This is a genomic window from Paraburkholderia tropica (genome assembly GCF_914484835.1).
GTDB classification, from domain to species: domain Bacteria; phylum Pseudomonadota; class Gammaproteobacteria; order Burkholderiales; family Burkholderiaceae; genus Paraburkholderia; species Paraburkholderia tropica_A.
The window spans coordinates 112,101-168,123 of sequence record NZ_CAJZAR010000001.1 but is presented as its reverse complement, the minus strand read 5'-3'; the positions used below and the strand labels follow the sequence as shown (position 1 = coordinate 168,123).

General features: G+C 64.9%; 49 protein-coding genes and 1 pseudogene. 27 read left to right on the top strand and 23 right to left on the bottom strand.

The features are described from left to right. The 11 genes and pseudogenes from LDO54_RS00795 to LDO54_RS00745 all read right to left on the bottom strand — a co-directional run. Positions 1-623: pseudogene (locus LDO54_RS00795) on the bottom strand (hypothetical protein); the annotation flags it as partial. A gap of 617 nt (positions 624-1,240) precedes the next feature. Next, positions 1,241-3,556 carry a dipeptide ABC transporter ATP-binding protein gene (locus tag LDO54_RS00790; RefSeq protein WP_224004642.1) on the bottom strand — a complete coding sequence of 772 codons (2,316 nt, stop codon included), beginning with the start codon at positions 3,554-3,556 and terminating at the stop codon, positions 1,241-1,243. Next, positions 3,553-4,443, bottom strand: coding sequence for an ABC transporter permease (locus tag LDO54_RS00785; protein WP_224004639.1), 891 nt, complete (start codon positions 4,441-4,443; stop codon positions 3,553-3,555). Before LDO54_RS00785 ends, LDO54_RS00790 begins: the two co-directional genes overlap by 4 nt. After that, entirely contained in the window at positions 4,440-5,468 is a 1,029-nt protein-coding gene (locus LDO54_RS00780) for an ABC transporter permease (protein WP_224004637.1), read from the bottom strand. Before LDO54_RS00780 ends, LDO54_RS00785 begins: the two co-directional genes overlap by 4 nt. Before the next feature lie 91 nt (positions 5,469-5,559). After that, positions 5,560-7,296 carry an ABC transporter substrate-binding protein gene (locus LDO54_RS00775; protein ID WP_224004634.1) on the bottom strand — a complete coding sequence of 579 codons (1,737 nt, stop codon included), beginning with the start codon at positions 7,294-7,296 and terminating at the stop codon, positions 5,560-5,562. 251 nt (positions 7,297-7,547) lie between these two features. Then, entirely contained in the window at positions 7,548-8,582 is a 1,035-nt protein-coding gene (locus LDO54_RS00770; protein WP_224004631.1) for a HoxN/HupN/NixA family nickel/cobalt transporter, read from the bottom strand. A 30-nt stretch (positions 8,583-8,612) separates the two neighbouring features. Further along, positions 8,613-9,143, bottom strand: a complete 531-nt coding sequence (locus tag LDO54_RS00765) for a cupin domain-containing protein (protein ID WP_224004629.1) — start codon at positions 9,141-9,143, stop codon at positions 8,613-8,615. A gap of 208 nt (positions 9,144-9,351) precedes the next feature. Then, positions 9,352-11,460 (bottom strand): elongation factor G, encoded by a 2,109-nt coding sequence (gene fusA / locus LDO54_RS00760; RefSeq protein ID WP_224004626.1) that lies wholly within the window; start codon positions 11,458-11,460, stop codon positions 9,352-9,354. Positions 11,461-11,820: 360 nt separating this feature from the next. Then, complete coding sequence (locus tag LDO54_RS00755) at positions 11,821-12,336, bottom strand: DUF192 domain-containing protein (protein WP_224004584.1); 516 nt, start codon at positions 12,334-12,336, stop codon at positions 11,821-11,823. A 194-nt stretch (positions 12,337-12,530) separates the two neighbouring features. Continuing rightward, on the bottom strand, positions 12,531-12,731 hold the full coding sequence (locus tag LDO54_RS00750) for a hypothetical protein (protein WP_158951189.1): 201 nt from the start codon (positions 12,729-12,731) through the stop codon (positions 12,531-12,533). A gap of 383 nt (positions 12,732-13,114) precedes the next feature. Next, a complete protein-coding gene (locus LDO54_RS00745) occupies positions 13,115-13,702 on the bottom strand; it encodes a pseudouridine synthase (protein ID WP_224004581.1) in 588 nt (195 codons plus the stop codon). A 455-nt stretch (positions 13,703-14,157) separates the two neighbouring features. On the opposite strand from LDO54_RS00745, the gene icd reads away from it, so the two are divergent. The 15 genes from icd to LDO54_RS00670 all read left to right on the top strand — a co-directional run bounded on the left by icd (position 14,158) and on the right by LDO54_RS00670 (position 27,488). Then, the gene (gene icd, locus LDO54_RS00740; RefSeq protein ID WP_224004668.1) at positions 14,158-15,414 is read left to right on the top strand and encodes an NADP-dependent isocitrate dehydrogenase; all 1,257 of its coding nucleotides are present in this window, start codon (positions 14,158-14,160) and stop codon (positions 15,412-15,414) included. A 176-nt stretch (positions 15,415-15,590) separates the two neighbouring features. Further along, complete coding sequence (locus tag LDO54_RS00735; protein ID WP_224004578.1) at positions 15,591-16,847, top strand: tyrosine-type recombinase/integrase; 1,257 nt, start codon at positions 15,591-15,593, stop codon at positions 16,845-16,847. Positions 16,848-16,949: 102 nt separating this feature from the next. After that, positions 16,950-17,558 carry a hypothetical protein gene (locus tag LDO54_RS00730; RefSeq protein WP_224004575.1) on the top strand — a complete coding sequence of 203 codons (609 nt, stop codon included), beginning with the start codon at positions 16,950-16,952 and terminating at the stop codon, positions 17,556-17,558. A gap of 59 nt (positions 17,559-17,617) precedes the next feature. Then, a complete protein-coding gene (locus LDO54_RS00725) occupies positions 17,618-17,884 on the top strand; it encodes a helix-turn-helix transcriptional regulator (protein WP_356788190.1) in 267 nt (88 codons plus the stop codon). A 332-nt stretch (positions 17,885-18,216) separates the two neighbouring features. Further along, the gene (locus tag LDO54_RS00720) at positions 18,217-18,387 is read left to right on the top strand and encodes a hypothetical protein (protein ID WP_224004570.1); all 171 of its coding nucleotides are present in this window, start codon (positions 18,217-18,219) and stop codon (positions 18,385-18,387) included. Continuing rightward, entirely contained in the window at positions 18,380-18,688 is a 309-nt protein-coding gene (locus tag LDO54_RS00715) for a hypothetical protein (RefSeq protein WP_224004567.1), read from the top strand. Before LDO54_RS00720 ends, LDO54_RS00715 begins: the two co-directional genes overlap by 8 nt. Further along, on the top strand, positions 18,685-21,486 hold the full coding sequence (locus LDO54_RS00710; protein WP_224004564.1) for a DUF927 domain-containing protein: 2,802 nt from the start codon (positions 18,685-18,687) through the stop codon (positions 21,484-21,486). Before LDO54_RS00715 ends, LDO54_RS00710 begins: the two co-directional genes overlap by 4 nt. Before the next feature lie 370 nt (positions 21,487-21,856). Further along, positions 21,857-22,273 carry a phage antirepressor KilAC domain-containing protein gene (locus tag LDO54_RS00705; RefSeq protein ID WP_224004562.1) on the top strand — a complete coding sequence of 139 codons (417 nt, stop codon included), beginning with the start codon at positions 21,857-21,859 and terminating at the stop codon, positions 22,271-22,273. Next, positions 22,266-22,433: a hypothetical protein gene (locus LDO54_RS00700; RefSeq protein WP_224004560.1), complete on the top strand. Its 168-nt coding sequence runs from the start codon at positions 22,266-22,268 to the stop codon at positions 22,431-22,433. The genes LDO54_RS00705 and LDO54_RS00700 overlap by 8 nt, the downstream gene beginning before the upstream one ends. Positions 22,434-22,857: 424 nt before the next feature. Continuing rightward, positions 22,858-23,457, top strand: coding sequence for a hypothetical protein (locus tag LDO54_RS00695; RefSeq protein ID WP_224004557.1), 600 nt, complete (start codon positions 22,858-22,860; stop codon positions 23,455-23,457). A gap of 14 nt (positions 23,458-23,471) precedes the next feature. Further along, on the top strand, positions 23,472-24,284 hold the full coding sequence (locus LDO54_RS00690) for a hypothetical protein (RefSeq protein WP_224004554.1): 813 nt from the start codon (positions 23,472-23,474) through the stop codon (positions 24,282-24,284). A gap of 144 nt (positions 24,285-24,428) precedes the next feature. Beyond that, positions 24,429-25,781, top strand: a complete 1,353-nt coding sequence (locus LDO54_RS00685) for a hypothetical protein (protein ID WP_224004551.1) — start codon at positions 24,429-24,431, stop codon at positions 25,779-25,781. A gap of 12 nt (positions 25,782-25,793) precedes the next feature. Next, on the top strand, positions 25,794-26,423 hold the full coding sequence (locus LDO54_RS00680; RefSeq protein ID WP_224004548.1) for a tail fiber assembly protein: 630 nt from the start codon (positions 25,794-25,796) through the stop codon (positions 26,421-26,423). A 109-nt stretch (positions 26,424-26,532) separates the two neighbouring features. Further along, positions 26,533-26,787: a helix-turn-helix domain-containing protein gene (locus tag LDO54_RS00675; RefSeq protein WP_224004545.1), complete on the top strand. Its 255-nt coding sequence runs from the start codon at positions 26,533-26,535 to the stop codon at positions 26,785-26,787. Beyond that, positions 26,784-27,488: a helix-turn-helix domain-containing protein gene (locus LDO54_RS00670; RefSeq protein ID WP_224004542.1), complete on the top strand. Its 705-nt coding sequence runs from the start codon at positions 26,784-26,786 to the stop codon at positions 27,486-27,488. The genes LDO54_RS00675 and LDO54_RS00670 overlap by 4 nt, the downstream gene beginning before the upstream one ends. Before the next feature lie 19 nt (positions 27,489-27,507). Here the strand turns inward: LDO54_RS00670 and LDO54_RS00665 are convergent, their stop codons facing one another. After that, entirely contained in the window at positions 27,508-27,675 is a 168-nt protein-coding gene (locus LDO54_RS00665) for a DNA-binding protein (RefSeq protein ID WP_224004540.1), read from the bottom strand. 1,446 nt (positions 27,676-29,121) lie between these two features. Here LDO54_RS00665 and LDO54_RS00660 point away from each other — a divergent pair. Then, the gene (locus tag LDO54_RS00660) at positions 29,122-30,744 is read left to right on the top strand and encodes a multicopper oxidase family protein (protein WP_224004537.1); all 1,623 of its coding nucleotides are present in this window, start codon (positions 29,122-29,124) and stop codon (positions 30,742-30,744) included. A gap of 190 nt (positions 30,745-30,934) precedes the next feature. Here LDO54_RS00660 and cspD read toward each other — a convergent pair whose 3' ends face one another. Beyond that, complete coding sequence (gene cspD, locus LDO54_RS00655; protein WP_017776809.1) at positions 30,935-31,141, bottom strand: cold shock domain-containing protein CspD; 207 nt, start codon at positions 31,139-31,141, stop codon at positions 30,935-30,937. Positions 31,142-31,929: 788 nt separating this feature from the next. Between cspD and clpS the strand changes: the two genes are divergently transcribed. The 3 genes from clpS (at position 31,930) to LDO54_RS00640 (ending at position 36,090) form a co-directional block, all read left to right on the top strand. After that, positions 31,930-32,244 (top strand): ATP-dependent Clp protease adapter ClpS, encoded by a 315-nt coding sequence (clpS, locus tag LDO54_RS00650; RefSeq protein ID WP_027817520.1) that lies wholly within the window; start codon positions 31,930-31,932, stop codon positions 32,242-32,244. Continuing rightward, positions 32,241-34,532 (top strand): ATP-dependent Clp protease ATP-binding subunit ClpA, encoded by a 2,292-nt coding sequence (gene clpA, locus LDO54_RS00645; protein WP_224004534.1) that lies wholly within the window; start codon positions 32,241-32,243, stop codon positions 34,530-34,532. The genes clpS and clpA overlap by 4 nt, the downstream gene beginning before the upstream one ends. A 139-nt stretch (positions 34,533-34,671) precedes the next feature. After that, positions 34,672-36,090: an amino acid permease gene (locus tag LDO54_RS00640; protein ID WP_224004531.1), complete on the top strand. Its 1,419-nt coding sequence runs from the start codon at positions 34,672-34,674 to the stop codon at positions 36,088-36,090. Positions 36,091-36,152: 62 nt separating this feature from the next. On the opposite strand, the gene dut is transcribed toward LDO54_RS00640, so the two are convergent. From dut to LDO54_RS00610, 6 genes are all read right to left on the bottom strand, one after another. Then, on the bottom strand, positions 36,153-36,599 hold the full coding sequence (gene dut, locus LDO54_RS00635; protein ID WP_224004528.1) for a dUTP diphosphatase: 447 nt from the start codon (positions 36,597-36,599) through the stop codon (positions 36,153-36,155). Between the two features lie 16 nt (positions 36,600-36,615). Further along, on the bottom strand, positions 36,616-37,623 hold the full coding sequence (locus tag LDO54_RS00630; protein ID WP_224004525.1) for an LLM class flavin-dependent oxidoreductase: 1,008 nt from the start codon (positions 37,621-37,623) through the stop codon (positions 36,616-36,618). A 61-nt stretch (positions 37,624-37,684) separates the two neighbouring features. Beyond that, complete coding sequence (gene coaBC / locus LDO54_RS00625) at positions 37,685-38,914, bottom strand: bifunctional phosphopantothenoylcysteine decarboxylase/phosphopantothenate--cysteine ligase CoaBC (RefSeq protein ID WP_224004522.1); 1,230 nt, start codon at positions 38,912-38,914, stop codon at positions 37,685-37,687. A 69-nt stretch (positions 38,915-38,983) separates the two neighbouring features. Then, positions 38,984-39,499 (bottom strand): signal peptidase II, encoded by a 516-nt coding sequence (lspA, locus tag LDO54_RS00620; RefSeq protein WP_224004519.1) that lies wholly within the window; start codon positions 39,497-39,499, stop codon positions 38,984-38,986. Next, entirely contained in the window at positions 39,499-42,348 is a 2,850-nt protein-coding gene (gene ileS / locus LDO54_RS00615) for an isoleucine--tRNA ligase (protein WP_224004516.1), read from the bottom strand. The genes lspA and ileS overlap by 1 nt, the downstream gene beginning before the upstream one ends. Positions 42,349-42,506: 158 nt before the next feature. After that, positions 42,507-43,541, bottom strand: a complete 1,035-nt coding sequence (locus LDO54_RS00610; protein ID WP_224004513.1) for a bifunctional riboflavin kinase/FAD synthetase — start codon at positions 43,539-43,541, stop codon at positions 42,507-42,509. 122 nt (positions 43,542-43,663) lie between these two features. On the opposite strand from LDO54_RS00610, the gene purN reads away from it, so the two are divergent. From purN to nadC, 6 genes are all read left to right on the top strand, one after another. Next, positions 43,664-44,338, top strand: coding sequence for a phosphoribosylglycinamide formyltransferase (gene purN / locus LDO54_RS00605; protein WP_224004510.1), 675 nt, complete (start codon positions 43,664-43,666; stop codon positions 44,336-44,338). Further along, positions 44,335-45,726 (top strand): RsmB/NOP family class I SAM-dependent RNA methyltransferase, encoded by a 1,392-nt coding sequence (locus tag LDO54_RS00600; protein WP_224004507.1) that lies wholly within the window; start codon positions 44,335-44,337, stop codon positions 45,724-45,726. The genes purN and LDO54_RS00600 overlap by 4 nt, the downstream gene beginning before the upstream one ends. A 134-nt stretch (positions 45,727-45,860) precedes the next feature. Then, a complete protein-coding gene (locus tag LDO54_RS00595; protein ID WP_224004665.1) occupies positions 45,861-47,219 on the top strand; it encodes a mechanosensitive ion channel family protein in 1,359 nt (452 codons plus the stop codon). A gap of 217 nt (positions 47,220-47,436) precedes the next feature. After that, positions 47,437-48,633: a DesA family fatty acid desaturase gene (locus LDO54_RS00590; protein WP_224004504.1), complete on the top strand. Its 1,197-nt coding sequence runs from the start codon at positions 47,437-47,439 to the stop codon at positions 48,631-48,633. A 253-nt stretch (positions 48,634-48,886) separates the two neighbouring features. Continuing rightward, the gene (gene nadA, locus LDO54_RS00585; RefSeq protein ID WP_224004501.1) at positions 48,887-50,017 is read left to right on the top strand and encodes a quinolinate synthase NadA; all 1,131 of its coding nucleotides are present in this window, start codon (positions 48,887-48,889) and stop codon (positions 50,015-50,017) included. Then, on the top strand, positions 50,017-50,916 hold the full coding sequence (gene nadC, locus LDO54_RS00580) for a carboxylating nicotinate-nucleotide diphosphorylase (protein ID WP_224004498.1): 900 nt from the start codon (positions 50,017-50,019) through the stop codon (positions 50,914-50,916). Before nadA ends, nadC begins: the two co-directional genes overlap by 1 nt. A gap of 90 nt (positions 50,917-51,006) precedes the next feature. Here nadC and nadB read toward each other — a convergent pair whose 3' ends face one another. The 4 genes from nadB to radC form a co-directional block, all read right to left on the bottom strand. Beyond that, complete coding sequence (nadB, locus tag LDO54_RS00575; RefSeq protein ID WP_224004496.1) at positions 51,007-52,608, bottom strand: L-aspartate oxidase; 1,602 nt, start codon at positions 52,606-52,608, stop codon at positions 51,007-51,009. A 266-nt stretch (positions 52,609-52,874) separates the two neighbouring features. Continuing rightward, a complete protein-coding gene (gene rpmG / locus LDO54_RS00570) occupies positions 52,875-53,042 on the bottom strand; it encodes a 50S ribosomal protein L33 (RefSeq protein ID WP_027817504.1) in 168 nt (55 codons plus the stop codon). 10 nt (positions 53,043-53,052) lie between these two features. Then, positions 53,053-53,286 (bottom strand): 50S ribosomal protein L28, encoded by a 234-nt coding sequence (gene rpmB / locus LDO54_RS00565; RefSeq protein WP_027794135.1) that lies wholly within the window; start codon positions 53,284-53,286, stop codon positions 53,053-53,055. A 271-nt stretch (positions 53,287-53,557) separates the two neighbouring features. After that, positions 53,558-54,202: a RadC family protein gene (gene radC, locus LDO54_RS00560; RefSeq protein ID WP_224004662.1), complete on the bottom strand. Its 645-nt coding sequence runs from the start codon at positions 54,200-54,202 to the stop codon at positions 53,558-53,560. A gap of 206 nt (positions 54,203-54,408) precedes the next feature. Here radC and LDO54_RS00555 point away from each other — a divergent pair, with 206 nt between their 5' ends. Together LDO54_RS00555 and ispH are read left to right on the top strand one after the other, a co-directional pair. Beyond that, positions 54,409-54,864, top strand: coding sequence for an FKBP-type peptidyl-prolyl cis-trans isomerase (locus LDO54_RS00555; protein WP_224004493.1), 456 nt, complete (start codon positions 54,409-54,411; stop codon positions 54,862-54,864). Between the two features lie 5 nt (positions 54,865-54,869). Then, on the top strand, positions 54,870-55,850 hold the full coding sequence (gene ispH / locus LDO54_RS00550; RefSeq protein ID WP_224004490.1) for a 4-hydroxy-3-methylbut-2-enyl diphosphate reductase: 981 nt from the start codon (positions 54,870-54,872) through the stop codon (positions 55,848-55,850). The last annotated feature ends 173 nt before the right edge of the window (positions 55,851-56,023 follow it).

The window sequence follows — 56,023 nt, the reverse complement described above, 5'->3', positions numbered from 1 at the left end:
CCGCCACCGCCACCGCCGCCGCTATTGCCACTGCCACTGCCGCTGCCACCTTTGCCGCCGCCGGCGTTGCTCGATCCGCTGGTCGCACCGCCGACGCCCGAGGTGCCGCCGCGCCCGGTCCCCGAGTTGCCGGAGCTCGTGCCGCCTGACACGCCCGCGCTCGCCGAAGCCGACGCGCTATTGCCGCCCCCGCGCCCGCCTTGCGAGCAGTTGCCGTTGTTGCCGTAGCAGTTCTTCGACGTGAAGACCGTCGCGGCGTCGTCGGCTGCGACGATCGCCTCGGCGCTCTGGCTCGCGCCGGGCGAGGGCGCGGCGCTGGTGCTGCTGGTGCTGCCGGGGTTGCCGCCGCTGCTTTCGCCGCCGCTGCTTGCGCTCGTCGCGGCCGACCCGCTGCCGAACGGGGCGACGCCGTCGGCGGGCATCCCCGAGTCGGTCACCGCGCCGCCGCTGGCGGGCAACGCGGCATCGGCGACGAGGATCCACGTCGGCGCGGTCACATTGCTGTCCTGCGCGTGCGCGCCGATCGCCGGCAGCAGTACGCCGATCCCCACCGCGCCGATCGCCAACACCGCGAGTCCACGACTTAACCCATCGCAGTACTGATGAATATTTCTGCTTCTCATGATGTCCTCCCGGAAGTGATAGCGCATTCGCGCCTCGCTTCTCACATAGCTTGTGTTCGACGTCGCGCCGCTTTTTTTGCTGCGTTAAAGACTGCGGCGCGCGCCATCCCCCGTCATGCCCACTCCGCTTCGCGCCGGTGTGCGTATCGTGCGGGTTGCCGATGTCGTCTCGCCGGTGCGTGCGGTACACGCGACGTCCAGATCGCTTCGTGCGAATGTCACGCGGATAGCCGATTTATGCAGGAGTGCTTATCGATCGCCGTGGCCCGCGAGCGGGACGGCGGATAACAGGCGCATCGTGCGTGCGGCCATCCGTTCGCCCGGTGCGGCGCGCCGCGATTCGCAGCGTGTCGCGCAGGTTGGAAGCGACCGGATGTCTGGTTCCGATATAGCGAGTTCTGTGCCATCGCGCGCAGAGGTCCGCGCCGCATGGACCTGCGGTTTTCCCTGCTGTGCGGACGGGGGCGAAATCGATGAAAACGTTTCGGCGATGAAACGCAGCGGCGCGGTCTGCGATCAGCGCATCGGCATCGCGACGGCGGCGCGTGGACGCGGATCAGGCCGTAGGCAGCGCAACGAATCGCGTGAGCGACGCGTGGCGGGCGACGGTGTACGCGTCAGGTCTCGCCGTTCGACGGGGCGGCGACGCGTTGCAGCGCGCGAAGTTCGTCGGCGGGAATGTGGCAGCGGATGCGATGGCCGTCACCGATATCGTCGAAGGGCGGGGCGGTGTCGTCGCAGATCGGGCCGATCCTGCGCGGGCAGCGTGCGCTGAAAATGCAGCCGTGGCCTGTGCTGCCGCCGACGTTGCGCGCGGCGGTCGATTCGCGCGCAACGTCGGCCGCGCCGTCATCGGGCGTGGTGCGGGTCGAGTGGGTTGAGTGTGTCGAGCGCGCCGCGTCGAGCAGCGTCTCGGTGTACGGATGGCGCGGGCCGTCGAAGACCGCGGCGGCCGGGCCGCTTTCGAGCACGCGGCCCGCGTAGAGCACCATCAGGCGGTCGGCGAGATAGCGCACCACGCCGAGGTCATGCGAGATGAACAGATAGCTCACGCCGCGCTCGCGTTGCAGGCGCGCGAGCAGGTTGAGGATCGCGGCCTGCACGGACACGTCGAGCGCCGAGGTGGGCTCGTCGCAGATCACCACGCGCGGCTCGCCCGCGAAAGCCTGCGCGATCGCCACGCGCTGCTTGAGGCCGCCCGAGAGCTGGCGCGCGCGGGCCGAGAGGTAGCGCAGCGGCACGCGCACGGCGTCGAGCAGGGTTTCGATGCGGGCGTCGGTCGCGTCCTGCGTATCCTGAGCGGCGGCTTGAGGTTCGTGAGATTCGGCGCGCGCGAGCGCTCGACCGACCAGCGTGCGCACCGGCAGCGCGCGGTTCAGCGAGGCATCGGGATGCTGGAACACGACCCGCAGGGCGCGCCGCTGACGCGCATCGCGCCGCGCGACGTGGGCCGCGAGCGGTGCGCCGTCGAGTTCGATCGTGCCGCCCGGATCGGGCGCGTGCAGGCCGAGCAGCAGTTTCGCGAGCGTCGACTTGCCGCTGCCCGATTCGCCGACGAGCCCGAGCGTTTCGCCCGCGCGCAGGTCGAGCGAGACGTCGTCGAGCACGCGCAGCGCGCCCGCGCCGTGGCCGAAGGTGCGCGAGACGCCGCGTGCGCGCAGCACGACTCCGGCCCCACGAGCGCGCGTTTGCGCGCTTTCATCCGACGGTTCGTTCGTCTGCGCAATGGCCTGCGGAGGTTGCGAGGGCATCGGTGCGGCTTCATCCGCGACGATTGCGACGTTGGCCACGTTCGCCGCGTTCGCCGGATCGCCCTCGGGCAGCTCGCTCGCGCGCTCGTGATAGTGGCAGCGCGACATCTGCTCGCCGTGCGCGGCCTGCACGCGATGCGGCGGCGGCGCCTGATCGTGGCAACGGGCGTCGGCGAGCCCGCAGCGCGGCGCGTACACGCAGCCGCGCGCGAGCGTGCCGGGCGCGGGCAACTCGCCCGCGATGGTATCGAGCGCGCCATGACGCTTGGTGCGCCCCGGCGCGGGTAGGCAGCGCAGCAGCCCGACCGTGTACGGATGGCGCGCGCGCTCGAACACGTCGCGCGTCGCGCCTTCCTCGACGAGACGGCCCGCGTAGAGCACGCCCACGCGCTCGCACATGCGGCCGATCACGCCCAGATCGTGGCTGATCAGCAGCACGGCCATGCCCAGCTCCGCGCGCAGTTGCGCGACCAGCGCGAGCACTTCGGCTTCGACGGTGGCGTCGAGGCCCGTGGTGGGTTCGTCGAGGATCAGCAGCGACGGATTCGAGGCGAGCGCCATCGCGATCACCACGCGCTGCTGCATGCCGCCCGAGAGCTGATGCGGCCAGCTCGCCATCACGCGCGCCGGGTCGGCGATACGCACGCGTTCGAGCATGGCGTGCGAGCGCGCGAGCGCCTCGCCGCGATCGTCGGTGTCGTCGCCCGCCGCCTCGAAGGCCTCGCTCAACTGGCGCGCGACGGTCAGCGACGGATTGAGCGCGCTCGCCGGGTCCTGATAGACCATCGACACCTTGTGCGCTCGCAACGCGCGCAGCCCTTCGCGGTCGAGCGCGAGCACGTCCTCGCCCGCGATGGCGATGCGGCCCGCCTTCACGCGGCCGTTCTGCGCGAGATAGCGCAGCGCCGCGAGCGCGACCGTCGACTTGCCGCAGCCCGATTCGCCGACGAGCCCATAGGCTTCGCCGCGCTTGATGCGCAGCGAGACGTCGGTGAGCACGTCGCGGTCCTTGCCGCGCACGCGGTACGCGACCGTGAGGCCGACGAGCGCGAGCGCGTCGTCGGCGCGTGGCGCGGAGAACGTGGCGAGCGCGGGGCCGCGCGCGGCCCCGGCCGGGCGCGCCGGAGCGGCTGGCGCAGTAGTGGACGTTGTGGTGGACGTGGGCGTGCCGGGGCGGTTCACGATTCGAGCACCTCACGCAGGCTGTCGGCGATCAGGTTCACGGCGACCACCAGCGATCCGATCGCGGCGGCGTCGAACGCCACGGTCCACCACGCGCCGCCCGCGAGCAGCGCGTAGGATTCGGCGAGTGCGAGCCCCCAGTCGGCGGACGGCGGCTGAATGCCGAAGCCGAGAAACGAGAGCGTCGCCACCGCGAAGATCGCGTAACCGAGCCGCACGGTCGCTTCCACGACGATCGGCGGCCAGACGTTCGGCAGGATTTCCGCGAACATCACGAAGGGCGCGCGCTCGCCACGCAGACGCGCGGCCGCCACGTAGTCGAGATGGCGTTCGGCGAGCACGGCGGCGCGCACGGTGCGCGCGATGAGCGGCGCGAAGGTCACGCCGATCACCAGCACGACCGCGAGATTGGACGCGCCCACGGCCGCGAGCACGAGCAGCGCGACGATCACGAGCGGCAGTGCGAGCACGGCGTCGAGCGCGCGCGCGACGAGCGTGCCGAACGCGCCTTCGAAGTAACCGGTCACGAGCCCGAGCGCCGCGCCCGCGAGCGTGCCCGTGAGCGTGGCGAGCGGCGCGATGGTGAGGATGTCGCGCGCGCCCACGATCACGCGCGAGCAGATGTCGCGGCCCAGTTGATCGGTGCCGCACCAGTGCGTGTGGTCGGGCGGCATCAGCGAGCTGAGCGGGTCTGACGCGTAGGCGTCGTAGGGCGCGAACCACTGGCCCGCGAGCGCGCAGACGATCCACGCGAGCAGGATCAGCGCGCCGATGACGAACGCGGGCGAACGCAGCAGCAGACGCAGGAGGGCGGCGGCGCGCGAAGGCGGCGCGGGCACGGGCGCGCGTGCATTTTCACCGAGTGATTCGGATGCCGAACGATTCATGCGCCTCCCTTCGTGCGCAGGCGCGGATCGAGCAGCACGTGCAGGCCGTCGGCGAGCAGATTCGCGAGCGTATAGACGAGCCCCACGGCGAGCACGCCCGCTTCGAGCAGCGGAAAATCCTTCGCCTTCGCGGCGTTGTAGATCAGCGAGCCGATGCCCGGATAGCGGAACAGCGACTCCACCACCACGAGCCCGCCGATCAGATAGCCGAGCTGCGTGGCGGCGACCGTCACGCTCGGCAGCAGCGCGTTGCGCAGCACGTGGCGCACGATCACGGTGTGACGCGGCAAGCCCTTGAGGATCGCGGTGCGCGTGTAATCGGCGTCGAGCGCGTCGAGCATGCCCGCGCGCGCGATCCGCGCGAGATAGCCGAAGAACACGAGCACGAGCGGCAGCACCGGCAGCACGAGATGGCGCAGCGTTTGCCACGCGCCCGCGTCGGGCGGCGCGACGGCCTCGATCGGCAGCCAGCGCAGCCACACGCCGAAGATGAGGATGAGCACGATCGACGAGACGAATTCGGGCACCGCGCTCGCGCACAGGCCGAGCGTGCTGATCAGGCGGTCGAGCCAGCGTCCGCCGTTGAGCGCCGCCCACACGCCGCCGCCGATGCCGAGCGGCACGACCACGAAGAACGCGAGCAGGCCGAGTTTCGCCGATTGCAGCAGCGCGTCGCCGACGAAGGGCGCGACCGCCTGCTTGTAGGTCCACGAGGTGCCGAAGTCGCCGCGCAGCGCGTGGCCGATCCACGTGCCGTATTGCTGGAGCAGCGGACGGTCGGCGCCGAGTTCGTGGTTGAGCGCGGCCACGGCGCGCGCGTCGGCGAGCGGGCCGAGCACGGCGCGGCCGATGTCGCCGGGCAGTAGCTGGCCGCCCGCGAACACCAGCACGGACAGCAGCCAGAGCGTGAACAGCGCCCACGCCGCGCGCGTCGCGAGAAAACGCAGCGCGCCTGCGGGCAGCGTTGCGTGCGTGCGCGGCGCGTGCGGGTCGATGCGGGGCGGTCTCGTCAGCGGTGTGGCCATCGGACTCCTGAGGGACGCCTGAGGGACGCCTGATTGCGATGCAGGCGCGGCGCGCGGCGTAAAAGACGTCAGCCCGCGGCGCGCGCCGCCGTCATGCCGCGAGCACCGCGCGGTCGAAGTACAACTGCGCGAGCGCCGTGAAATGCACGCCCGAGAGCGTGGCGCGCTGCGCGATCAGCTGGTCGTAGAAGTACGGGATGATCACCGGCGTTTCGTCGAGCAGCAGCGTCTGGATCTGCGCGGCGACCTGCTTTTGCGCGGCCACGTCGAGCGTCGCGGCGAACTGCGCGACCAGCTTGTCGTACTGCGCGTTGCGAAAGTGCGCCGCATTCCACGTGCCGCCGCTCGTGAGCGGCGCGTTCAGGAACACGTTCGGCACGCCGCGATGACCGTAGTCGGTGATGCCCATCGGCGCGTCGAGCCAGTCCGATTTGCCGTAGGTGCCCGCGCCGTAATACTGCGACTGGCTCTCCACCTTGAGCGCGATGCGCACGCCGATCGCCTTCGCGGCGTTCTGCACGACCACGGCGAGATCGGGAATCTCCATGTACTTCTCGGTCGTGAGCGTGATGTCGAAACCGTTGCCCACGCCCGCCTGGGCGAGCAACTGGCGTGCCTTCGCGAGATCGGGCTTGCGCTGCGGCACGCTGTTGCCCGTCGACGGAAAGACCGGCGCGAACGGGCTGTCGTTGCCCACGACCGCGCGGCCCTTGAAGAGACCGCGCACCATCACGTCGCGGTCGAGCGCGAGGGCGAGCGCCTGGCGCACGCGCTTGTCCTTGAACGCGGGCACGTCGTTGCGCATGTGGATCTGGCGATGCGCGCTCGAACGCACGCCGATCACCTTGAAGTCGGGATTGTTGAGGATGCCGATGCCGCCCTGCACGGTGAAGGTGCCCATCACGTCGGCCTGACGGCCTTGCAGCGCGAGGATCTGCGCCTGCTCGTCGGCGTAGAAGGCGAACTGGACGCGCGCGGGCAGCGCCTTGTCGCCCCAGTAGTCGGGGTTGCGCACGAAGCTCGCGCCGCGCCGCGTTTCGTATTTTTCGAGCTTGAACGGGCCGGTGCCGATAAAGCTCTTTTCGTAATTGCCCGCATAGTTCGCGGGCAGCATCACCGCGTTGTAGTTGTCCGACGAAACGTAGTAGGGGAAGTTGCCGTTGGGCGCGTCGAGGTGGAACGCCACCGTGTGTTCGTCGACGACTTTCGTGCCGCCTTTCGAGAGCACGCCCTTGAGCACCGAGAGCGCCGCCGAGCCGCTCGCGGGGTCGGCGAGGCGATCGAAGGTGGCGACCACGTCCTTTGCGCCGAACGGCTGGCCGTCGTGGAATTTCACGTTCGGGCGCAGCTTGAAGGTCCAGACGTCGGCCTTCTCGTTGGCCTGCCACGAGAGCGCGAGGGCGGGTTGCAGGCGGCCGTCGGCGTCGTCGTTGGCGAGGAATTCGCCGGTCTGGTTCAAGAGGCACAGCGCGCCCGCATCGGTCACGGTGAGCGGATCGACCGCGCCCGCGGGCATCAGATGCGCGACGCGGATGGTTTGGCTGGTAGGCGTGGCCGGCTTTGCGTTTTGTGCACGGACGTCGCGCGGCGCGAGCAGACCGCCTGCCGTCACCGCGAGCCCCGAAAGACCGAGCAGGCTCAGATGGCGCAGCAGTTCGCGGCGCGTGAGGCGTCCGGCCTGGAACTCGTCGATGGCGTGATTGCCGGGGGCGTCGGCGTGACGGCGCAGCGCGTCGAAGGCGGACGCGATGGACGAACCAGATGACGCGGACGAAGTGAACAGGCGGGACGGCGAAGCGCGCAGCAGGGACGGCGGACGACGTTTCATCGGTGCGGATTTCCGTGCGGTTCCGTGAATGGGCGCGTTAGCGGAAGCGGCCAACGCGACGACGGCATGCGGTACGGCAGACGACGAAGCAGAATCGGTCCAGTTTACGCGTTTTCGGGCCTTTGATGGCGATGCGGACGATGCCAGGGTTCAGCGGGGTTGCGCGAGATCGCGGCGTCGTGCAGGGCGGCGCCGCGCGGCTTGAGGTGGATGCGCATGAACGGGCGTCGATGAAGGCGGGCGTGACCGGCCTAACGCGCCGCGAGGGGCCGTCTCCAGCGATGAAACAGCACCGAGCCGATCCAGCACGCGATGAACAGCGCGACGATCGCATAGCCGAGTTCGCCGAAGCGCTCGTTCACGCTCGCAACCGCGTTCCACAGTCCGCCCGTCGCGCCGAGCTTATCGGCGATCAGGCCGAGCGCTTCCACGCCGCCGATCGCGATCGCCACCAGCGCGGAGACGAAGGTGATGCTCGCGTTGTAGTAGAGCTTGCGCTTGGGGTCGTCCATGGCCCAGCCGTAGGCGTGAACCATCAGGACGTTGTCGGTGGAATCGACGAGCGTCATGCCCGCCGTGAACAGCGCGGGGAAGACGAGGATCGAGTACATCGGCAGGCCCTTGCCCGCTTCGGCGGCGGCGATCGCGAGCAGGCCGATTTCGGTGGCCGTGTCGAAGCCGAGGCCGAACAGCACGCCCACCGGATACATGTGCCAGCTTTTCGTGACGAGCGCGAACAGCGGGCGCAGCGCGCGCGAGAACAGCCCGGCGGGCGCGGGCGCTTGAGCCGCGAGCGCGGCGGCGTCCTCGCCTTGCTGCGCGCGGCGGTAACGGCGCCACACGTCGCGCAGAATCACGAGATTCACGCACGCGAGCACGAGCAGAAAGCCCGACGACACCAGCGTGCCGATGGTCGAACCGATTTCGTGAAAGCGCTCGAAGCGGCCATGCAGCGTGAGCGCCGTGAGCGCGATGCCGATCGTCGCCGCGATCACGATGGTCGAGTGCCCGAGCGAAAAGGCGAGACCCACGCCGATGGGCCGCTGGCCGCGCTGCATGAGCTTGCGCGTGACGGCGTCGATGGCGGCGATGTGGTCCGCGTCCACCGCGTGGCGCAGGCCGAAACCGTAGGCGAGCAGCGCCGTGCCGAGCAGCAGCGGATAGTGGCGGAACGCGATCAGCGCCCACGCCCAGGCGGCGAGATTCGCGCCGATCAGCGCGGCGTAGAGGACGATCAGGCGCGGGCGCAGCGGTTTCGCGTGGGCGGGCGTGGCGGTGGCGGTCATGCGTGAATGATTCGGGTTGATCGGTGGGTATCAGTGATCGTGAGGATTCCGATGGATCGGATCGACCCAATATACGGCTTCCGGTTGTTCGACCGCGTCGATGTCGAGATTCACGACGACGGCTTCGTTATCGCTGCGCACGAGCACGCATTCGAGCGGATCGTCGGTGCTCGCATTGATTTCCTGATGCGGCACGTAGGGCGGCACGAAGATGAAGTCGCCGGGACCGGCTTCGGCGGTGAACTCCAGATGCTCGCCCCAGCGCATGCGTGCGTGGCCGCGCACCACGTAAATCACGCTTTCGAGCGCGCCGTGATGATGCGCGCCCGTCTTCGCGTTCGGATGGATCGTCACGGTGCCGGCCCAGATTTTCTGCGCGCCCACGCGGGCCGCGTTGATGGCGGCGGCGCGGTTCATGCCGGGCGTCTGCGCGGTGTTGGCGTCGAGCTGATCGCCGCGGATCACCTTGACGCCGTGTTCCCGCCAGTCGATCGGGGCGTCGTGATGGTCGTGGTCGTGTTCGTGGTCATGCGGGTGCTCATGATCGTGATCGTGGCTCATCGTCGTGTCTCCTCGTTCGTGCGTGGCGCTGACGTGCGTGGACGCGCATGGCTCGCGCCGTCCCATTGTGGCACGGACAAAAATGCGCCGGGCGCGTATCGGGCGCGTATCGGTTGCGTATCCGGCACAAGCGGTTTTCACTGCGCGCACGCGTATGAAAAAAGCCCGCCCCTTGCGGGACGGGCTTGCGTTTTATGCGGCTACGCGCTTACGACTTCTTCGCGTTGATCACCGCTTCGGCCACGTTCTGCGGCGTTTCCGAATAGTGCTTGAACTCCATCGTGTAGGTGGCGCGGCCCTGCGTGAGCGAGCGCAGCGACGTCGAGTAGCCGAACATTTCGGAGAGCGGCACTTCGGCGCGCACGATCTTGCCGCCGCCGCCCGCGATGTCCTCCATGCCCTGCACGATGCCGCGACGGCTCGACAGATCGCCCATCACGTTGCCCATGAAGTCCTCGGGCGTTTCCACTTCCACGGCCATCATCGGTTCGAGCAGGATCGGCCTGGCCTTGCGCATCGCTTCCTTGAAAGCCATCGAACCGGCCATGCGGAAGGCGTTTTCGTTCGAGTCCACGTCATGGTACGAACCGAACGTGAGCGTGACCTTCGTGTCGACGACCGGATAGCCCGCGAGCACGCCCGCCTTGAGCGTTTCCTGAATGCCCTTGTCGACGGCCGGAATGAATTCGCGCGGAATCACACCGCCCTTGATCGCATCGACGAATTCGTAGCCCTTGCCCGGCGCCTGCGGTTCGAGCGTGATGACCGCGTGGCCGTACTGGCCGCGCCCGCCCGACTGCTTGACGAACTTGCCTTCGACATCCTCGACCTTGTTCTTCACGGTCTCGCGATACGCGACCTGCGGCTTGCCGACGGTTGCTTCCACGCCGAACTCGCGACGCATGCGGTCGACCAGAATTTCGAGGTGCAGCTCGCCCATGCCCGAGATGATGGTCTGGCCGGATTCCTCGTCGGTCTGCACGCGGAACGACGGATCTTCCTGCGCGAGACGGTTGAGCGCGATGCCCATCTTTTCCTGGTCGGCCTTGGTCTTCGGCTCGACGGCCTGCGAGATCACCGGCTCGGGGAAGATCATGCGTTCGAGCACGATCGGGTTCGCCGGATCGCAGAGCGTGTCGCCGGTCGTCGCTTCCTTCAGGCCCACGGCGGCGGCGATGTCGCCCGCGCGCACTTCCTTGATTTCCTTGCGCTCGTTCGCGTGCATCTGCAGGATGCGGCCGAGACGCTCGCGCTTTTCCTTGATCGCGTTGAGCACCGTGTCGCCTGATTCCACCACGCCCGAATAGACGCGGAAAAAGATCAGCTGGCCGACGAACGGGTCGGTCATGATCTTGAAGGCGAGCGCGGAGAACGGCTCCTCATCGCTCGGATGACGCTCGATTTCCTTGTCGTGCAAGTCGTGGCCGAGAATCGCGGGCACGTCGACGGGCGAGGGCAGATAGTCGATCACGGCGTCGAGCATCGCCTGCACGCCCTTGTTCTTGAACGCGCTGCCGCACAGCATCGGCACGATCTCGTTGGCGATCGTGCGCTTGCGCAGCGCGCCCTTGATTTCCTCTTCGGTCAGGCTCTCGTGATCGTCGAGGTATTTTTCGAGCAGCGCTTCGTCGGCTTCGGCGGCGGCCTCGACCATCTTCTCGCGCCACGCCTTCGCGGTTTCGAGCAGATTCGCGGGAATCTCGGCGTATTCGAACTTCACGCCCTGGCTCTCGTCGTCCCAGACGATCGCCTTCATCTTCACGAGATCGACCACGCCCTGGAAGTGATCTTCGGCGCCGACGGGAATCTGGATCGGCACCGCCACGCCCTTGAGGCGCTCGCCGATCTGCCGCTGCACGCGGAAAAAGTCCGCGCCGACGCGGTCCATCTTGTTGACGAACGCAATGCGCGGCACCTTGTACTTGTTCGCCTGGCGCCACACGGTTTCGGACTGCGGCTGCACGCCGCCGACCGAGTCGTACACCATGCACGCGCCGTCGAGCACGCGCATCGAGCGCTCGACTTCGATCGTGAAGTCCACGTGTCCCGGCGTGTCGATGATGTTGATGCGATGCTCGGGATAATTGCCGGCCATGCCTTTCCAGAACGCAGTGGTCGCGGCGGAAGTGATCGTGATGCCGCGCTCCTGTTCCTGCTCCATCCAGTCCATGGTCGCCGCGCCGTCGTGCACTTCACCGAGCTTGTGATTCACCCCGGTGTAGAAAAGGATGCGTTCGGTCGTGGTGGTTTTGCCGGCATCGATGTGAGCGCTAATGCCGATATTGCGATAGCGCTCGATGGGAGTCTTGCGAGGCACGGTGATCTCCTAGGAATGACGCGCCATGGAAAGTGCCGGACGGCGCGCGGCGCGGGCAGCGCGCAATCCGGCGATTCGCGGGCAGGGCGGGCAGTCCGGCGGGCCGGACGCCGGCAGCCGTGCCGCGCGGTGGATTAATAGGATAGCGCTTGCTCGCGGCTTTTGCAGAAACAGCGCCGGAGCACGGCGGCGCGGCCTGCGGGCGGGCTGGGGAGGGTGGAGCGCGCCGCGGGCGGGCGTCGTCGAAGGAAAAAACGGGCGCAAAAAAACCGGCCGCGCGTGAGGCGGGGCCGGTTCGGGGTGTCGCAGGCGGGCGCAGGGTGGGCGGGGCGCAAAGCGCCTCCACTCACACGCCGCGCATCACGGCTGCGGCAGACCCTGGATCTTCATGCCGGGCTTGATGCCCTTCGACGAGAAGAAGCCCTTGCTCATTTCGAGCGCATACACGCCGTTGTTGCGCGGGCAGTGGTTGTTGGTGGTTTCCGCGTCCATCTCGTCGATGTCGGTGATCGTGCCGTCGGCGCGGATGAAGGCGATCGACAACGGGATCAGCGTGTTCTTCATCCAGAAGCAATGGACGGCGTTTTCGCCGAACACGAACAGCATGCCTTCGTTGGGCGCGAGCGTCGTGCGATACATGAGGCCCTGCTCGCGGTCGGCATCATTCGCGGCGACAGCGGCGTCGATGACGAACATGCCCGCGGTGAGCTTCACGCGCGGAAAATCGCCGGGTTGCTTCGCGCCGGGCGGCATTTGCTGGGCATGCGCGACGGTGCTGGTGACGGCCGTCGAGAACGTGAAGGCCGCGGCGGCGGCGAGCGGCAATGCAGCGGCGAGCGCGCAACGCGCGATCAGCGGGCGCAGGGAAAATCGCACGAGTCAGCTCCTTGCTTGAGAATAGTTCGCGCATGTTACGCGAGTACGTCAGCGCGGGTCAAAACCCCTCGCTGCGATGTCATGCGTAAAGCGAGCGCGCAAAGAAAAAGGCAGAGCGCCTTGCGACACTCTGCCCTTCAAACGCGGTGAAGATCGGCACGTTGGGCCGTTCTCCGATGCGTCTTACAGCTAGCTTACTCCGAAGCTGCCGAAGCGGCTTCTGCCTTAGCTGCCTTCTTGTGCGACGACTTCTTGTGCGACTTCTTGTGCGAAGCCTTGTGTGCCGACGAAGCAGCAGCTGCCGGAGCAGCCGAAGCAGCTTCCGGAGCCGAAGCTTGTGCGAATGCAGCCGATGCGAAGAGGCCAGCGACCAGAGCAGCGATCAGTTTGTTCATTTTGTGAATCCTCAGCTTGAGTTAATTAACCAAGTGACCCGGTAATGGGATCAGGTCGGTAAACGTGCCATCCACCTTTCGGTTGACAGTCTCGATCGGCAATTTGCGAACAAATTCGCGATTCGCGTCTGCCAGCGGTCAGGACCATGCATTGCTACAGGACCCTTGAAGGCTGAATGCCGGATAGCTTCGGCGGCATCTGCGTGGTTTAACGCATGGTCTCGCGAGGCGGTTGACGCGAAGTTTTCATTTCCTTCGCGTTTTCTTGCCGTCGTGCTGCAAATGAAAGAAGCGGCGCGGCGGCTCAGCGGGCTGAAAACGAAAAAGTGCTGGCGCAACAGTGACTTGTGCGCGATGTGCTGTTGATTGAGCCTTGATTCAGGTCACTTGCGCTGATGAGCGGTGCGCTGCCACGGCGCATCGGTGGCCACATCGACGCTCTCGCCAGGCGCAATGCCGAGCGAAAAAATATCGAGCGAGCCGATCGCGACGCGCACGAGACGCAGCGTCGGAAAGCCCACTTTCGCGGTCATGCGCCGTACCTGGCGATTCTTGCCCTCGCTGATCGCGAGTTCGATCCATGTCGTGGGAATTGCCGCGCGATAGCGGATCGGCGGTGTGCGCGCCCACAACAGATCGGCGTCGCTGTCCGCGATTTTTTTCGCGCGACACGGCTGTGTCACGAAGTCGCCGAGATCGACGCCGCGTTCGAGCGCGGCCAGCGCGTCGTCGCCGGGCGCGCCTTCCACCTGGGCCCAATAGCGTTTCACGAGCTTGCGTCGCGGCTCCGCGATGCGTGCCTGCAGCGCGCCATCGTCGGTGAGGAGCAGCAGACCTTCGCTGTCGGCGTCGAGACGGCCTGCCGGATACACATTCGGGGTCTTGACCCAGTCGCCCAGCGACTCGCGTGTTTCGTGCGGCGAGAACTGGCAAATCGTGCCGAACGGTTTATTGAGGGCGATCAAACGCATGGTCGATGGTGGTCAAAAGAGTGAAGCGCGAAATGCAGCAATGAAGCGCAGCGATGAAGCGCCGAGATATTAAAGCAAAACGCCCTGCTGCAATGTTCTGGGTCTTATATAAGACATAAGACGTGAGGGTCAGGTTGGAGCAAGCCGCTCGCGCGCCGCGACGCGAGCGCCGTTGCATCGCAACAGCACCGCACCGGCAAAACGCCCGTGACGCGCGGACGATGCCCCTGTGAAGCCCCTGTGAAGCCCCTGTGAAGCCCCTGTGAAGCCCCTGTGAAGCGCGCGGCACGGGCGTTCGGAGCGTGGGCTAGAATAACGGCCAGACCCCTGCGCCGCGAGCCTGAGCAGTCTTCATGCCGCATCGAACGCGCGAAGCCGCCGGTCGCGACGTAGTCGATCCTGCGCTTTCGATCCTGTTCGCGGTCGCCAGACCGATCCCCCTACTGGAGTTGATCATGCCGTATCAGCACATCAAGGTCCCGGCGGAAGGTGACAAGATCACCGTCAATCCGGATTTCTCGCTCAACGTCTCCAACCAGCCGATCATCCCGTATATCGAGGGCGACGGCACGGGCGTCGATATCACGCCGGTCATGCTGAAGGTGGTCGACGCGGCGGTGCAGAAGGCCTACGGCGGCCAGCGCAAGATTCACTGGATGGAAATCTACGCGGGCGAGAAGGCCACGCGCGTGTACGGCCCCGACGTGTGGCTGCCCGAGGAAACGCTCGACGTGGTGAAGGACTACGTCGTGTCGATCAAGGGTCCGCTGACGACGCCGGTGGGCGGCGGCATCCGCTCGCTGAACGTGGCGCTGCGCCAGCAGCTCGACCTCTATGTGTGTCTGCGTCCGGTGCAGTACTTCAAGGGCGTGCCCTCGCCGGTGCGCGCGCCGGAGAAGGTCAACATGGTGATCTTCCGCGAGAACTCGGAAGACATCTACGCGGGCATCGAATGGCCCGCCGAATCGGAAGGCGCGAAGAAGCTGATCCAGTTCCTGCGCGACGAGATGGGCGTTTCGAAAATCCGCTTCCCCGATAGCTCGGGCCTGGGCGTGAAGCCGGTGTCGCGCGAGGGCACGGAGCGTCTCGTGCGCAAGGCCATCCAGTACGCGATCGACAACGACCGCCGCTCGGTGACGCTCGTGCACAAGGGCAACATCATGAAGTTCACCGAAGGCGCGTTCCGCGACTACGGCTATGCGCTCGCGCAGAAGGAATTCGCGGCGGAACTGATCGACGGCGGCCCGTGGATGAAGATCAAGAATCCGAAGACGGGCGGCGACATCGTCGTCAAGGATGTGATCGCCGACGCCTTCCTGCAACAGATCCTGCTGCGTCCCGCCGAATACGACGTGATCGCCACGCTGAACCTGAACGGCGACTATATTTCGGACGCGCTCGCGGCGCAGGTCGGTGGCATCGGCATCGCGCCGGGTGCGAACCTGTCCGATTCGGTGGCGATGTTCGAAGCCACGCACGGCACTGCGCCGAAGTACGCGGGCAAGGACTATGTGAATCCGGGCTCGGAAATTCTCTCGGCGGAAATGATGCTGCGTCACCTTGGCTGGTTCGAGGCGGCGGATCTGATCCTCGCGTCGATGGAAAAGTCGATCCAGCAAAAGCGTGTGACGTACGACTTCGCGCGTCTGATGGAGGGCGCGACGCAGGTGTCGTGCTCGGGCTTCGGGCAGGTGATGATCGAAAACATGTAAGTTCGGCGCGTAAGAGCGCACGAAATCCCAGAAGCCCCGGTGTACACTATGTGTCGCCGGGGTTTTTGTTTCAGGTGTTCCCGCTAGATGGCGGGGAATCTCGGTTTCATTGAGGGGTATCTGGAGGGGTGTGTGGAGGAATTGGCCGTGCATTCCTCCAATATGAGGGGGATTGTATGGGGCAGGGCAGGCACTTCAACTACACGCTGACGCCGACGCGGCTAAACAACGCCAAACCCGGCGAGAAGCCATACAAACTCACCGACGGCGGTGGGTTGTATGTGCTCGTGATGCCAGGAGGTGCGAAAACGTGGGTGTTCCAGTACCGACACGACGGCAAGCGCCGAGAGGTCACGATTGGCCGATATCCCGAAATCGGCGTTGCTGATGCGCGTGACCGGCACACCGACTACCGGGCGATGCTGGAGCGTGGCGAAAACCCTGCTGCACACAAGCGGGCGGATAAGGCCGAGCGCAGAGCGAGGGAAGCGCACCGAGCGAATGATGGTCAGTTCAAGGCGTTCTCCGTCAAATGGATAGATGAAACGCTCGCGGACAAGTCGGACACCTACCGCAAACAGATTCGCTCACGGTTGGATCGCTTCGTTTGGCCGAATATCGGGAGCAAGGCGCTGGAGGACGTGAGGCCTGCCGACGTGCTCGCAATCATCGAGAGGGTGCGCGCCACGCCGAACACAGCGGAGGGCGTGCGGGTCATCATCCAGTCCGTCTACAACTACGCGATCCAGAAGCTTCTTGTTGAAAGCAACCCTGCCATGCCATTGCGCGGTGTTATCAAGGTTCCGGCCGCCGAGCATTACCGGCATCTGAGCGCGGCGGAACTAGGAGCATTCTGGCGTGCCGTTGGCAAGCAAGGCGCGCATCCGTCCACCATTGCGGCCGTGAAGCTGCTGGCCTACAGCATGTGCCGCAAGGCCGAGGTGCTGCGCGCGAAGTGGGCCGAAATCGACACCGACAGGGCGCAATGGGACATTCCCGCTGCGCGCATGAAATCTCGCAGACCGCACCGCGTGTACCTCTCACGTCAGGCGCTGGAGGTGCTGGAAGTGCAACGTGTACTGACTGGGAGTGGAGAGTACGTGTTCCCGTCCGCTTTCCGGTCCATCGTGCCAATGGCTGATGCGACGCTCAATCATTTCTTCAAGCGGCTTGACTTCGGCGTACCAGAGTTCTCGCCGCATGGCACGCGCGGCACGGCGGCGACGCTGCTGCGTGAGCACGGCTTCAGTCGCGACATTGTGGAACTTCTGTTAGCCCACGCGGAGCGCAGCCAGACGGCGGCAAGCTATCACCATCACGAGCTTGAGCCCGAGCGGCGGCGCGCGCTGCAATACCTGGCTGATGAGATTGACCGGCAGGCGGCAATTTCGGCGGCGGGGAACGTCGTGAACCTTCGAACAGGAACGGCCTGACGCTTACCGGGCTAAGCCTAGATCGCGCCAATCGAAAACGGTTCCTGCACTCGCTGGCGCGGCTTCTTCAATCTATGTGGGTATTGCGTATTGGGACGCAAGGTGAATCAAGACGAACGGAAGTCTGAATATGCGGTTGACTTGTCCAGCATCTGTAGTGAGGATGATTTCAACTCTAGGGTTGACCAACTTTCGGAGCGTATTCGCGAATGGGATATGCCTGTTGATGCCTTGGTGAAACTCGCTGCGGCGGGGCTCGTTTCACTGAGTTTCATCGAAGTCATGCAAAGGGTTCTTGCCCAGCACATTGATGACGAAGACTTGGCGGCGAGTATCAATGCCGACATCGAAAGGGACGCTAACGAAGCGCATGAGGGCCAAATGAAGGCATACGAAAGACTTCATTTGGCAAAAAAGAAGGGGCTGAAGGAGGGCAAGCGTGTTGCGTCGACCGCAGGCGGCAATGCTCGCGCACGGAAGTACTCGTTGGTAGAGGAAGAAGCGCGCAGATTGGCGCGCGTGAAGGTGCCAGCAAGTGGGCGGTGGCCGTCTCGTTCGGAAGCGGTGCGCCAAATCCATGACGATGTGATTGCCTTTTGCAAGAAACAAGGCATCAGGCTCGCTGAATTGAGCGCTAAAGATCGCATTGACGGGTACCTAAGGGGCATGGATGGAGGAGATACCCTATTTGCTGGCAAACGGGGGACATGAAGCGCCAAACATACTGCTTTAGCCAGTTCCCGACCTAGTTAGCCAATCGTCATATCTATATGTTGCCCGTGTGTTCCGGGATCGGCCCGGAACTTCCCACAGGGGCACATATGGCTCTACAAACCAATCCCGCTCTTGCAATTCTTCGCCGTCCCCAGGTCGAAGATGAAACCGGGCTTTCCCGGACGACTATCTATCGCAGAATCGGCGCAAAAACCTTCCCCGCACAGGTCCAGCTTGGCCCACGCTGCGTAGGCTGGCGGCGAGGGGATATTGACGCGTTTCTCATTTCGCCTGCGACCTACCGCGCCCCGGAGGCCGCGTGAATATTGTGGTTGCCGCAACATCCCGCGCGCTTGTCATCGTTGCGCACAAAGCCGGGGGGGGTTGCGCCCCATCAGCGTCGGGGTATACTTTCTCCGTGCCTGAGACAACAGGCCACCGGGGTGAGAGCCGGAAATGCAAAGGCGGACATCCGCCGACTGGCGGTTTTTTTTCGTCCGTAGCCATGCCTACGCCTTCAATGGTCGGGCCTTGGCGGGGGTGCGTTCGCGCACGCCGGTCTCCTTTGCGCCGGTCTCTCAACCCTGCCTCGTGCCCGGCCACCCCGTTTGAGAGCGGGAGCCGGGTATCCGTACCCAGCAAAGGAGGCCGCACCATGCGCCATATCCCCGCTCGTCCCGAGCAAACAAAAACCCCACTTGAAATCATCCGCGCTGCCTTGCGTGACGCCGCAACAGCTCCGACAGTTTTTGATGCGCTCGACGTAACGGGCGACGCTCTGCGCCGTCTGGCCGAAATCGCCCGTGCGGAGGCGCGCCATGCGTGATTGCCTCCTGAAGCAATTCGATGCGACCGAACTGCCCTGGCATGTTGCAGACCTGCTGGAGCGCGCCTATGTCGTCGCGCGCGGTACAGAGTCTGTGATTCGCGCTGTGCGTGTGCGCGCGGTGCAGTGCTCGCACGGCGAGTCCGCCGACCTCTCGGCTACCGACGCGGACTTTCTGATGGGCCTTGCGCAGGCATCGTCGGAATTGCTCGGTGACCGCCTTGAAGCACTGAGCCAGCATGTGAACGACGAATCTCGGCGTCTTTCTGACGATGAGCACTCCTTAGGAGGTAATTCGTGACAGTGAAGACTGAGGAACGCCATATCAGCGCGGCGCTTGTCTACATCCCCGCAGATCTGCCGCGCGATGAGTGGGCGCGCATCGGCGCGTCCATCAAAAACGAGCTGGGCGACGGCGGTTTCGACCTGTTTGACCGTTGGAGCCAGCGCGGCGAGAACTACGATGCGGCGGCGGCGCGCAGCACGTGGCGCTCGTTGTCGGCGGACGGCGGAATCACGATCAGCACGCTGTTTTTCATTGCCAAGCAGTACGGGTTCGACACGCGCAATCCTGATGCTGGAAAGGTTGACGCCGATGAGATTGCGCGCCGCCGCGTTGAACGTGAGCAGCGCGCAGCGAAAGAAGCCGACGAGCGGGAGGCGAAGGCCCGCAATGCAGCAACGCTGGCGGTCGCCGTGTGGGGCAAAGCGACGCCCACCAGCGCTGACCATCCGTATCTGGCGCGCAAGGGCGTGCAGCCGGTGGGCACGCTACGCGAAATTGATTCGGGCAAGCTGGCGAAGCTGATTGGGTATCAGCCACGGCGAGGCGATGAACCGCTGACGGGCCGCATCTTAATTGCGCCGGTAACTGTGGACGGCAAGCTGTCCACGTTCGAAATGATCGACGGCGACGGGCGCAAGTCGGCGCTGGCGGGCGGTGTGAAGGCAGGCGGCTACTGGACCGCGCAGGCGATGGCCGACAAGTCCGGCACGCTGCTGATCGCCGAGGGCGTCACAACGGCGCTGTCCGCTAGCCAGTGCAGCGGATATCCAGCCATCGCCGCGCTATCCCTGGGCCAGATGGCGGCGGCGGCTCGCGTGATGCACAAGTGCTGCCCAGACGCTTCGCTGGTGCTGCTGGCGGACCTCGATAAGGCGACCGGCGAGGCACACGAAATAGCCGTTAAGGCCGCTCAAGCGGTTGGCGCGAGGCTGGCGTTACCTGACTTCGGGAAGACCCGGCAGCCGGATCAAACCGACTTCAACGACCTGCACACGGCGCGCGGAGCAGATGCCGTAAAGGCCGCGATTGAGGCGGCTTTGGCGACTGTCGATGGCGGCAAGCGTGAGGGTGGGTACGGGCCGAACGGGGAGCCGGTGGAGCATGTATCGGTGAACCAATCCGGAACCTACTTCGTCGGCGTCAAGGTCGATCCTGATACGGGAGAGTTTGCGCATTCCGCGCCGCTGTGGCTGTGCGACCCGCTCGAAATACTCGGTATCGGAGCGGACGACTCCGGGCGTCAGGTGCGCGTGCTGAGGTGGAACCGTCCTGGCGGTAATCATGCCGTCACAGCAGCGATGCCGTGCGCCGAAGTCGGTGAGCGCGAGGGTTGGGCGCGTCTGCGTAACGGCGGACTGGCCGTTGCGGTGGGGCGCACTGCCCGGGAGCGCCTTGCTCACTGGCTGCAAACGTGGAACCGCGAGACGCACTACAAAATCATCAACATGCCAGGTTGGCAGTGCGCCGCGTATGTCATGCCAGACGGAACTGTCGTTGGCAAACCGGATGGCCGGATGCACTTCGACGGCAGGCTGAGCAATCCAACGGCATATACGGCGCGTGGCACGCTCGATGAGTGGCGCGCGTCGGTGGGCAGGCTTGCGCGCGGCAACGCTCTGCCGATGGCTGCCATCGCGTGCGCGCTGGCGGGGCCGCTGCTGCCGATTGCTGGCGAGAAGGACGGCATTGGTCTGCACTTGTTCGCGAACACGTCGAGCGGCAAGACAACGACCGCCGACGCGGCCGCGAGCGTGTGGGGTGATCCGGTGCGTACAAAGACAAGCTGGAGCGGAACGCAACTGGGCCACGCGCTGAATGCCGAAGCTGCTAACCATCGACTGCTGTATCTAGATGAGATTGGTGCGGGCGATGCAAGCCGTATTGGCCCAGCCCTTTACATGATGTTGAACGGCCAGTCGAAATCGCAGGGCGCACGCGACGGCGGCACGGTCGCGGCCCGCTCGTGGCTCTCGACGTTTCTATCGACGGGCGAAGTCGGGATGAGCCGGTATTTGAGCGAGGGGGGGGTGCAGCCGCGCGGCGGGCAGGAAATCCGTATGCTCGATGTGCCCGCCGATAGCGGGGCTCACCGCGCGTTCGATTGTCTCCACGAATTCGCAGCGGCGGGTGATTTCGCCGTAGCGTTCGAAGCGGCATCGCACGCACAATACGGCACGCTCGGACGGGCGTTTGTTGAGTGGTTGGTGTCACGCTGGGGTGAGGCTCGCGAGATGATAAACGTAGAGCGCGAACGCATGGCCGCGATGGTGCCTGACGGCGCGGCCCCGCCCGTGCGCCGCGCGACGCGCAAGTTCGCGATCATGTCGTCCGCCGCGATCCTTGCTTCGTATGCGGGGCTGACCGGGTGGACGGTAGACGAGGCCCGAGCGGCTATCGACTGCGTGTGGAAACGCTGGCTTGATGCGTTCGGAACCGGAGATCGCGACGACGCACGTTTGATAGAACAGGCGAACGCCGTACTGCTCTCGAACGAGTACGGGCGCTTCATCCTGCTTTCCACCGAGACGGCCTCGCAAGACCCGAATGTGCGCGATGCAATGGGCTATCGCAGGTACAAGGACGATCAGGTCACATTCTATGTGCGTGAGCACGCATTCCGGAACGAAGTCGTTGCCGGATTCGACATGCTCCGCGCGTGCAGGGTGCTACACGAAGCGGGAATGTTGCACCGGAGCGAGAAACGGCGCTCCTACAAGGTCAACATCGGCAAGTTCAAGGGCATCAACCTTGGCGACGGATATCGAATGCGTCCACGCGCGGGTGAGGCTCCACCGGATGACGATGAAGACTGACGCCACGCCGACGTAACGAATGCAGTCTTTCGCGGCAATTTTGCTGACAACTACGCGCGTACGTATAGCGGAAACCATGCGCCAACAGCGCCAACAGCGCCAACGATTCATGAAACCCTTGCTGGATAAGGGTTCGAACGTTGGAGCATCGTTGGCGCATCGTTGGCGCTTTTGCAATGTGAAAAGAGTGGTGCGGGCTGATCGACGCTGATGCGCCAATATTGGCGCTGATTATTAAAAGTGCGCCAACGCTGAAACACTTGCTGGATAAGGCTTTTCAGTGTGCGTTGGCGCATTGGCGCAGTTGGCGCACGCTTTCTCTATACATAGCGAAAAGCAGGAACCCGATCAATAAATCGATGTGATGTGCATGAATAAAAAACTTGAAAGGCAGGCCATTCAACTCGCTGCGGCCCTTCGGCGAGCTGGGTACGACGAAGATACCGTGCAGAGCCGCGTTCAACGCGCAGTGGACAGCGCACGCGGTCGCGGGTCAGGGGCGGCGAACGGGAGTGCGAAGGTCAGCCCGTATGCGGGTTGCTGTTCCGTGACGGAAGTTGCACCCGATGTTCGCATGACGCGCACAGCGCTGTTTGCGTGGCTTGAAAGCGAGGGATGGCTTCTCCAGATGTTTGACGGCTGGCGGCCGACTGAGCTGGCCTTGAGTGCGGGCTGGGCCGTGCTGCGCGGGCGCGGCGCTGTTCAATGGGTACAACTCACTCCGGCAGGCGCGCAGGAAGTCGCTCGCCGCGTCGGTTTGACGATGGAGGGCACGCATCATGGATAAGCTCGTGAAGCGCCTGCGCACCGCTGCCGAACTCAGCCGCGCGTTGGTCGAGCGTGACGCTGTTCGCAAGCGCTCGCCTAGCGGCAAGCCGACCGACGTTGCGGCGCGCCTGAAGGCAAATCAGCACGTCCGCACGGTCGCACGCAAGCTGATGGGCTGACGGCTGCCCACTCAATTTCAGGCTGCCCTTTGCTCGTTACCGGGAAATTGACGCGGCGTGACGTAAGGGAGAGGTCACCCGTTACCTGCACCGTGACCTCCGCCGTGACACCGTGACGGTCACGCGTGACGCGTGACGTGTGAGTGCTGCCGTCAATTGGAAGGCGCTACCCTTATTGCTGGGCGTCGATTACCGCATGGCCTACGGCTGTTGGTTTGCCGTAGAAACTGACCCACTGAGGCCGGAGCAATTTTCTTACACCAGCGCGCCTACGCGTGCGTGCGCGCCCGAATATCAGGCCGAGTCTCCCCAGTGAGCGTGACATTTGGGACGTTGAATTGGACGTTCAGGAAAATCGAGCCGTGTGTCGGTGGAAGTCGAGGTGACACTGAGCGCTCATCCAATCCGGCTTTGAGCAATCAGCGTGAAATTCTTGTATCCACTCGATGAAAACTGCCCGGTGCGCTTACGCACTGCCTTTTTCGATGCATTAAGAGATTCGGGCGTGCGCAACCTTGCCGACAGCGCCGCACGGGAGGCGGCGCAGCTAAGTGCGAATTTCGGGCGTCTCGCGGAGATTCTTCAGGCTGTCAGGTTGGGCGAAGCCACTGGGATGAGCGCGGCCGAAGTTCTTCGCGGTCGCGTCGCCGATCTGAACTCGCAGCGCGTCGGCATGATGAAGCATATCGCCGAACTCGACCTCTATGTGAAGGCGCAGCACGAGCGTTTCCCCGCTGAAATTAGCCGCTGCTCGGCCCTGCTGATCAGCGGCCCCCAGAAAATCGAATCCCTTCGAATTAAGCTCAAGACTTACCAGCGCGATCGCGCGGCGATGGTGGAGCGGCTTCGCGCGGCGGGGCTCGATGATGAGGCAATCGACCGCGCGGGCGTCACGCCTGGTCCCAGCGATCGCGCAGAGTGGATTGCCCAGATTGAGCGGGAGGAGCGTCGCCTCGCGTGTGCCAAGGAGTTCATTGGCAGCGCACCGCTGTTTGATCTGAGTCTGTTGCAGGGGATCGTCTAATGGCGGGGGGCGCCGTGGCGTCGTCGGTAGCGACGACCAACGCCAATATCCTAACGTCGAAATGGGACGGGCTGAACCCCGCGCTGCTCGCGAAGTTCTACCCGGTCAAGCGTTCCGACGACGGCACGAGTTGGGTGCGCAGCCTGGGCCAGCGCACCGTGTCGGCAGCAAATAACGTCGTGGTGAATGACGACTACGAAGTGTGGACGCCGATCACAGACGGCACGCAGGAAATGAGCGCGAACTGGCACAGCCCATTCGAAACGGCGGGCACTGACTCGGTGGCTCAGTCGATTTCGGGGATGCTCCAATCCGGCCAGCTTTCGGCTGACCTTCAGGCGCTACTTGGTCAGGGAGAAAGTAGTTCGGACGCGGGTAAGGTCATTCGCTCGGCGACCGGCCGCACCGGCATCACAAAACTGAATTCGACACAGGTGTTTTCGGGCATGCCGCCCGTGAAGTTTTCGTTCACGGCGCATTTCCGCGCGCTCACCGATGAAATCTCCGAAGTGCGCGCGCCCATCATGCAGCTTGAGCAGTGGGCCGTGCCGCAATACCTCGCCGATGAGGGTGTGATTGCCGGTGCGCTACAAAACGGACTCAAGAACCTCTCGCTTGAGACTGTCTATCCGTCCGTAGCCCCTCAGCCTCTCGCGATGCGGTACGGCGATCAGACGATTCTACCTATCGTCATCGAGGGCATTGCGAAGCCGATCACCGTGCCGCGATCGAGCCGAGGCGCGGCGCTCAATGTGGCCGTTCAGCTTTCCGTTGGGACGCTCACTGCAATCGATCGCCGCGACGTTGCGGGTTACTACAACACGTGAATTGAGGTCATCATGACTGTCTCACTCAATCCCAAAATCACGAAAGCCGGGCTTGCGCTGCTGCCGACAAGCGCTGGCACCGGCGTTTCTGTAGCGATCACGCACATCGCGATCGGCACGAGCCTCTATGCGCTCGACGAGTCGGTGCGCGATTTCGTGATGCTGAAAAACGAAGTCGCGCGCTATGCCGTCTCCAGTGGTTCGAAAATCAGTTCGACGACGATTCAGCTAGGTGTGACCATCACCGATACCGATATGGCAGACCGCACGCCGAACGGTAAGGCGATCGGCGAAATCGGCTTCTACTCGAACAACACCCTGTTTGCGGTGTGGAGTCAGGACACCGCTACGCTGTTCACCAAATCGGCGGGCATCGACGTTCCTCTCGCCTACTCGCTCGACGTGTCGTACTTGCCCGCCGACTCGATGAGCGTCGTCGTGACGAGCGACACGCAGGGGATGGCCTCGTTGATTCTTCAGCACGAGGCGAAAACCGACCCGCATCCGCAGTATGCGACCGACACCGACCTCGCCGCGCTCTCGACCGTCGTCGGCACCAAGCAGCCCAATCTCGGATTCACGCCGGTCCAGCAAGGCGGCGTGACCGGCCAGGGCTCGAACAAGATCGCGATCGGTCTTGCGTCCGACGGCAGCGGCGCGCTCAAGGTGAGCATCGACGGCGTCGATAAGGGTGGCATTGCGCTGCTGCAAAGTCCGGCCTTTAGCGGTGTCCCCACTGTGCCGACGGCCGTGGCTGGCACAGCAACCGACCAAGCTGCCAGCACGGCGTTCGTCGCGGCCGCGATCAGCGCTTCGCTCGTCGGTCAGATCGTTTGGGAGCCTCGCACGACCGCGCGCGCGGGCTATCTGAAGCTCAACGGTGCTTTGCTCAAGCGCACGGACTACCCCGCCCTGTGGGCGTATGCGCAGGCGAGCGGCGCGCTCGTGGCGGACTCGGTATGGTCGGCGAGCAGTTGGGGGTGCTTCTCGTCCGGCGATGGCGTGACGACGTTCCGCCTGCCCGAGTTGCGCGGCGAGTCGATCCGCTGTTGGGATGACAGCCGGGGCATCGACGCCTCGCGCGCCATCGGTACGTGGCAGGACGGCCAGAACGTTTCGCACACGCACGCGGCATCGGCTACCGCCGTCTCCGATCACACCCATACAGCCTACACGGATGCGCAGGGTTATCACACCCACGGCGTCAACGATCCGACGCACGCTCACGCTTTTCCCCCAGGTGGAGTGGGGCAGGCAGGCGGTGATAACGGCGGCATCACGGCCGCATCGGCACCGAACGGATACGGGTCGCGTAGCGCACAGAGTACGTCAGCCGCTGGCACTGGCGTCTCTATCGCGGCTGCTGGCCTGCACAGCCATAACGTCGGTGTCAACGCTGCTGGCGGTCACTCTCACACTCTCACCGTTGCGGCAGCGGGCGGCACCGAAGTTCGCGTGCGTTCGGTCGCGATGCTCGCGATGATTCGCGCCTATTAAGCGAGGTCAACTATGCTCATCCATCAATACAACAACGCGACCGGCGCATACATCGGCAGCCGCCTGGCCGACCCCGACCCGCTCAATCAGGAACGCTGGCTGTTGCCTGCCTTCTCGACCGACATGCCTCTGCCCGCCCGCAAGCGCGACGAGTGGCTGTTTTTCATCGACGGCGCGTGGGTCATCAAACCGGATTTTCGCGGGCAGATGTTGTACCGCACCGAGAACGGCGAGGCCGCTGAAATCCTGATCCCTGGCATCAGCATCGAAGATGCCGGGCTCACAGCGACGCCGCGCCCGTCCGAAATGCACGTATGGGAAGGCGACGCGTGGGCGCTCGACGCGGTCGCCGTCGCGGCCAAGGCGAAGGCCGACGCGCTGGCCGAATTCGAGGTGCTGATGAGCGAGGCGCGCACACAGAACGCGGGGAAAAGCGACGCCTACGCTGCGGACCTGCTCACGTCGCTCGAAATCGACATGTTCAATGCATGGGCCGCATATCAGATGGCGCTCGTGAGCGTTGTCAACGGCGCGGACTTCCCGGCCGCCAAGGAATGGCCTGCAAAGCCCGACCCAGTCACCATCGCTGCGCAGGTCGATGCCGAGAGTGTCGCCGAAGCATCGAAACAAAACCCGACGTGACGAAGCCGCAGCAGGTCTTGTAACCCCCCCCAACTTCAGACCACAGGGGCCTCGCGACGTTTTTCCGGGGGAGACCGTCGCGCCCTCATGATTTCAACAGGTGATCTCTATGGGCAAGCGTTTGAGCCCGAATCAATGGGATGAAATCCGTGCCCGTTATGTCGGCGGTTGCGAGTCGGCAAAGGTGATTGCGCGTGAATTCAAAATTTCTGCGTCGGCAATTTACAAGCGTGCCACGCGTGGCAACTGGCCCAAGCTGATCGACGAGCCAGGCGGCAGCCCGCGCGTCGTCGATGCGGCATTGGTGGCTAGGTTGGAATGTGCTGTGGACCGCCTCATGGGACTCATTGGAGGGCAAGCATGACTGAACCGACCAAGGAGCAACGCGATGAGCAGATGCGCCCGCTCAAGCGCTTTACGCGAGACCGCAATAAGCCCGAGGAGTTGGAAACGCTGCGTCGAAACCTGATTGCCTCGCGCGTCCTTTCTGGCATGACGGTTGCGGAAGCCGCTGAGAAGTTCGGCTATGCCAATTCCACGGAGTTGAGCCTCATCGAGTCGGGCAAGCGTCCGATCCCGAGCGATCACAAGTTCCTGCGGCAGGCGTCACAGGTCTACGCGGTGTCGGCCGACTTCTTGCTTGGCTTGTCGCCGCACACCGATTACGACGGGAAGGTATCGCGTCAGCACGCACTCATGCGCGGGGTCGAGCAGATCATGGTCGCAGTATCCGCGCAGTTCGCGACGGCGATGAACGAATTCACGAGACAGACGCAGCCGGTGCCCGGGGACTTCGAGCGCGCGACTGAAGCTGCGCGCGAGGTCGTGCAGGCTCTCGCCGTGGTGCGCAAACACGGGCTCGATGAGGTTCGTGGCAGTTCCGCGCTCATTGCCGCCGTCGAGCACCTTGCACAGGCGGTCGAGCCGCTTCGCCAGAAACTCGCGCAATACCACTCGATCGCGAGCTACCTCGACGAAATGCGCAACGGCCGCGCCGAGGCAATCCCCTATCTGATCGATTACTACGCGCAGGACGCGCGGGTGGAAGACGAGGTGTTCGGGTGACGTGATTTGAAACGGGCGCTCAATCAGGATTGAGACTTTTTTCTCTTGCTCGGGCTACTGCGTCAAGCGCCCTTTCGTAAAGCGCCGGATCAGCGCTGCGCGCTGCTTCGGCTAGGTACGCAGCGATGGTTTCCTCGTCAGTCAGCGCGTCCGCAGAATCCCACTTTGGCAATTCACTGATCTTCATGACTCTCCTTCCTATGCTGTCTGGCGACATGCGCTGCATGGTACACCTATGGATCGAGCGGTAAGGCTAATGCTGCATTTGCGTTCGGCCGCAATACTCGGTTTGCGGTCGAGGCTCTGTGGCGTGTCTGCCAGACGCGGTTTGCAAAAGGGGCTCGGCGCTGCGGTGAGCTATGCTCTCAGTATGCCGTTTTCCCAACCGCTGGAGGAAATGCATGAGCATCGAAGAATTTCTGTCAATGGATCGGAATTCGCAGCTTTCGATGCGGGCTGAGGCCCGCGAACAAGATCGCCTGCGCTGCCAGCAATTATTTGAGGCTCATTGCGTCGGCCGAGGCCTTAGCTTGAGGCGTGGTCAAGAAATTGGCTCTTACGCCAGCGGAAAGACGCGTGAGGCATGGGCTGCTTGGTGCGCAGCGGTTGGCCTTCCGACGTACCTCAAGCCTGGACTCTCCGATGTTGATTGGTGGGTCGCGTGCAGCGAGAGGATGCCCCCAAATGGCATGTAAGTGGGCTCCGCGCAGCGGAAAGGGGGAGGTGACGGCGATATGCCGCCACGCGCGAATACTTGAAAGGGGCATTAGTGGCTAATCTGCACAATAGGCGGCAACGCAAAAAGCTATACCTCGGCGAATTTACTCATCACGCGGGCCTCCGTGATAGTGCGTGCTGTGGATTAATTGCGTTGTACTGTGGATAAGTGGGGTGGCTGCCAGATAGTGAGGGGGAATTGGAGGGGAAGTGGACGGGTGTAAGCGGCGGAGCCTTGATATGTAGTGAATTCAGGCCGATTTACACAGAATGATCGAATGTGATCGGCACGCTGAACGCCTCGCGGCGTTCCTGAGCGTTCGCGCCGATCGAAACCCCGCCGGACCGATGGTTCGCCGGGGTTTTTTATTGCCTTGCGCTATGATGTGTCGATTCCCGCACGCTCATTTGCCGCGCCTTTTTTCGATGCCGTTTCTGCGCCGTCTCCTTCTCGTGTTCGCCTTCGCGCTCCTCTCGGTGCGCGGCGCGGGCGCGTGCGAGCACGAAGCGGTCAGGCCGATGGCGCATGCTGCGCGGTATGGCTCACAGCATGCCTCGCAACACGTCGCTCAGCCTGTCGCGCAAGCGGGTTGCATGTCGACGTCGGCGCATCAGGGTTCATCGCATTGTCACGCCAGTTGCTGCGTGGTCGGCTGCGGCGTTCACTGCGGCGCGCCGCCGCTCGCCGCGCGCTTCGAAGCGTGGGGCGCCGGCGCGCATGCGCCGCCCATCGTTGCCGTCCGTCTGCGCGCGGGCATCACGCACGCGCCGCTTCTGCCTCCTCCGATCGTCTGAACGCGATCCATCACACGCTTTGCACCCCGCGCGCGACCCACGCCGCGCAGGGTGCGCACGATCCTATGCGCGCGGCTCGCCCATGCGACGCGCCGCGCCATCGAGCACGAGGAATGCAGCAATGAAACGAAGAGATTTTCTGTCGGGCGCGGCCAGCGCCGTCGCCACCGCCTGGTTCGCGCGCGGCGCGTTCGCCGCAGGCGACGACACCATGCCGATGCACGACATGGGCAAGATGAACGGCATGTCGTCGACGTCCGGCATGCAGGGCGGCATGCATAACGAGATGCACGGCGGCGCGCTCGCGCCCGTCGATGCGCTGCCGTCCGGCGCGCCGCTCGCGCGTCTGCGCACGCTCGTCAACGAAAGCCGCACGCCGGGCGAGTTTCGCGCAACGTTGCTCGCGCAACCGGTTTCGCGCTCGCTCGTGCAGGGCCAGGCCGATACCGTGTTCTGGCAGTTCGACGGCGGGCTCGCGTCGGCGGGGAAGGGCGATACGTCGGGGCCGGTGGTGGGGCCGCTGATCGAATTGCGTGAAGGCGACCGCGTCGAGATCCGCGTCGTCAACCGTCTTGAGCAGCCGACCACGATGCATTGGCACGGCCTGCCCGTGCCGCCCGATCAGGACGGCAATCCGTCGAATCCGATCGCGCCGGGCGGCGAGCACGTCTATCGCTTCACCTTGCCGAAGGGCAGCGCGGGCACGTACTGGTATCACCCGCATCCGCACATGCAGACCGCCGAGCAGGTGTTTCGCGGGCTCGCGGGCCCGATCGTCGTGCGTGCGGGCGACGATCCGCTCGCTGCGTGGCCCGAGCGTCATCTGTTCGTCTCCGACCTCAAGCTCGCCGCCGACGCCAGCATCGCGCCCAACAGCATGATGGACTGGATGAACGGACGCGAAGGCCAGTTCGTGCTCGTCAACGGCGCGCGCGAGCCGATGATCGACGTCGTGCGCGACGAGCGCTGGCGCGTCTGGAACGCGTGCAGCGCGCGCTATCTGCAACTCGCTTTCGACGGTGGCCGCACGTTCGCGCAAGTCGGCACCGATGGCGGTTTGCTCGCCGCGCCGCGCGACGGACTCACCGCGCTCGTGCTCGCGCCGGGCGAGCGCGCCGAGCTGATCGTGCGCGCGGGGCAGGGCGCGTCGCAGGCGCGTTTGCTCGCGGCGCAATACGATCGTCACAAGATGGCGATGTCGCACGGCAGTCTGCCGCCGGGTCCGAGCGTCGTGCTCGCCGATGTGCGATTCACTCCCGATGCCGCTGCGCCGACTGCGCTTCCGTCGTCATTGCGCGCGATCGCGCCGCTCGGGCCTGCCCGCGCGCAGAAGTCGGTGGGGTTCAGCGAAGCGATGGATATGCACGCGATGCACCAGCCGGGTGCGTCGAATCTCGCGATGCCGCGCGGCATGAAATTCATGATCAACGGCGAGACTTACGTGCCGGGGCGCGCGACGCTCACGAGCCGGCGCGGCGACGTCGAAAACTGGACGATCGCGAACGGCACGGACATGGATCATCCGTTCCATCTGCACGGTACGCAGTTCCAGGTGTTGTCGCGCGAATTCGACGGCAAGCGTATCGACGAGCCGTATCTTGCATGGCGCGACACGATCAACGTGAAGCCCGGCGAAATCGTGCATATCGCGACCGTGCAGCACGAAGCCGGCGACCGCATGTTCCATTGCCATATCCTCGAACACGAGGACCTCGGCATGATGGGCACGTTGCGTGTGACCTAAGCCGCGACGAAGCACGAGACCGCGTTCAGCGAGCGCGGTTTATATCATGCGCATCGTTAAGAAACGATGACATGCGGAGTGCGAATGAATGCAGCATTAAACGCGACTGTTAAAAATGCATAAAAGCAGCCGCTGAAAAAAGGAAACCCGGCCGAAGCCGGGTTTCCACAAGGTACGGGTACCGAACGTATCAGGCTGCTGCCTGAATGTTCGATGCCTGTTTGCCCTTCGGGCCTTGCACGACCTCGAAGCTCACCTTCTGCCCTTCTTTGAGGGTCTTGAAGCCATTCATCTGGATGGCCGAAAAGTGAGCAAACAGATCCTCGCCGCCTTCATCCGGCGTGATGAATCCGAAACCCTTCGCGTCGTTGAACCACTTGACCGTACCGGTTGCCATACCAACTTCCCCTGTAACTCATGTCACTACCACGAGCAGTTCGAAAAGCTTAACGATCGCGGTATGCGATCGCCCCCTCCTCACAAGCTCACCAACGGCATTTTTTCGAAATTAAAGGCGGTTGAAAAAAGTGCCAGCTTGATTGTTGAGGCTCTTTATTCTGCTGTCAAGAATATTTTGAGACCGTGCCAGACGCGTTGTAAAGAGCACATTTCCAGGGTTTTTCCGGCTTTTCTTGAATGCTGCGCCGCGATGTTGCGCGCCATGCTCATGAAGTGCTCGTGCCCGCTTTTCATGGTGCATCGGTTGCACCGCCAACAGACAGCGGTGAATGTCCGGTCGCTTGTCGGTATCGATGACGCATGAAGTCGGACACGCGGCGGGGTCATGTGAGCGGGGCATCTTGAAAAGTCGCATAATCGACTCACATGGGACGCAGGGCGTAGGACTGGATTGACGTCGACGAGCGTGGAATCTGACAGCAAGCGTGCGGGCGCCGACAGTAGGCGACCACCTGACGCCGCAGGTTGTGCGATACTCGATTCGACGGTGGCCCGAAAGCTGCTGGAGAGATTCAAACCGCGGTTTCGACGTTGAAACGAAGCGCGGATCGAACCGGCCCCGCAGCCGGGCGCCCATGCAGTCGCCTGGGCGTAGTTGATCGAGCCCGGAACGGGGAAGGCGCAGGGATTGCTCGCATGATGCGGGGCGCCGGAGCCAGCTTCACCGGACGGCCGGTCGGGTTTCGGCAGGATTGCGGGCCTGTCCGAGTTGTTTAGAATGGGTGTATGGCAATTATCCCGGACAAGCAGGATTCAACCGTACTGGAGCGGCAGGAGCACAAGGTCAAACCGCCCTCCATGTACAAGGTCGTGCTGATGAACGACGACTACACGCCGATGGAATTCGTCGTGATGGTCGTGCAGGAATATTTCAATAAGGACCGCGAGACCGCAACGCAGATCATGTTGAAGGTTCATCGCGAGGGCAGGGGCGTTTGTGGGGTCTATACGCGGGACATCGCGTCGACCAAGGTTGAGCAAGTCGTTACCCACGCACGGCAGGCCGGGCATCCGCTGCAGTGTGTGATGGAGGAAGCATGATTGCCCAGGAACTGGAAGTCAGCCTGCACATGGCGTTCATGGAAGCACGTCAGGCGCGGCACGAGTTCATCACGGTCGAGCATCTCTTGCTGGCGCTGTTGGATAATCCGACAGCGGCAGAAGTGTTGCGCGCGTGCGCCGCGAATATTGAAGACCTGCGACAGAACCTGCGCAACTTCATTCATGACAATACCCCTACGGTTCCCGGCACGGATGACGTCGATACGCAGCCGACGCTCGGGTTCCAGCGCGTGATCCAGCGCGCGATCATGCACGTTCAGTCCACTTCCAACGGCAAGAAGGAAGTGACGGGCGCGAACGTGCTGGTGGCGATCTTCGGCGAGAAGGACTCGCACGCGGTGTACTACCTGCAACAGCAGGGCGTCACGCGTCTGGACGTCGTGAATTTCATTTCGCACGGTATCGCGAAGACCGGCAGCGGCGAAGCCGCCAAGGCCAGCGACGCGAACGCCGAAGCCGAAGACGCGGCAGGCCAGAAGGAAACTCCGCTCGCCCAGTTCACGCAGAACCTGAACCAGATGGCGAAGGACGGCCGCATCGATCCGCTGATCGGCCGCGAGTCGGAAGTCGAGCGCGTGGTGCAGGTGCTGTGCCGCCGCCGCAAGAACAATCCGCTGCTCGTGGGCGAAGCCGGCGTCGGCAAGACCGCGATCGCGGAAGGCCTCGCCTGGCGCATCACGCGCGGCGAAGTGCCGGACATTCTCGCCGACGCGCAGGTCTACTCGCTCGACATGGGCGCGCTGCTCGCGGGCACGAAGTACCGCGGCGACTTCGAGCAACGTCTGAAGACGGTGCTCAAGGAGCTGAAGGAGCGTCCGCACGCGATCCTGTTCATCGACGAGATTCATACGCTGATCGGCGCGGGCGCCGCATCGGGCGGTACGCTCGACGCGTCGAACCTGCTGAAGCCGGCGCTCTCGTCGGGCACGCTCAAGTGCATCGGCGCGACCACGTTCACGGAATATCGCGGCATCTTCGAGAAGGACGCGGCGCTGTCGCGTCGCTTCCAGAAGGTCGACGTGATCGAGCCGACCGTCGAGCAGACGGTGGCCATTCTGCGCGGTCTGAAGTCGCGTTTCGAGGAGCACCACGGCGTGAAGTATTCGTCGGGCGCGCTCAATGCGGCGGCTGAGTTGTCCGCACGCTTCATCACGGATCGGCACTTGCCCGACAAGGCGATCGACGTGATCGACGAAGCGGGCGCGGCGCAACGCATCCTGCCGAAGTCGAAGCAGAAGAAGACCATCGGCAAGAGCGAGATCGAAGAGATCATCTCGAAGATCGCGCGCGTGCCGGCGCAAAGCGTGTCGCAGGACGATCGCAGCAAGCTGCAGACGCTCGACCGCGATCTGAAGGCCGTGGTGTTCGGCCAGGATCCGGCCATCGACGCCCTGGCGGCGTCGATCAAGATGGCGCGCGCGGGTCTCGGCAAGACGGACAAGCCGATCGGCTCGTTCCTGTTCTCGGGTCCGACCGGCGTCGGCAAGACCGAAGTGGCGCGTCAGCTCGCGTTCACGCTCGGCATCGAGCTGATCCGCTTCGACATGTCCGAGTACATGGAGCGTCACGCGGTGAGCCGTCTGATCGGCGCGCCGCCGGGCTATGTCGGTTTCGACCAGGGCGGTCTGCTCACCGAGGCCGTCACGAAGAAGCCGCACTGCGTGCTGCTGCTCGACGAAATCGAGAAGGCGCACCCGGACATCTTCAACGTGCTGCTGCAGGTGATGGACCACGGCACGCTGACGGACAACAACGGCCGCAAGGCGGATTTCCGCAACGTCATCATCATCATGACGACGAACGCGGGCGCCGACACGATGAACAAGTCGACGATCGGTTTCACGACGCGCCGCGAACAAGGCGACGAAATGGCCGACATCAAGCGCCTGTTCACGCCGGAGTTCCGCAACCGTCTGGATGCGACGATCAGCTTCCGTGCGCTCGATGAGGAAATCATCATGCGCGTGGTCGACAAGTTCCTCATGCAGCTCGAAGACCAGCTGCACGAGAAGAAGGTCGATGCGCTGTTCACCGACGCGCTGCGCCAGCATCTGGCCAAGCACGGCTTCGACCCGCTGATGGGCGCGCGGCCGATGCAACGCCTGATCCAGGACACGATCCGCCGTGCGCTCGCCGACGAACTGCTGTTCGGCAAGCTCATGAGCGGCGGCCGCGTGACCGTGGACGTGGATGCCGACGACAAGGTGTTGCTCACGTTCGACGAGCAGCCTGCGCCGCGTCCGCCGGAGGCGGTCGAAGTAGAATAAGCGGTTTCCGCTTCAGGTCAGCCGGAACGGCGCGGACTTCACGGTCCGCGCCGTTTTGTTTTGTGCGCGCAAGTTCGTCGAATTTCGTCGAACGAGCGCCTATTGCCGGCGAAATGGCCGCATGCCGTTGAGGGTGAAGGTGAGTTCAGATAAAAAGGGTGCGTTCGATTCGATCGTCGAGCGCGAGCGCGGTTTGCGCCGCGGGCTGTCCGCCGGCCAGATGACGATGATCGCCATCGGCGGCGCGGTCGGCACCGGCTTGTTTCTCGGCAGCGGCTTCGCGATCGGCTTCGCCGGTCCGGGCGTGCTGATCTCCTACGCGATCGGCGCGCTGATCGCCTTGCTGCTGATGGGCGCGCTCGCCGAGATGACGGTCGCGCATCCCACTTCGGGCTCGTTCGGCGCGTATGCCGAGCACTACATCGGGCCGCTCGCGGGCTTCGTCGTGCGCTACGCGTACTGGTCGGCGTATGTGCTGGCGGTCGGCACCGAGGTCGCGGCCATCGCCGTCTACATGAAGTTCTGGTTCCCGCACGTGCCGGGGCTGTACTGGATCGTCGGCTTTTCGGCGGCGCTGATCGTCGTGAACGCGATGAGTGTGCGCGCTTACGGCACGATCGAATATCTGTTTTCGAGCCTGAAAATCGCGGCCATCGTGGCGTTCATCGTGCTCGGCGCGTGGTTCGTCTGGCATGCGCCTGCGGGCTCGGGCGTGGGCTTCGCGAACTACACGTCGCACGGCGGGCTGTTGCCGAAGGGCTGGTGGGGCGTGTGGGTCGGCACCATCGTGTCGCTGTTCAGCTATCTCGGCGTGGAGACCATCGCGGTCGCGGCGGCCGAAGCCCAGGACCCGGCGCGCGCCGTCACGCGCGCGTTCCGCGCCACCGTGCTGCGCCTCGTGCTGTTCTATCTGCTCACGCTCGCGCTGATGCTCGCGATCGTGCCGTGGACCGAAGCGGGCGGCAACGAAAGCCCGTTCGTCAAGGTGATGGCCGAAACCGGCGTGCCGTACGCGGCGGGCGCGATCAACTTCATCGTGCTGGTGGCCGCGCTGTCGGCCATGAACAGCCAGCTCTACATCACCACGCGCACGATGTTCAGCCTTTCGCGCGCGGGCTACGCGCCCGCCGTGTTCGGCCGCCTCACGCGTCAGGGCGTGCCGACGGCGGCGCTCTCGCTGTCGACCATCGGCATCGCGGTGTCGGCGGTGCTCAACGCGCTGTGGCCGCAGACGGCCTTCACGCTGATGATGTCGATCGCCATGTTCGGCGCGATGTTCACGTGGCTGATGATCTTCGTCACGCAGATTTTCTTCCGCGTGAAGCAGGGCGGCGCGCCGCTCAAGTTCCGCATGTGGGGCTTTCCGCTGACGAGCGTGCTGGGCGCGATTCTGATGCTCGGCATTCTGGTGGGCACGGCGTTCACGCGCGAATTCCGCATGACGCTCGCGTATGGCATCGCGTTTCTCGTCGCGCTGGTCGTGATCTACGCGCTCTGGTATCGACGCCGTCCGCCGCTTGCGGCTTCTGCTTCGGCTTCCGCGGAAGCCCAGCGCTAAACAACAAAAAAGCACGCTAAAAAGCGTGCTTTTTTTATGGCCGTGCGCGGCGGGCGGGGCGCTTAGTGCTTGCCCGTGCTGCCGAAGCCGCCTTCGCCGCGCTGGCTCTCTTCGAAGCTCTCGACGAGGTTGAACTGCGCCTGCACGACCGGCACGATCACGAGCTGCGCGAGACGCTCCAGCGGGTTCAGCGTGAAGGTCGTGTGGCCGCGATTCCAGGTGGAGATCATCAGCTCGCCCTGGTAGTCCGAGTCGATCAGGCCGACGAGGTTGCCGAGCACGATGCCGTGCTTGTGGCCGAGACCCGAGCGCGGCAGGATCAGCGCCGCGTAGCCCGGATCGGCGAGATGGATCGCGAGGCCGGTCGGGATCAGCTTCGTTTCGCCCGGTTCGAGCGTGACGGGCGCGTCGAGGCACGCGCGCAGGTCGAGGCCCGCGCTGCCCGGCGTGGCGTAGTGGGGCAGCTGGTCGCGCATGCGTTCGTTGAGGATCTTGACGTCGATTTTCATGGGGTGAGCAGTTAGGTCAGTTTGAGCGAGGCAGTTCGAAGGCCTCGGCGAGAAGTTCGTAGGAGCGCTGACGCGCCTTGTAGCTGCCGGCGACGGTCAGCACGATCAGTTCGTCGGCGCGGAAGCGGTCCTTGAGCGCCAGCAGGCGTTCCGTGACGCTGTCCGGCGTGCCGATGATGCTGCGCGGCTTCTCGCGGTCGATCACGAGTTGCTCGCGCTCGCCGTATTCCTGCGCGCGGCCTTGTTCGAGGCTCGGGATCGGCGCGTTCAGGCCGTAGGCCATCTGCACGCGGCGCAGGTCGACGGCTCTTTCGAGGTCGGCGGCCTCGGCTTCGGTATCGGCGCAGATCACGAACACGGCGCAGGCCAGATACGGCTTCGCTTCGTGGCCCGCCTTGAAGCGGTCGTGATACGCCTCGGACACCAGATGCCCGAAGTGCGCGTTGATGAAATGCGCGAACGAGAAGCGCAGCCCCAGTTGCGCCGCGAGCAGGCCGCCGAAGTCGCTCGATCCGAGCACCCAGAGCTGCGGGCGCGTCTCGATCTGCGGCTGCAATACGACGCCGTGCGCGAGGTGATCGGCGGGCAGCGTGCCGTCCATCAGCCCGACGAGATCCTGCACCTGCTGCGCGAACTGATCGCCGCGATTGTAGGTGCCCGCCGCGACCGCCTGCGCCGTGCGCATGTCGCCGCCGGGCGCGCGCCCGACGCCCAGATCGACGCGGCCGGGGAACAGCGCCTCCAGCATCATGAATTGCTCGGCGACCTTGAACGGGCTGTAGTAGGGCAGCATGACGCCGCCCGAACCGATGCGGATGCGCTTCGTCAGACTGCCGAGGCGCGCGAGCAGGACTTCGGGGCAGGGATTGCACACGCCGAGCAGGCCGTGGTGCTCGGCGCACCAGTAGCGCGTGTAGCCGAGCTCGTCGGCGAGTTGCGCGAGGTCGAGCGTGGCGGCGAGTGCATCCGCCGCGGTGTGCCCGGCGATCACGGGCGATTGATCCAGTACGGAAAGCAGCGTCATGGCGTACTGCTCCTCGATGACGTTCGCGAGGCGGCGCGCGGGTAGCGCCCGCGCGCACGCATCACGAGATGATGCTCGGGTCCGGCAGACGCTTCGCGATTTCGGCGACGAGCGTCTGCGCGAGCGCCAGCTTGGCCGCGCGCGGCAGCGGCGTGCGGCCGGCGGCTTCGAACAGCACGACTTCGTTGTCGTCCTGACCGAAGGTGAGCGGGCCGAGATTGCCGATCAGCAGCGGCACCTTCTTGCGCGCGCGCTTCTCTTCGCCGTGCACGTCGAGGTCGCCGCTTTCGGCGGCGAAACCGACGCAGTACGGCGCATTCGGCATGGCCGCGACCGAGGCGAGGATGTCCGGGTTCTCGACGAACGTGAACGTCGGCATGCGGTGCCCGGCCGTCTTCTTGATCTTGTGCTCGGCGACGTGATCGACGCGCCAGTCGGCCACTGCCGCCACGCCGATGAACACGTCGGCGTCGGGCGCGGCGCGCATCACCGCGTCGTACATCTGCTGCGCGGTCTGCACGTCCTCGCGGTAGACGCCCCACGGCGTCTCCAGCGCGACCGGGCCGGCCACCAGATGCACGTCGGCGCCCGCCTGCTGCGCGGCGCGCGCGAGCGCGAAGCCCATCTTGCCGCTCGAACGGTTGGTGATGCCGCGCACCGGATCGAGCGGCTCGAACGTCGGTCCCGCCGTGATCAGCAGCTTGCGGCCCGCGAGCACCTTGGGCGAGAAGAACGCGACGATCGCCTCGTACACGGCCTCAGGCTCCAGCATGCGCCCGTCACCGACCTCGCCGCAAGCCTGCGGACCCGAATCGGGGCCGAGCGTTTCGATGCCGTCGGCGCGGATCTGCGCGACGTTGCGCTGCGTGGCCGGGTTCTGCCACATCTGCCGGTTCATCGCCGGGACGACCAGCAGCGGACAGTCGCGCGCCACGCACAGCGTGGAGAGCAGGTCGTCGGCGAAACCGTGCGCGAGCTTCGCGATGAAGTCGGTGGAGGCAGGCGCGATGACGATGGCGTCCGCCTCGCGCGACAGGTCGATGTGCGCCATGTTGTTGGCCACGCGAGCGTCCCACTGGCTCGTGTAGACGGGGCGGCCCGAGAGCGCCTGCATGGTCACCGGCGTGATGAACTGCGTGGCCGCTTCGGTCATCACGATCTGCACGGTCGCGCCCGCCTTGACGAGCAGGCGCGTGAGTTCGGCGATCTTGTAGCAGGCGATGCCGCCCGTCATGCCGAGCACGAGATGGCGCCCGGCCAGTTCGCCCGGATGGGCTGCGGAGGTGTTCAAGTCGGTTCTCTCCAGTGACGCAGCGTGACGCGATGCGGCGCGACGTGGCGCACCGCGTCGCGCCGTGACTTAACGCGAGCCGCGCACGCGCCGCAGTTCGTCGAACACCAGCAAGGCCGCGCCGACGCAGATCGCGCTGTCCGCGACGTTGAACGCCGGCCAGTGCGAGCGGCCCAGATGGAAGTCCAGGAAGTCGATCACGTGGCCGTACATCAGGCGGTCGATTACGTTGCCGAGCGCGCCGCCCAGGATGAGCGAGAGCGCCGTGCAGAACATGCGCTGGCCCGCGTGACGCTTGAGCAGATAGCAGATCACCAGCGCGGCCACGACGCCCAGCGCCGTGAACGCCCAGCGCTGCCAGCCGCCCGCCGCCGCGAGGAAGCTGAACGCCGCGCCCTTGTTGTAGACCAGCACGAGGTTGAAGAACGGCGTGATCACGCGGCCTTCGCCGTAAGCGAACACTTTGGCGATGGCGATCTTGGTGAGCTGATCCGCGAGGATCACGATCACCGCGATGCCGAGCCACGGCGCGAGCGTACCGCTCGCGCCATTCGGCTTCATTTGCTTCGTCATGGTCTTGGCCATTATGCGGCGCTCCGGGATTCGCCGTTGCCGAACAGATTGACGACGCAGCGGCCGCACAGGCCCGGATGCTCGGCGTTCGCGCCCACGTCGTCGCGATAGTGCCAGCAGCGTTCGCACTTGAGGTACTTCGAGGTCACGACTTCGACGCCTTCGTCCGCTTCGCTTTCGACCTTCACGACTTCCGCCGCCGAGGTGATCAGCACGAACTTCAGGTCGTCGCCGAGCGAGGTGAGGGCGTCGTAACGCGCGCCGCTCGCGAGAATGCGCACTTCGGCCTGCAGCGACGAGCCGATCTGGTTCGCGCCGCGCGCCTCTTCGAGCGCCTTCGTGACGTTGCCGCGCACTTCGCGCAGCAGCGTCCACTTGACGATCAGATCCTGCGCGCTGGCGATGTCCGGGAACGCATGGAAGGTCTCGGTGAAGATGGTTTCGCTTTGCGGCTGGAACACCTTCCACGCTTCTTCGGCCGTGAACGAGAGGAACGGCGCGAGGATGCGCAGCAGGCTGTGCGTGATGTGATGCAGCGCCGTCTGCGCACCGCGACGGGCGGCCGAATCCGGCGCGCTCGTGTAGAGGCGGTCCTTCAGCACGTCGAGATAGAAGCCGCCGAGATCTTCCGAGCAGAACGTCTGCAGCTTCGCCACGACCGGGTGGAACTCGTAGCGGTCGTAGTGCGAGAGCACGTCGTTTTGCAGCGTGTGCGTGAGCGCCACGGCATAACGGTCGATTTCGAGCCATTGATCGGCGGGCAGCGCGTGCTTCTCGAAGTCGAAGTCCGACAGGTTCGAGAGCAGGAAGCGCAGCGTGTTGCGGATACGGCGATAGCCTTCCGTCACGCGCTTCAGGATTTCTTCCGAGATCGCCAGTTCGCCCGAATAGTCGGTCGACGCGATCCACAGGCGGATGATTTCCGCGCCCAGACGGTTCGCCACTTCATGCGGATCGACGCCGTTGCCGAGCGACTTCGACATCTTGCGGCCTTCGCCGTCGACGGTGAAGCCGTGTGTGAGCAGCGCGTTGTAGGGCGGGCGGCCGTCGAGCATCGAAGCGGTGAGCAGCGACGAATGGAACCAGCCGCGATGCTGGTCCGAGCCTTCCAGATAGAGGTCGGCCGGGAACTGCAGTTCTTCCGCGTGCGAGCCGCGCAGCACGTGCCAGTGCGTCGTGCCCGAGTCGAACCACACGTCGAGCGTGTCGCGGTTCTTCTCGTACATATTCGCGTCGTCGCCGATCAGTTCGCGCGGATCGAGCGTCTGCCAGGCTTCGATGCCGGCCTTCTCGACGCGCTTCGCGACTTCTTCGAGCAGCTCCGGCGTGCGCGGATGCAGCTCGCCGGTTTCCTTGTGCACGAAGAACGCCATCGGCACACCCCATTGGCGCTGGCGCGAGAGCGTCCAGTCCGGGCGGTTGGCGATCATCGAGAACAGACGCTGCTTGCCCCACGACGGATAGAACGCCGTGGCTTCGATGCCTTCGAGCGCGGTTTCGCGCAGCGTCTTGCCGCCGTCGTTCGGCGTGACGTCCATGCCCGCGAACCATTGCGAGGTCGCGCGGTAGATGATGGGCGTCTTGTGGCGCCAGCAGTGCATGTAGCTGTGCAGGTACTTTTCGCTGCGCAGCAGGGTGCCGGCGGCGTCGAGCGCATCCACGACCTTCGGGTTCGCGTCCCAGATCGACAGGCCGCCGAACAGCGGCAGCGATTCGACGTAACGGCCATCGCCCATCACCGGGCTGATGATGTCGGAGTCGACCATGCCGTGCGACTTGCACGACACGAAGTCTTCCACGCCGTAGGCGGGCGCCGAGTGCACGATGCCCGTGCCGGTGTCGGTCGTCACGTAGTCGCCGAGATAGATCGGCGAGGTGCGCTTGTAGCCCGGATGCGCCGAGGCGAGCGGGTGATTGAAGCGCAGGTTCGCGAGCTTTTCGCCCTGCGTGGTGGCGACGACGGTGCCTTCGAGGCCGAAGTCCTTCATGCAGGCTTCGACGCGTTCGCTCGCGAGAATCAGCAGGCCGCGCTGCGTGTCGACGAGCGCGTACTCGATTTCCGGGTGCACGTTGAGCGCCTGGTTCGACGGGATCGTCCAGGGCGTCGTGGTCCAGATCACGATGCCGCCTTCCTCGCGCGGCAGCGCGGCGAGGCCGAACGCGGCCGCCGTTTCGGCGGGCTGCGCGAACGTGAACAGCACGTCGATGGTCGGATCGGTCTTGTCCTTGTACTCGACTTCGGCTTCAGCGAGCGCCGAGCCGCAGTCGAAGCACCAGTTCACCGGCTTCAGGCCGCGGAACACATAACCCTTCTCCATGATCTTCGCGAGGGCGCGGATTTCGCCTGCCTCGTTCGCGAAGTTCATGGTCTTGTACGGGTTGTCCCAGTCGCCGAGCACGCCCAGGCGCTTGAAGCCCTTCTTCTGCGTTTCGATCTGGCCGGCGGCGTATTCGCGCGCCTTCTTCATCACTTCCTGCGCGGGCAGCGACTTGCCGAACTGCTTTTCGATCTGGATTTCGATCGGCATGCCGTGGCAGTCCCAGCCCGGCACGTAGACCGCGTCGTAGCCCGCGAGATTGCGCGCCTTGACGATCATGTCCTTGAGGATCTTGTTCACCGCGTGGCCGAGGTGGATGTCGCCGTTCGCATACGGCGGGCCGTCGTGCAGGATGAACTTCTTGCGGCCCTTCGAGGCTGCGCGGATCTTCTTGTAGATACCTTGTTCTTCCCACTCCTTGACCCATTGCGGCTCGCGCTTGGGCAGGTCGCCGCGCATGGGGAACGGCGTGTCGAGCAGGTTGACGGGGTACTTCGATTCGGACTTTTGCGGCTTGCCGGAGGATGCTTTTTTGTCGCTCATGGTGAGATCACGTGGAATTCGGGGGATGCATGGCGTCAGCATTGCGGGCGATGCCGCGCAACCGTCGCCTCGGACGCCGCACGCGTTTCGCGGCGGCGCCTGGGGGCGGGCGGCCCGGAACGCGTGCCTTGCGGAGCAAGACGCGCGCGGGCCGCGGGTCAAATTCGGTCGGTCGCCGAGGTGGCGAAACCGGTGGACGCGCCGCCGGCCGCGCCCGTGCCCGCCGCGGCGAACCACGCGCGGGCGTTGGCCACGTCGCGTGCGATCGCGGCGGTAAGCGTTTCGAGGTCGGCGAACTTCTCCTCGTCGCGCAGCTTCTTCAGGAACTCGACGCGCACGAGCTTGCCGTACGCGCTGCCGTGCCAGTCGAGCAGATGCACTTCGAGCAGCACGCGGCCCGAGTCGTCGACCGTGGGCCGCAGACCGAGGCTCGCGACGCCCGGCAGCGGGTGGTCGGCGATACCGTGAACCTGCACGACGAAAATGCCCTTGAGCGCGGGGCGCTTGTGGCCGATCGGCAGATTCAGCGTGGGGAAGCCGAGGTCGCGGCCGAGCTTCAGGCCGTGCACGACGTGCCCGCTGATTTCATAACCGCGGCCGAGCGAGGCGCGCGCCGCGTCCAGATCGCCGGCCGCGAGCTGCGTGCGCACGGCGGAGCTGGAGATGCGCACGCCCGACGGGTCGGCGACGGTCGCCATCTGTTCGACTTCGAAGCCGTGTTCGCGTCCCGCGAGCTGCAGCGAGGCGAAATCGCCCGCACGCTTCGCGCCGTAGCGGAAGTCGTCGCCGATCATCATCCAGCGCGCGTGCAGGCCGCCCACGATGATCCGTTCGACGAACGCGTCCGGCGACTGGCTCGCGAACGTGTGGTTGAAATGCTCGACCACCACGCGGTCCACGCCGTTCTCGCGCAGCGCTTCGAGCTTGTCGCGCAGCATGGCGATGCGCGGCGGGGCGCTGGCGGGATTGAAGAACTCGCGGGGATGCGGTTCGAAGGTCATCACGCAGACCGGCAGGCCGCGCGCGTTCGCGGCTTCGCGCACGCGCGCGAGCAGCGCCTGATGTCCGCGGTGGACACCGTCGAAATTGCCGATGGTGAGCGCGCAGGGCGCGCGGCTTTCGGCGTTGGGAAGACCGCGGAAGACTCTCACGATAGCGGAACCTGGAGGAACCTCGAAAAGCGCGCGGGCCATGCGCGCTCGATATGACCGGTGGTGCGGCCTGGGCCGCGACTAAACAGGAGATTATAAACGCACGCGGAGGCGATCGCTCCCGCCCGAGCGTCGGCGACCCTCCCCGATGATAAAATCCGCGGATGAAAAATCTCGTCATCCTGATTTCGGGGCGGGGCAGCAACATGGAAGCCATCGTGCGCGCGTGCGCGCACGAAGCCTGGCCGGCGCGCATCGCCGCCGTGATTGCCAACCGTCCTGACGCTGCGGGCCTTGCGTTCGCGGCGTCGCACGGCATTGCCACGGCGGTGGTCGATCATCGCCAGTATCCGGATCGCGCCGCCTTCGACGCGGCGCTCGCGCAAACCATCGACGGTTTTGCGCCCGATCTCGTCGTGCTCGCGGGCTTCATGCGCGTGCTGACCGAAGGTTTTGTCACGCACTATTCGGGTCGGATGCTCAATATCCACCCGTCGCTGCTGCCGAGCTTTCCGGGCCTCAAAACGCACCAGCAGGCGCTCGACGCGGGTTGCCGCGTGCACGGTGCCACGGTGCATTTCGTCACGCCCACGCTGGATCATGGTCCCATCGTCGCGCAGTCGGGCATTCCCGTGCGCGCGGGCGACGACGCCGCGGCGCTGGCCGCGCGCGTGCTCAAGACCGAACATGTGATTTACCCGCGCGCAGTGCGCTGGTTCGTCGAAGGGCGCCTCGCGCTCGACGGCGAGCGCGTGACACTGACGCCACCCGAGCCGCAATGGCTCTTCCTTGACGACGCAAACGAAGCACAAGCACACACCGCCGGGGAGGGCGTATGAGGCTGCATGGATTTTTGATTGGACAAACCGAGACGCTGCTCGCCGAAGTGCTCAAGTTCGCCGGCCCCGCCGACGCGATCACGAGCCGCTTTTTCCGCGAGCATCCGAAGCTCGGTCACGCCGAGCGCGGCGTGATCGCCGAAGCCGTGTTCGCGGTCCTGCGCCGCCGCACGGAGTTCGCGCACCTCGCCGAAAGCGGTGCGGGCAGCCCCACGCGCCGCCTCACGCTGCTCGGCCTGATGGCCACGGCGGGCCGCTCGGCGATCCGTCCGTTCCTCTCGGACGCCGAGGCGAACTGGCTCGAACACGTTGCGAAGATCGACCCGGCGAGCCTGCCGCAGCGCGTGCAGCTGAACCTGCCCGACTGGATCGTGAAGTCGCTCGAAACGCGCTTCGACACCGCCGAAATCGTGCAGCTGGCCGCCGCGCTGAACTATCCGGCGCCGCTCGACCTGCGCTCGAACCCGATCAAGGCCAGCCGCGAAGAGTTGCTGCGCGCGCTGTCGACCGCCGGCATCGAGGGCGGCGAGACGCCGTTCGCGCCGAACGGCGTGCGCGTGACGGGCAAGCCCGCGCTCTCGAAGCTCGACGCCTTCAAGGACGGCTGGTTCGAAGTGCAGGACGAGGGCAGCCAGCTGCTGTGCTCGCTGGTCGCGCCGCGCCGTGGCGAGATGGTGGTGGACTTCTGCGCGGGCGCGGGCGGCAAGACGCTGGCGCTCGGCGCGATGATGCGCTCGTCGGGCCGTCTCTACGCCTTCGACATCTCCGATCGCCGTCTCGCGAAGCTCAAGCCGCGCCTCGCGCGCAGCGGCCTCTCGAACGTCAATCCGGTGCTGATCGACAGCGAGCACGACGCCAAGATCAAGCGCCTGATCGGCAAGATCGACCGCGTGCTGGTCGATGCGCCGTGCTCGGGTCTGGGCACGCTGCGCCGCAATCCCGACCTCAAGTGGCGCCAGTCGCCCGAGTCGGTCGCCGAACTCGCGCCCAAGCAGTTGTCGATTCTCACGAGCGCCGCGCGCCTGCTCAAGCGCGGCGGCCGTCTGGTCTACGCGACCTGCAGCATTCTCGAAGCCGAGAACGAAGCGGTCGTGAAGCAGTTCCTCGACGCGCATCCCGATTTCGCATTGGTGAGCGCGCGCGACGTGCTGGCGGACCAGCGCGTGGGCCTCGATACCGGCGATTACCTCTCGCTGTGGCCGCACCGCCACGCCACGGACGGCTTCTTCGCCGCCGTGCTGGAGCGTCGTAGCGAGCCGAAGTTGAAGACGAAGAAGGCGGCTGCCGAGACCACGCCCGAGGAATCCGCCGCCGCGACCGAAGCCGCCGACGCCATCGCGAAGGCGCAGCAGCCCGAGGCCGCCGAGCCGGACGCGACGCAGGAATAAGCGGCTCGGGATGTAGCAAGCCGTATCACGCGGGGCCGTCCGATTCAGATCGGGCGGCCCCGCGCCGTTTGAATTCGCGCTGTTCGCAGTCTGTTCGCAGTCCGTTTGCATTCCGTTTGCATTCTTTACCCATGATGGAAAACCGCATTTTTTCGCACATGCTGGGCGGCGTGATCCGCGACTTCGGCCAGCCGGTCATGCTCTGGCAGGTCGCCGTGCTGATCGGCGCGCTCGTGCTGGCCTGGCTGCTCGCGCGGCTGCTGCGCCGCGTGCTCGAAACGCGCCGCCAGCAACGCTACGAAGGCCTGCCCTTCGGCGCCGAAAGCCTGTCGCGCGCCTTCTTCCCGCTGATCGGCGCGGGCAGCGTGTGGATCGCGCGCGAGATCGCCAGCAATTTCATCCACACCTCGCTGCTCAATCTCGCGCTGGTGCCGCTGTTCGGCATCGGGCTCATCTACATCGCGTTCTTCTTCGCGCGGCGCGTGTTCGGCCGCAACGGCCAGACGCACGCGTGGCTCGGCATCGTCGAAAAGCTCGTTTCGCTGATCGTCTGGCTCGGCATGCTGTTCACCGTGCTCGGCATCCAGGACGACGTGCTCGCGTGGATGGAGAGCGTGCGCTTTCGCATCGGCACCTCGCACGTGAGCCTGCTGTCGCTGTCCAATGGCCTGCTGTGGGTCTGCGTGACGATGATCATGGCGGTCTGGGCGGGCGCGGCGCTCGAAGACCGGCTGATGCGCGCGACCACCATCGACGCCAATCTGCGCGTCGTGCTCGCGCGCGTAGGCCGCGCGCTGCTGGTGTTCGCGGCCATCCTGTTCAGCCTCTCGATCGTCGGCATCGACATCACGGTGCTGGGCGTGTTCGGCGGCGCGCTCGGCGTGGGGCTGGGCTTCGGCTTGCAGAAGATCGCGAGCAACTACGTGTCGGGCTTCATCATCCTGATCGACCGCTCGCTGCGCCTCGGCGACACCATCAACGTGAGCGGACTCGCGGGCAAGGTCACGCAGATCCGCACGCGCTACACGGTCGTGCGCGGCCTCGACGGCGTCGAAACGCTGATCCCGAACGAAAAGCTGATCACCGATGTGGTGCAGAACCAGTCCTCGTACCTGACGCGCGGCTACGCCAAGGCGGCCGTGCAGGTTGCCTACGACACCGATCTCGACCAGGCGATGGCGCTGCTCGCGCGCGCGGCCGAGGGCATCGAGCGCGTGCTGACCGATCCGGCCCCCACGCCGTATCTGGCGAGCTTCGGTGGCGACGGCATCAATCTCGAACTCGGTTTCTGGATCGCCGACGCCGCCAACGGCACGTCGAGCGTGCGCTCGGCGGTGAACATGAACATCTGGCGTCTGTATAACGAAGCGGGGATTTCGATCCCGTTCGCGCAGCGCGAGGTGCGCATCATCGGCGGGGCGATGCCGGTGGCGGGGCCGCCGGCGCAGGCGCGGAGCGAAGCTCAGCCTCAAACGGCCGCCGACGAAAGGTAAGAAGGGCCGGAAGGGCGTCTCGAATGTGCGGCAAACCGCCCCTGGCGCCCTAAAGACGGTTGACTCCGCGGCCGTTAAAGAAAAAAATCTTCATTTGTTACAAACACTTGGAACGGTTCTAGTAGAATGCCGTCCAACCTCCTGCTGTACGCTTTCACTTTCTTGACAGCGGTTTCGGGCTGAAAGGCCGCCGCGCTACGTTTCACGGGTACGAACCTTGTTGAATTCCCTGCTTGATTTCCTCGCTCACGGCGTGCTGCACTTCTCGTGGTGGCAGATCCTGCTGTTCGTGGCGGTGGTCACCCACATCACGATCGTCGGCGTCACGGTGTATCTGCACCGCTGCCAGGCGCACCGCGCGCTCGAGCTGCATCCGATCATGAGCCACTTCTTCCGCTTCTGGCTGTGGATGACCACGGGCATGCTGACGGGTCAGTGGGCCGCGATCCACCGCAAGCACCACGCCAAGTGCGAGACCGAAGAAGATCCGCACAGCCCGCAAACGCGCGGCATCTGGAAGGTGCTGCTCGAAGGCGCCGAACTCTATCGCGCCGAAGCGAAGAACGAAGAAACGCTGCGCCGCTTCAGCCACGGCACGCCCAACGACTGGATGGAGCGCAACGTCTACACGCGCTTCCCGATCCTCGGCGTGAGCATCATGATGGTGATCGACGTGGCGCTGTTCGGTCTGGTCGGTCTCTCCGTCTGGGCCGTGCAGATGGCGTGGATCCCGTTCTGGGCCGCCGGCGTCGTGAACGGTCTCGGCCACTTCTGGGGCTATCGCAACTTCAATTCGTCGGACGCCAGCACGAACCTGTTCCCGCTCGGTATCATCATCGGCGGCGAAGAACTGCACAACAATCACCACACCTTCGCCACCTCGGCGAAGCTGTCGAGCAAGTGGTACGAGTTCGACATCGGCTGGATGTACATCCGCATCATGCAGGCCGTCGGTCTCGCCAAGGTCAAGAAGGTCGCGCCCACGCCGCGCCTCTCCAAGACCAAGCTCGTGCCCGACCACGAAACGCTGCAAGCCGTGCTGTCGAACCGCTATGAAGTCATGGCGCGTTACGCCACGGTCGTGAAGCAGGCGTATCGCCAGGAGCTCGCGCATCTGAAGGAAGTGGGCGAGCGCGAGAAGTACAAGGTCATGCGCGGCGCGCGCAAGTGGTTCGACAAGGAAGAAGCCAGCCTGAACGAGCCGCAAAAGCGCCAGCTGCCGCAGATCTTCGCGGACAGCCAGAAGCTGCGCACCTTCATCGAGCTGCGCAACGAACTCGCGGCCATCTGGGAACGTTCGAGCGCCTCGCGCGAACAACTGCTCACGCAGCTCCAGGATTGGTGCCATCGCGCCGAACAAAGCGGCATCAAGGCGCTCCAGGAATTCGCGACGCGTCTGCGCCGCTACGCCTGATCCGGTGGATTTCCGCGCGTTCGCGGCCTCGCAGTCGTCCATGCGGGCTGCGTGAGCGGCGGAAAAATCCATTAGAATTCAGGTACGTCACAAAACCCCGCGCTGGCGGGGTTTTTCTTTTTGGGCCGCGGAAAAATCGGCGCAGCGCGCGGATTTCGCACCGTGGCGATCGGCAGGGCTGCGGTCAGGCTGTGCAACTGGCATGGGGCCGGAACAAGGGCGCAAACGCTCGTTTTGGCCGGTAGAGGAGATCATGAGTCAGGCAATCAGAGCGGTCGAGTACGACCGGCCGCAAGGCGCGGTGTGCAGCGTCGGACAGGCGTGGGCGACGGTGCCCGACGCGCCGTCGGCGGCGGAGCGCGTTGCATTGAAGGAGCGCATCCGCGCGTTGCTCAAGCGCGAAAAGGCGGTGCTCGTCGCGCACTATTACGTCGATCCCGAATTGCAGGAGCTGGCGGACGAAACCGGCGGCTGCGTGGCCGATTCGCTCGAAATGGCGCGCTTCGGCCGCGATCACGAGGCGCAGACGCTGGTCGTCGCGGGCGTGCGCTTCATGGGCGAGACCGCGAAGATCCTGAGCCCGAACAAGCGCATCCTGATGCCCGACCTCGACGCGACCTGCTCGCTCGACCTCGGCTGCCCCGTCGACGAATTCTCGGCGTTCTGCGACCAGCATCCCGACCGCACCGTGGTTGTCTACGCGAACACCAGCGCGGCCGTGAAGGCGCGCGCGGACTGGATGGTCACCTCGTCGATCGGCCTCGAAATCGTCGCCGATCTGCACGCGAAGGGCGAAAAGATCCTCTGGGCGCCGGACCGCCATCTGGGCAGCTACATCCAGAAGAAGACCGGCGCCGACATGCTGCTGTGGCAGGGCTCGTGCCTCGTGCACGACGAGTTCAAGGGCATCGAACTCGACCTGCTGCGCGCCGAATATCCCGACGCGAAGATTCTCGTCCACCCGGAATCGCCGGAAGCCGTGGTCGCGCTCGCGGACGTGGTCGGCTCGACCACGCAGCTGATCGACGCCGCCGTGAAGCTCGACGCGCAGCGTTTCATCGTCGCGACCGATCTGGGCATCCTGCACAAGATGCGCCTCGCGGCGCCGGGCAAGACCTTCATCGAAGCGCCCACGGCCGGCAACAGCGCGACCTGCAAGAGCTGCGCGCATTGCCCGTGGATGGCGATGAACGGCCTCGCGAATCTCGCGGATGTGCTCGAACGCGGCCATAACGAAATTTTCGTCGATGCGGCCATCGGCGAGCGCGCGCGTCTGCCGATCGATCGCATGCTCGCGTTCGCGGCGGAGCACAAGCGCCGCGTGCAGGCGAGCGGCGATCTCGCGCGCGACGGCGCGCTGTTCTCGAACGTGGGGGCGGCGTAATGGGCGCACTGGAATTGCTGGCCGTGGACGCCGTCTCGTCCGTGCTGCCCGAAGTGCGCGCGCAATACGGCGCGGCGTTCGACGCCGCGATCGTGCGCAATGTGGCGGATGCGCTGAACGAAGACGTCGGCACCGGCGACCAGACCGGGCGCCTCGTGCCCGCCGACGAGATGCGCGACGCGCGCATCATCGTGCGCGAAGACGCGGTGCTCTGCGGCGTGCTGTGGTTCGACGCCGTGGTGAAGCAGGTCGATGCGCGCATCGAGGTGCGCTGGCACTATCGCGAAGGCGACCGCATGACGGCCGACTCCGTGGTGTGCTCGCTGCGCGGGCCGGCGCGCGCGCTGCTTACGGCCGAGCGCAATGCGATGAACTTCCTGCAACTGCTGTCGGGCGTGGCGAGCGCGACGCGCCGCTACGTGGACGCGATCGCGCACACGACCACGCGCATCCTCGACACGCGCAAGACGCTGCCGGGCCTGCGGCTCGCGCAGAAGTACGCGGTGCGCGTGGGCGGCGGCGCGAATCAGCGCCTCGCGCTCTACGACGGCATCCTGATCAAGGAAAACCACATCGCGGCGGCGGGCGGCGTGGGCGCGGCGATGGATGCGGCGCTTGCGCTGAACGCGGGCGTGCCCATCCAGATCGAAGTCGAAACGCTCGATCAACTCGACACGGCGCTCGCGCACGGCGCGACCTCGGTGCTGCTCGACAACTTCTCGTTTGAGATGATGCGCGAGGCCGTCAAGCGCACGGCGGGGCGCGCGCTGCTCGAAGTGTCGGGCGGCGTGAACTTCGACACGGTGCGCACGATTGCCGAAACCGGCGTCGATCGCGTCTCGATCGGCGCACTCACGAAGGACGTGCGCGCGACCGACTACTCGATGCGGATTGTCTGAGCGTCGGCGCTCACCGCGCTTCGAGATGAAAAAAGCCGCCTCGTTTGAGGCGGCTTTTTCTTTTGCCGCTGGTGTGGCGCGGCGTTCGGCTTACGCGAGATTGCGATTTCGCACGCGCTCGGGCGCGAGTACGGTCGGCAGTGCCTTCGGCAGCGAGTTCGGCCAGTCGCGGCTGTAGTGGAGGCCGCGGCTTTCGCGGCGCGAGCGCGCGCTTTCGACGATCAGCGAGGCCACTTCCACGAGATTGCGCAGTTCCAGCAGATCGCGCGTCACGCGGAAGTTCGCGTAGTACTCCTGGATTTCGTCGCGCAGCAGCGAAATGCGGTGTTGCGCGCGCTCCAGACGCTTGTCGGTGCGCACGATGCCGACGTAATTCCACATCAGGCGGCGCAATTCGTCCCAGTTGTGCGCGACCACGACTTCCTCGTCGGAGTCGGAGACGCGGCTTTCGTCCCAGTCGGGCAGCGGGGCGTGCGCGGCCGCTTCGAAGCCTTCGGCCTCGATCGATTCCGCCGCCGAGCGGCCGATCACGAGGCATTCGAGCAGCGAGTTCGAGGCGAGGCGGTTCGCGCCGTGCAGGCCCGTGTACGAGGTTTCGCCGACCGCGTAGAGGCCCGCGAGATCGGTGCGGCCTGCGAGGTCGGTGACCACGCCGCCGCAGGTGTAGTGCGCGGCGGGCACGACCGGAATCGGCTCTTTCGTGATGTCGATGCCGAACTCGCGGCAGCGCGCGAGGATGGTCGGGAAGTGTTCTTCGAGGAACGCGGGCGGCTGATGGCTGATGTCCAGATGCACGCAGTCGATGCCGTGCTTCTTGATTTCGAAGTCGATCGCGCGCGCCACGATATCGCGCGGCGCGAGTTCGGCGCGCGCGTCGTGCTCGGGCATGAAGCGCGTGCCGTCGGGCAGGCGCAGCACGCCGCCTTCGCCGCGCACGGCTTCGGAAATCAGGAACGACTTCGCGTGCGGATGGAACAGGCAGGTCGGATGGAACTGGATGAACTCCATGTTCGCCACGCGGCAGCCCGCGCGCCAGGCCATCGCGATGCCGTCGCCGGTCGCGGTGTCGGGGTTCGTCGTGTAGAGATAGACCTTGCCCGCGCCGCCCGTCGCCAGCACCGTGTGCGGCGCCTGAATCGTCACCGTGCGGTCGTTCTTGAGATCGAGCGCATAGAGACCGTGGCAGCGGCGGCCCGGCAGGCCGAGCCGGTCGGACGTGATGACGTCGATCGCCTGATGATCCTCGAGGATCGTGATATTCGGATGCTGGCGCGCGCGTTCGAGCAGCGTCTGCACCACGGCGTGGCCGGTGGCGTCGGCGGCGTGGATGATGCGGCGATGGCTGTGGCCGCCTTCGCGCGTGAGATGGAAGCCCATTTCGGCGGCGGCGTCCTTCGTGAAGGGCACGTCCTGGCCGATCAGCCATTCGATCGCCTCGCGACCATGCTCGACGATATAGCGCGTGGCCGCTTCGTCGCACAGGCCGCCGCCCGCGACCAGCGTGTCGTCGACGTGGTTTTCGACGCTATCCGCCGAGTCGAGCACCGCGGCGATGCCGCCCTGCGCGCGGTCGCTCGCGCCTTCGGTCATCGCGCGCTTGGCGATCACCACCACGCGGCGCGTTTCGGCCAGATTCAGGGCTACGCTCAATCCCGCCAGCCCGCTGCCGACGATCGCTACATCGAAATTCATGGTGCTGCTTCTCCGTCTCTCTTGTTCTGCGCTTTCTGCCGCCGGACCTGCGCTGGGCGCGCCCGCGGCGAGTGAAGCGGGAAGCATACTCCGAGAGGGGAGCAGACGAAAAGCCACGCAGCGGTCGTGGAGAACAAAAGATCGTTACGCGGCTGTGAAAAGCGCGCGCATGAAAAGCAGACGCCCCGCGATGAAAGCGGGGCGCAAAAACAAAACCCCGCTCGAGAGCGGGGTTTTGAATGTCTTCGTCAGGCTCGGATCAAGATTTACTTGATCTTCGTTTCCTTGTACTCGACGTGCTTGCGAACAACCGGGTCGAACTTCTTGATCGACATTTTTTCCGGCATGTTGCGCTTGTTCTTCGTGGTCGTGTAGAAGTGACCCGTGCCTGCGGTCGACTCGAGCTTGATCTTGTCGCGGATACCCTTGGCCATGACTTACTCCTTACAGTTCGCCGCGTGCGCGCAGGTCTGCGAGCACGGAGTCGATGCCGTTCTTGTCGATCAGGCGCAGGCCTGCGTTCGAGATGCGCAGACGCACCCAACGGTTTTCGCTTTCAACCCAGAAACGGCGATTTTGCAGATTCGGGAGGAAACGGCGCTTGGTTTTGTTGTTAGCGTGGGAAACGTTGTTGCCGCTCATCGGCGCTTTCCCAGTGACTTGGCATACACGTGCCATGAGTGCACTCCTACGGAAATTCTGAGTTCGAGAGCCGCTTAAAGTTTCCCAGGCGAGAAATGGCCGGAATCAGAGCGCGCTCACGTATGGATGAGAGACAACCTCGAACCCAGGCCGTATTTCCCCTGGAACGCCTTGACGGGCCTTCGGAACAGGGTTGGAAATAGGCAAACCGAGAGTCTAGCAGAAAAAGCCCAGGAAAATCAAACACGATTTGCAGATCGTGTTGTTGGCTGCGCTGTTTTCGGGGCGGGGCTCGCCGGCGCGTCTATTAGTCTAGTCCGTGGCGAGCAAAAGAGAACGTCTCCCGCGCGCCGATGATCATGTGATCGACGAGCCGCACCTCCACGAGCGCCAGCGTGTCGCGCAGCACCCGCGTGAGACGGCGGTCGCTCGCGCTCGGCTGCACCGCGCCGGAAGGGTGGTTGTGGGCGACGATCAGGCTCGCGGCGTTGAGCATCAGCGCGCGCCGCACGATTTCGCGCGGATAGACCGCCATGTGCGTGAGCGAGCCGCGCGCGATTTCCTCGTAGCGGATCAGCCGATGGCGCACGTCGAGAAAGAGGCAGACGAACACTTCCTGCGAGCGGCTGCCGATCATCAGCCGCAGATAGTCTTCGACGGCGCCGGGCGAGTCGATCAGCGGCTTTTCTTCGAGTTGCTCGGCCAGCGCGCGCCGCGCCAGCTCGACCACGGCCATCAGCATGGCCGCCTTGGCCGGGCCGATGCCGCGCACGCTCTCGAATTCCTCGGGCGGCGCGTCGAGCATCGCGCGTAAGGATTTGAAGTGATCGAGCAGGGCGCGCGCCACGTCGAAGACGTTATGGCCCGGCAAACCCGAGCCCAGCAGCAGCGCAACCAGTTCCAGATCGGAGAGCGCTGCCGGGCCAGCTTCGCGTAGCCGCTCGCGCGGCATGGCGCGGCGGCTGGGCGCCGGCTCGTCGTTCCAGAGGGGCGTATCGCAGGCGATTTTCACCAATTGAATCTCCTTGTTGCGGACGTGGATGCCGCTCGCATGTGGCGTCCGTCCAGGAACTATGTGGCTTACAATGAGGCTTTTCCGCTCGCGACCGCCGCGACGGACCGGCGCCCGAGGGCGCGACCAGACGAAACGAGTACCGCATGAGCATCATCGATATTTCCGAGGTGAAACCGGGTTCCCACGTCACGCTGAATTACCGGCTTTGCCTCGCCGACGGCACCGAAATCGTCAACACGTTTGCCGACCGGCCCGCCACGCTGCTGCTGGGCGCCGGGCAGCTCGCGCCGCCGCTGGAAAACATTCTGCAAGGTCTGAAGGTCGGTCACCACTCCACCTTTCAGCTAGAACCCGGCGTCGCGTTCGGTCAGCGCAATCCCGATTTGATCCAGCGCATCTCGCTCAAGACGCTGCGCGACAACGCCATGATCGGCGAGTCGTTCAATCCGGGCGATCTCATCGAGTTCAATGCACCCGACGGCAACCGCTACGCGGGCGTGCTCAAGGAAGTGAACGAAACCTCCGCGCTGTTCGATTTCAACCATCCGCTCGCTGGCCAGGCGGTTGCGTTCGAAGTGCAAATCATCGGAATCCTGTAAAGCCCATGACCTCCACGGACACGTCTACTGTCGTCGACCGCGCTCAACTCGCCGAAGCTGAAATCCTGCTCGCGCAGCCGCGCGGCTTCTGCGCCGGCGTCGACCGCGCCATTGAGATCGTCGAGCGCGCCATCCAGATCCACGGTGCGCCCATCTACGTGCGCCACGAGATCGTCCACAACGCGTACGTGGTCGAGGACCTGCGCCAGAAAGGGGCGATCTTCATCGAGCAGCTCGATGAAGTGCCGTCCGGCAATACCGTCATCTTCAGCGCGCATGGCGTGTCGAAGGCCGTTCGCTCCGACGCCGAGGCGCGCGGGCTGCGCGTCTACGACGCCACTTGCCCGCTCGTGACCAAGGTGCACGTCGAAGTCGCGAAGATGCGCGACGAAGGCCTCGACATCGTGATGATCGGCCACAAGGGCCACCCGGAAGTCGAGGGCACGATGGGCCAGGCGCAGGAAGGCATGTATCTCGTCGAGGACATCGCCGACGTCGAGTCGCTGTCGCTGCGCGATCCGGCGCGCGTGGCTTTCGTCACGCAGACCACGCTGTCCGTCGACGACGCCGCCGAGATCATCGAGGCGCTCAAGGCGCGCTTTCCCGGCATTCGCGAGCCGAAGAAGCAGGACATCTGCTACGCCACGCAGAACCGTCAGGACGCGGTGAAGTTCATGGCGCCGCAGTGCGACGTCGTGATCGTGGTCGGCAGCCCGAACAGCTCGAATTCGAACCGCCTGCGCGAAGTGGCCGAAAAGCGCGGCATCCCCGCCTATATGGTGGACGCGCCCGACCAGATCGATCCGGCCTGGCTCGAAGGCAAGCGCCGCATCGGTCTGACGGCCGGCGCGTCGGCGCCCGAGGCGCTCGCGCAGAAGATCATCCAGCGTCTGAACGAGCTGGGCGTGCGCAACGTGCGCGCGCTCGAAGGCATCGAGGAAAACATCGCGTTTCCGCTGCCGCGCGGGCTCGGCCAGGTGGCCTGATCGCCGCGATCCGGCATTCGCCGACGAAGAAGCGCGCCCTCGGGCGCGCTTTTTTTATGTCTTGCCGCTGCAATCCGCCGCTCAAACAAATGGGGCCACATTAATAAAAGTGTGCGGTGAACCGCGTCGCTACGCGGCTTCCGACTAGGTGTTTTCGCTAGAGGGCAGGGTCC

Coding starts and splice junctions, on each gene's coding strand:
- LDO54_RS00785 (WP_224004639.1), bottom strand. CDS start 4,443: ATGAATCGTTCGGCATCCGAATCACTCGGTGAAAATGCACGCGCGCCC.
- LDO54_RS00780 (WP_224004637.1), bottom strand. CDS start 5,468: ATGGCCACACCGCTGACGAGACCGCCCCGCATCGACCCGCACGCGCCG.
- LDO54_RS00775 (WP_224004634.1), bottom strand. CDS start 7,296: ATGAAACGTCGTCCGCCGTCCCTGCTGCGCGCTTCGCCGTCCCGCCTG.
- LDO54_RS00770 (WP_224004631.1), bottom strand. CDS start 8,582: ATGACCGCCACCGCCACGCCCGCCCACGCGAAACCGCTGCGCCCGCGC.
- LDO54_RS00765 (WP_224004629.1), bottom strand. CDS start 9,143: ATGAGCCACGATCACGATCATGAGCACCCGCATGACCACGAACACGAC.
- LDO54_RS00750 (WP_158951189.1), bottom strand. CDS start 12,731: ATGAACAAACTGATCGCTGCTCTGGTCGCTGGCCTCTTCGCATCGGCT.
- LDO54_RS00745 (WP_224004581.1), bottom strand. CDS start 13,702: ATGCGTTTGATCGCCCTCAATAAACCGTTCGGCACGATTTGCCAGTTC.
- icd (WP_224004668.1), top strand. CDS start 14,158: ATGCCGTATCAGCACATCAAGGTCCCGGCGGAAGGTGACAAGATCACC.
- LDO54_RS00735 (WP_224004578.1), top strand. CDS start 15,591: ATGGGGCAGGGCAGGCACTTCAACTACACGCTGACGCCGACGCGGCTA.
- LDO54_RS00725 (WP_356788190.1), top strand. CDS start 17,618: ATGTTGCCCGTGTGTTCCGGGATCGGCCCGGAACTTCCCACAGGGGCA.
- LDO54_RS00720 (WP_224004570.1), top strand. CDS start 18,217: ATGCGCCATATCCCCGCTCGTCCCGAGCAAACAAAAACCCCACTTGAA.
- LDO54_RS00715 (WP_224004567.1), top strand. CDS start 18,380: ATGCGTGATTGCCTCCTGAAGCAATTCGATGCGACCGAACTGCCCTGG.
- LDO54_RS00705 (WP_224004562.1), top strand. CDS start 21,857: ATGAATAAAAAACTTGAAAGGCAGGCCATTCAACTCGCTGCGGCCCTT.
- LDO54_RS00700 (WP_224004560.1), top strand. CDS start 22,266: ATGGATAAGCTCGTGAAGCGCCTGCGCACCGCTGCCGAACTCAGCCGC.
- LDO54_RS00680 (WP_224004548.1), top strand. CDS start 25,794: ATGCTCATCCATCAATACAACAACGCGACCGGCGCATACATCGGCAGC.
- LDO54_RS00675 (WP_224004545.1), top strand. CDS start 26,533: ATGGGCAAGCGTTTGAGCCCGAATCAATGGGATGAAATCCGTGCCCGT.
- LDO54_RS00670 (WP_224004542.1), top strand. CDS start 26,784: ATGACTGAACCGACCAAGGAGCAACGCGATGAGCAGATGCGCCCGCTC.
- LDO54_RS00665 (WP_224004540.1), bottom strand. CDS start 27,675: ATGAAGATCAGTGAATTGCCAAAGTGGGATTCTGCGGACGCGCTGACT.
- LDO54_RS00660 (WP_224004537.1), top strand. CDS start 29,122: ATGAAACGAAGAGATTTTCTGTCGGGCGCGGCCAGCGCCGTCGCCACC.
- cspD (WP_017776809.1), bottom strand. CDS start 31,141: ATGGCAACCGGTACGGTCAAGTGGTTCAACGACGCGAAGGGTTTCGGA.
- clpS (WP_027817520.1), top strand. CDS start 31,930: ATGGCAATTATCCCGGACAAGCAGGATTCAACCGTACTGGAGCGGCAG.
- clpA (WP_224004534.1), top strand. CDS start 32,241: ATGATTGCCCAGGAACTGGAAGTCAGCCTGCACATGGCGTTCATGGAA.
- dut (WP_224004528.1), bottom strand. CDS start 36,599: ATGAAAATCGACGTCAAGATCCTCAACGAACGCATGCGCGACCAGCTG.
- LDO54_RS00630 (WP_224004525.1), bottom strand. CDS start 37,623: ATGACGCTGCTTTCCGTACTGGATCAATCGCCCGTGATCGCCGGGCAC.
- lspA (WP_224004519.1), bottom strand. CDS start 39,499: ATGGCCAAGACCATGACGAAGCAAATGAAGCCGAATGGCGCGAGCGGT.
- ileS (WP_224004516.1), bottom strand. CDS start 42,348: ATGAGCGACAAAAAAGCATCCTCCGGCAAGCCGCAAAAGTCCGAATCG.
- LDO54_RS00610 (WP_224004513.1), bottom strand. CDS start 43,541: ATGGCCCGCGCGCTTTTCGAGGTTCCTCCAGGTTCCGCTATCGTGAGA.
- purN (WP_224004510.1), top strand. CDS start 43,664: ATGAAAAATCTCGTCATCCTGATTTCGGGGCGGGGCAGCAACATGGAA.
- LDO54_RS00600 (WP_224004507.1), top strand. CDS start 44,335: ATGAGGCTGCATGGATTTTTGATTGGACAAACCGAGACGCTGCTCGCC.
- LDO54_RS00595 (WP_224004665.1), top strand. CDS start 45,861: ATGGAAAACCGCATTTTTTCGCACATGCTGGGCGGCGTGATCCGCGAC.
- nadA (WP_224004501.1), top strand. CDS start 48,887: ATGAGTCAGGCAATCAGAGCGGTCGAGTACGACCGGCCGCAAGGCGCG.
- nadC (WP_224004498.1), top strand. CDS start 50,017: ATGGGCGCACTGGAATTGCTGGCCGTGGACGCCGTCTCGTCCGTGCTG.
- nadB (WP_224004496.1), bottom strand. CDS start 52,608: ATGAATTTCGATGTAGCGATCGTCGGCAGCGGGCTGGCGGGATTGAGC.
- rpmG (WP_027817504.1), bottom strand. CDS start 53,042: ATGGCCAAGGGTATCCGCGACAAGATCAAGCTCGAGTCGACCGCAGGC.
- rpmB (WP_027794135.1), bottom strand. CDS start 53,286: ATGGCACGTGTATGCCAAGTCACTGGGAAAGCGCCGATGAGCGGCAAC.
- radC (WP_224004662.1), bottom strand. CDS start 54,202: ATGCCGCGCGAGCGGCTACGCGAAGCTGGCCCGGCAGCGCTCTCCGAT.
- LDO54_RS00555 (WP_224004493.1), top strand. CDS start 54,409: ATGAGCATCATCGATATTTCCGAGGTGAAACCGGGTTCCCACGTCACG.
- ispH (WP_224004490.1), top strand. CDS start 54,870: ATGACCTCCACGGACACGTCTACTGTCGTCGACCGCGCTCAACTCGCC.